This window comes from Actibacterium mucosum KCTC 23349 (assembly GCF_000647975.1).
Taxonomy (GTDB): Bacteria; Pseudomonadota; Alphaproteobacteria; order Rhodobacterales; family Rhodobacteraceae; genus Actibacterium; species Actibacterium mucosum.
The window spans coordinates 109,465-166,102 of record NZ_JFKE01000005.1; the positions used below are offsets into that span (position 1 = coordinate 109,465).

A 56,638-nucleotide genomic window follows, 5' to 3' on the forward strand; every position below is an offset into this window, starting at 1 on the left:
CCGCCTGGTAGCGGGGCGGCGAGGCTGCGCAAGCCATGTTATAGATTTCGTCCAGCGGCCCGTCGATGTGTAACGGATCCACCACATCATGTTCCCAGAAACTGAAATCCGGGTGCTGCATCAGGGCCGAAATATTTGTGACCCTGCCAGATAACAGGTTGTCAACGCACAATATTTTCGCGCCTTCAGCCAAAAGCCGCTGGCAAAGATGTGATCCCAGGAACCCGGCACCGCCGGTGATCAGAACGGTTTTCTGGCGCGTCTCAGCGCGGCGATCAAGGCCCACTACTCGGGCCGTGCTTTTCATAACGTTCACGCGTGTCCCCCCCCCAAAAAGGTCGCAGCATTCTCTTTCTGTCTTTGAATAAAAATCTCGCATTCTCGGGCGGTTAGCCCTCACATTGCGTATGGTTTTTCCCGCCCTGCGTGTGGGTGTGGGAAAAATTTAGCGAAATTGGAGAAAAACCCGACGAAATGGCCGCCCCTGCCCGAAATGGGCAAGGAAGGAAGCCCGGACAGGTGGTGAACGGCCAAAGTTACACGGGGTTTTTAAAGTTTGCGGCGCTCAAAACACCGAAAGTTCAAAGTTTCAGACGCGCTTTGCGACCAAACGTGGACAAGTTAACGGGCCGACATTTCTGCGGGCCCATGGTTAATCAAACCGAACCTGAACACCGTGACGGCCAAAATAGGTGATGATGGCGTAAAGGAAAATCGTGATGCCGATCAGTTCGAAAGACTCTTCGAAGGTAGACATCACGATGTAGGTGGCCGAGCTGAAATTTTCGTCGGCAACAATGCCGCCAAGCGCTTCGAAGAACAGCGCGCCGGTGACATAGACCGTTCCCGCAAGAATGACCTGCCAGCGAAAGGTCCGTTCAATGGAAATGAGCCAGCGCAGGTACAGCAAGCCAACAATCGCGACGACGACAAGGCCCCCATAAACCCAGTTGAACCCCTCGTGCCCGAACTCGAAGCCAAGGTCGGGAACATCCCCCGGCGCCCAGTAGCCGTGAAAGTCCGTCATCTCATCAAGGCCGATATACAGAAAAATCAGCGTCAAACCGAACCACGGAAGTGCCCGTTCACCTCGGCCTTGTGCGCTGAAGGCACCAATCGCCAAAAGGCAGGCCGTAAGCGCCAATTGAAAGATCGAAAACCAGGTTGGGATGTTCTGTTCCTTGTTCAGATCAAAGTAGAAGCCATAGTTAAAAAGAACAGGGAAACTTGTCTCGCAAGCCTGAGCGGCAAAGCATGTGCGAGCGGTAATATGCAGGCCGATCAAGACGACAATAACGCCAAGCATCATGAACGCGACAGCTTTGCCAGAAACCCTTTGCGACATTGCCTTACACCTCCGTTTGGGGAGTTATTTTTTTTAAAATCAAAGGGTTAATCTAGCGTCCGCACGGGGATATGTCAACTTGGCCCAATTGAACCCCGTTCAAATACCCCATTTTTAACCGCATATGCAGCCGCGTCCTTGGCCCGGAAACGGGGCGCGTATCAAGGACAAACACCGGGTGATCGGGGTGCCAAAATTATACACTGGGGGGAACAGCCGGGATGGCACGCTGGGCAAACAAAGGCCCAAAAAGCGCTGAAAACCATGCTGGGCGATGCGCGAAAAAAGCGACGCGACAACGGCCCGGGCGTTTGAAAAAGCTTGCAGGACGTTGTGTGGTCGTTCACCATTTCGTGACCCAGCCATTGGACGAGCGAGGCAAGGAAATGACACGCTATCACCCGCTGCTTGTAACCATTCATTGGCTCATGGGCCTGTTGATCATCATGATGCTGATCTTCGGCAATCTGGTCACCGGGCCGCTGGACAATGCCGATCCCGAAAAGATCGAAGCCCTGACCGGTCACATGGCCATTGGCGTGACAATCGGGATGCTGTTGATTTTTCGCATTATCGTCCGCGTCCGTTCCCAGACCCCGGCACACGCAACGACGGGCAACCCGATGTTGGACAAGATCGGCGTGGCCACGCATCACCTGATGTATGTCGTGGTGGCGGGAATGGTTCTGTCGGGCCTTGGCATGGGATTGGGTCTGGGTTTGTTTGGTGTCGTCTATGGCGGCGAAGGGGCGCTCCCTGTGGATCTGTCCGAACGCTTGCCGGCCCGGGCGCATGACATGATCTCGAACATCCTGTTGCTGCTGGTGGTTCTGCACGTCGCGGCGGCATTTTATCACCAGCTCATTCTGCGCGACGGCCTGTTCCGGCGCATGTGGTTCGGAAAACGCCAGTAGATCGGCCGAAAGGAACGCCCGAACGGGCGTTTCTTGGTCAGTCACAGTGGCAGAGACCATGACACTTAAAACCGGTTAGACTTCTTCGACCTGACAAACTGTGCCAGTTGGAGCCAGCCCAAGTAGCTCTCGGTTTTTCATTTTCTCAAGAAGATCGCCACCAAAAAAATGAAGGCGATCAAATCGGAAATACGCAGGAAACGCGTCGGATTTCACAAGCAGTTTCTCGGGGATGACTGGGCGAAGCGTTGAGCGATCTCCGGCACTTTGTGAGTAATCCAGATACGAATGAAAACTTGCATCGCTTTCTAGAACACGTGGCGGTTCTTCGCGGCGTATAGAGATGGATTTCACAACAGAGAAACTGGATTGCGTAAAATCGATCCATTCGTCCGCATTCTTCTCGGTTAATTTGGCTTCACATAGAAGAAATCTTCTCGCCTTAAGCCGCGCTCCGAACCAAAGCTCCACATCTGTTTTGACATGAAAAGACTGGTGGAAGTTTTCTTGGGAAATCAATGGTTCATGCACAAGAACCAAGTTTGTTTCCTGTGGCAATAGAATGTCGGGCGGCGCAATATTTTCAGCTACGTTGACCGAAAGACGACAGTCGTCTGCTGTGTGAAAACCATACTTGATTTTGTCGTCTAGGATCGCTGCCGATTGGTGGTCAAGGGGACCGTATCCATCTTCTTCGACATAGTTTAAATCTGTTATGAAGCAGATGTAAATCATAGCGAAATGACCTCGTCAAATATCTCACAACGTCGCCATTGACGCGCATTTTGTCTTTTGGGTTACCTGCGAGATCATTCAGGATACCTGAGCCTGATCTGCTGATTGATACGCCAACGTGAGCTACACGCAAGAGGCCAACAAGGTCCACTTGGCGTTTGTTGATGTTGCCGCAGGTGCCGCGTTGCGTTTCAGGCACAAGGAGGCGAAGAACGCGCGTCTTTGACGTGAATCCGGCACACATGGGCAGATCCTGACAGAAGCAGTTTTCCCAAGCCACGCCCCTTCGTAAGTCCGGAGTGCGACATTTTCGTTGACTCTGACACCGGTGTCATGACATCGGTGTCTTAAGGGCGTGGTTTAAGCGCTGCAGGGAGAATGTCGCAATGGCAACGATCTATGATGTTGCGAAGCACGCAGGTGTATCGCCCAAAACCGTAAGCCGCGTTCTGAACAAGGACGCGCCGGTTTCCCAAAAGACGCAACGGGCCGTGGCCGAGGCCATGGATGCCCTTGGCTATGTCCCTTCTCATGCAGCTCGAACCATGAAGTCCAACAAGTCGGGCCTTATTGGCCTGATTACGGGCGCGATCTCGAACGCGGATGATGTTTCGACCGCCGCTGGCCTGCCGGACCTGCTGATCGTGCAAGGCGCGCAAAGGGTGATCGAGAGATCAAACAAAACGCTTTTGATCTCGGACACTGGTGGCCAACAGGACCGTGTTCCCGACCTTGTGCGTACCTTTCAGGAGCACCGGGTTGAGGGCATTTTGTATGTTGCGGATTATCACAAGCCGCTTGAACTTGCGTTGCCGGGCCGTGGAATTCCGAAGGTTTTGGTGAACTGCTTCGACCAATCGGGAACGCCGGCGGTGGTGCCTGATGATGAAGGTGGCCAGCATGCATTGACCAAGTCCGTCATCGCGCATGGGCACCGTCGCATTGCCTATCTGACGCTCGCGCAGGGACAGGAGGCGACCACGTTGCGTCTTGCCGGGTTCCGGCGCGCCTTGTCCGAGGCGGGTATCGCGTATGATGCAAGCCTGGTCAAAGCAGGGGACCTTTTTGGAACCCCCGGCGAGCGTCAGCTTATTTGGGATGCGCTGGACAAGTTTCTTCAAAGAGACGAACCGCCGACCGCGATTTGTTGTGGCAACGACCGGCTTGCGATGGCCGTTTATTCGGTTTTGCGCAGTCGGGGCGTCGCAGTGCCGGAACAGATTTCTGTCGTCGGGTATGACGACCATCGCCTGATCTCGGAAACGCTTTTCCCCGCGCTTACCACGGCCGAGCTGCCATACAGCGCGATGGGTGCAAGAGCGGCCCAGGTGCTTTTGGAGCTGTTGTCCGGAACGGGCGAAGTTTCGTCCGAAATTGTCCGCGTCGCCGGGCCGGTAAAGCTTCGTGGGTCGCTTGTCGCCCCAACCAACGGAACAAATTCACAGATCATTCATCTCAAAGGGAGGAACGAGATATGAAAATGACACCAGTTTTGGCCGCAATTCTTTCGACCGGGGTTGCCGGCGGTGCGGTGGCTCAGACGGAACTAAGCCTGTGGTATCATGGCGCCGGGTCGGCCAATGCAGAAGAGGCGTTGGTCAATCAGTTGGTCGAGGAATTCAACGCCAGCCAATCCGATTGGGCCGTCGTGCTGGAGACGTTCCCGCAGGGTGCCTACAACGACGCGGTTGGCGCGGCGGCGCTGGCGGGTGAACTGCCCGATATCCTTGACGTGGACGGCCCGGTGATGCCGAACTGGGCCTGGGCGGGGTATATGCAGCCGCTTGGCATTGACGAAGCCAAGCTGGAAGGCTTTTTGCCCGGTCCAATTGGCCGCTGGAATGGCGAGGTCTATTCGGTTGGTTTGTGGGACGCAGCGGTCGCCATGACCACCCGGCGTTCGACCTTGGAAGATAACGGCATTCGGGTCCCCACGCTGGACGCTCCGTGGAGCCTTGAGGAGTTCAACGGCGCTTTGGCAACGCTGGCTGCAACGGGTGACTACGAGTTTCCACTGGATCTGGGCATGGCCTGGACCGGCGAATGGTATCCTTATGCGTTCTCGCCATTCTTGCAGTCCTTTGGCGGGGACATCGTGGACCGTTCGACCTATCAATCGGCAGAAGGTGTGCTGAACGGGGACGCCGCGCTGGCCTTTGGCGAATGGTGGCAGAGCCTCTTTACGAATGGCTATACGCCCGGCACCAGTCAGGATGCAGCGGATCGGGAAACCGGCCTGTTGGACGGAAAATATGCGATCGCGTGGAACGGAAACTGGGCCGCCCTGCCAGTTGTCGAAGCCTTTGGGGACGACGCGCTGTTTCTGCCCGCACCCGATTTCGGCAACGGTGCAACGATTGGGGCCGCCTCGTGGCAGTTTGGCGTTTCGGGCACATCCGACAACCCCGATGGCGCACGTGCCTTCATTGAATTCGCCCTGCAGGACCGCTGGTTCTCGGCGTTTTCCGATGGCACCGGCCTGATCCCGGTGACGTCAACAGCAGCAGCAAATACTGCGAACTACAAGCCCGGTGGCGCGCTGGAGGTGTTCTATGGGCTGTCCGAGGCTCAAGCGCTCGTACGTCCGGTAACCCCGGGCTACATCGTGTCTGCAAAGGTCTTTGAAAAGGCCCTTGCGGATATCGCCAACGGGGCAGATGTGGCGGACACGCTGGATGCCGCGGTTGACGAAATCGACGCCGATATCGAAGCCAATGGCGGCTATGGCCACTAAGGCCTGACCAGAAGGAGCCCGGCGGGCCGGGTTCCTTCCTTCCACAAAAGGAGTGCGACCGATGGCGTCAAAACTGACGCGGTCGAACCGTGCCGGGTGGCTCATGGCGCTTCCTGGTGCGGGGCTGATCGCCACGTTCATCATTCTTCCGTTTTTTCTGGCCTTTGCATTTTCGCTGACCAATCAGAGGCTCGTTTCGCCAAACCCCACCGAGTATGTGGGTTTTGAGAACTATTCCGACTTGCTTGGCCTTGCGGTCTTTACGTTGGAACCGGAACGCGACGAGGCCGGAAATGCCGTGATCAAAGACGGCGAGATTCAGTATCCACGGCTGCGCAATTTCACCCGCAGGAACCCGGACTATCCGCATCTGCAGGGCAAGCGCGAGTGGTTTAGCTGGCAATCGGGCGAAAACCGCACGGTGGTGCTGGCATCGGACGTGGTTTTCATGCGGGCGTTGGTCAACACCTTCCTCTTTGTGCTTGTCGTTGCGCAGGTGCAGTCGGGCATTGCCTTGGGCCTTGCCTTGCTGATCAACCAAAAACTGCGCGGAATTTCCTTTTTTTGGGCGGTTTACTTCATGCCGGTCGTGGTCTCGATCATCGTGGTCTCGATCCTTTGGAAGTTCATCTATTCGCCGGGGGACGGGTTGCTGAATTCGCTGCTGAGCTGGCTGACATTCGGTGCCTTCTCGGGGATTGACTGGCTGGGCAACACGGCGACAGCGCTGCCGTCGATCATGGCAATGTCGATCTGGCAGGGCGTCGGATTTCACATGGTGATCTGGCTGGCGGGGCTTCAGACCATTTCGCCGACACTCTATGAGGCCGCAGAGATCGAGGGGTCGTCAAAATGGCAGACGTTCCGCTATGTGACGTGGCCTGGGCTGCGGAACACGGCCGTTCTGATCCTGATTGTCATCACCATGCAGGCCTTTGCCCTGTTCGCGCAGATTGATGTCATGACCAGCGGTGGACCGCTGGACAGCACACAAGTGCTGGTTTTTCAGGCGGTCGAGCGCGGCTATGGCAAACAGGACATCTCGGGCGGCTCGACGATTTCGGTGATCCTGTTCCTGATCGTGCTGTGCATTTCCATACTGCAACGTTGGCTCACACGGGAGAAGACCTGATGGCGCTTGTGACACCTGACAATCACGGCCTTCGCCTTTGGACCCGCTACGCGGTTTTGTTGCTGGTGGCGGTGATCTTCATCTTTCCCTTGCTGTTCATGGCTATGTCGTCGCTGAAGCCGGACCAGCAGCTGTTGAGCGACACCAACAGCCTGCGGGCTTTTCTGCCGGTCGGAGACATTTCGTTCCAGAATTATTCCGACGCTTTTGACCGCGCGCCCATTGGCGTGTTCGTGATGAACTCTGTTCTGATCACGGGGGCGACGGTGCTGTTGACCCTGTTCGTCTGTTCATTGGCGGCCTTTTCCTTTGTGTTCCTCGACTGGGCGGGAAGGGGCCTGATCTTTTCGGTCCTGCTTGCCACCCTGATCGTCCCGTACGAGTCGATCTTTATCCCGATGCTGCTCATGGTCTCGCAATTGCCGTGGATCGGTTTCGAGGGGCTGGAATGGGGCTGGTTGAACACCTATCGCGTTCAGATCATTCCGTTCATCGCAGATGGCCTCACGATCTTCCTCTTTGTGCAGTACTTTAAGGACCTGCCCCGCGAGCTGATAGAGGCGTCCCGCGTCGAGGGGGCAAGCTGGTGGATGATCTATCGACGAGTCGTCATGCCGCTGTCGGGTCCGGTTATTGCCACAGCAGCGATCCTGAAGTTTCTTTTTATGTACAACCAGTACCTCTGGCCGCTGATGGTGGTCCAGGCCGAAGAGATTCGGCCCGTAATGGTGGGACTGGGCTATTTCACGGATCAGCTGAACGTGCCGTGGGGCGAGGTTATGGCCTATCTGACCATCATCACGATCCCGGTTCTGGCGTTCTACCTTTCGCTTCAACGTATGTTCATCGCATCGGTTGCATCCACGGGGGTCAAAGGCTGATGTTGCATCTTGAGGACAAATGGCTTTGGGACAGCTGGTATGTTCAGGACGGGCACATCTGGCACGCCTTTTACCTGCAAGCGCCGAAAAGCATTGGTGATCCGGAGCAGCGCCACTGGAACGTCAGTTATGGCCACGCCACCAGCCGTGATCTGATCAATTGGGATCACCAAGGCACCTGTTTTGCACCGTCCGAGGGCCCGGCTTGGGACGACTACACAACATGGACCGGATCGGTTCTGCGGGGTGACGACGGGCAATGGCACTTGTTCTATACGGGCACCAGCCGGGGTGGTGGTGGCAAGCACCAAAAGCTGGGTCATGCCGTGTCGGACGACCTGCACAATTGGCAAAGGGTCGGCGACGGTTTGGTGCTTGATCGCGACGAACGGTACGAAGAGTTCCGCGAGGGTCGCTGGCACGACCGTGCCTTTCGCGATCCTTGGGTGATGCGTGACCCCGATGGCGACGGCTGGCTTATGTACTTTACTGCACGTAACGCCTTGGTGGCGGGCAAGATGGATGCAGGCGCCATCGGCTTTGCAACCTCTGCTGATCTTTTCACGTGGACCTTGCAGGACCCGGTGTTCACAGGTGGTTTCGGCGAGTTGGAGGTGCCGCAGGTCTTTGAATGGGGCGGAACCTGGTATTGCCTGTTTTGCACGGGCGACCGTTTCTGGAGCGACAGCGCGCAGCAGTTGCTTGGCGAGCCCGTTTCCGGAAATCACTACCTGATCGGAGACGGGCCTCGCGGTCCGTGGCGATTGGCCCAGGGTCCGTTTTTGGATCCGCGCACCTATGCCGGCCGGATCGTCAATGACAACGGCACGCGCAAGCTGATGGGATTTCTACAATACGATCCGGCGACCGAACCGTTTCGCGGCGTCATATCCGACCCGATGCGGGTGATACGGCACAGCGACGGGCGGCTTGGGCTCGCGGATCAGGTTTAAGGAGGACAAAAGATGGCAGATGTTCTGCTCAAAGGGATCAAGAAAAGTTATGGCTCTGTCGACGTCATCAAGGGCGTGGATATCGACATCAAAGACGGTGAGTTCGTCGTGTTTGTCGGCCCGTCAGGGTGCGGGAAGTCCACTTTGTTGCGGATGATCGCCGGGCTTGAGGATATCACCGGAGGCAGTTTGAAAATTGGGGGGACCGTGGTCAACGAGGTCCCTGCGTCCAAGCGTGGCATCGCGATGGTGTTTCAGTCTTACGCCATATTCCCCCACATGACGGTCCGTGAAAACGTGGCGTTCGGGCTGACCATCGCGGGTGCATCAAAGGCCGAGAAAGACGAAAAAGTGCAGGCAGCGGCGCGCATCCTGCAAATGGAGCACCTGCTGGACCGTCGGCCATCACAATTGTCCGGCGGTCAACGGCAGCGCGTGGCCATTGGACGGGCCATCGTACGTCAACCCGAGGTTTTCCTGTTTGACGAACCCCTGTCCAACCTTGATGCGGCGCTGCGTCTGGACATGCGGATCGAGATTGGCAAATTGCACAAGTCCCTTGGCGCGACGATGGTCTATGTCACCCATGATCAGGTCGAGGCAATGACCTTGGCGGACAAGATTGTTGTGCTGAAGGATGGATACGTGCAGCAAGTCGGTACCCCGATGGATCTGTATCATCGCCCTGAAAGCCTTTTCGTGGCTGGTTTTATTGGCGCGCCATCGATGAACTTTATGGACGTGGACGTGGTGTCGCGCGACAGCGACAGCGCCAAGGTACGGTCTGCGCATGTGGCTGAGTTCGCAGCCCCCACGTGGCGCGAAGGCGTTCCCGGATCGGGCCGCGCAACGCTTGGCATCCGTCCGCAGGATCTGCACCCGGTCGACAAAGGCGGCCTGCTTGTGGGCAATGTCACCCTGGCGGAAAGACTGGGTATCGAAACGGTGGTCGACGTGGCTTTGTCCGATGGCAAGCGCATTTTGGTGTCACTGGCCGAGGATCGCGTTTTTGAACCCGGTCAGCCGATACAGCTGACATTTGATCCTGAGCGTGCGCATCTGTTTGCGCCCGATAACACGTCTGTGGCTGCATGATGAAACCGCTACTCATTCTCGATAATCACTTCCGGACCAAAGCCGAACTGTTCCGTGACGAAACGTTCGACGCGCTTGCGGGGCTGTGTGACATACGGGGCGGAGCGGATGCGCCCATGTCGCGAAAGGACATCGAGGCGTTGCTGCCGGACGCGCGCTTTTATGTTGCCTCCAAACCTGAGTTAAGCGCCGAGGACTTGCGCAGGGCACCCAACCTTCGTGCAACGATCGAGGTGGCGGGCGCGTTTCGCGAGGGTCTTGATTACGACGCGTGTTTTGACCGGGGCATCGAAGTCTTGTCCTGTTCGCCCGGGTTCAGAAACGCCGTCGCAGAGATGACCGTTGCCATGATCCTTGGGGCCGGACGCGGCTTGGTCGATGAGCATGAGGCGTTTCGTTCCGGCACCGAACGCTGGCTTGATGATCGCCCAGAGACAGATTTTACGCTTTATCACCAATCGGTTGGCTTTATCGGATATGGGCAGATTTCTAAGGAAACGCATCGGTTAATCCGCCCTTTCCAGCCAAAGGTCATGGCTTTTGATCCTTTCCTGAAAGATGCCGGGCCGGATGTCGAGTTGACCGATTTGGAACAGCTCGTTTCCCAGTGTCGTGTGGTTGTTGTGGCCGCTGTTCCGTCCGAAGACACGCGGGGGCTGTTAAGCGCCGCCCTGATTGGCAAGTTGCAGAAAGCTGCTTTGGTTGTGGTCATCAGCCGGGCCTGGTGTGCGGATTTCGACGCGCTTGTTGCCGCGGCGGGGGCCGGGCAGATCAAATTTGCCACGGACGTTTTCCCAGACGAGCCGCTGGCGGTTGATCATCCGCTTCGCCAAATGCCCAACGTGATTTTGTCTCCGCACCGTGCCGCGGCAGTGCCCGGGGGGCGCCACCTGATTGGCGACATGATCCTGCAGGATGTGCAGGCAATACTTGAAGGGTTGCCCAGCCGTCAGCTCAAGCCGGCCGACCGCCAGTTGGTCGCAGGGCTTGTTTCCGCGCAGGCCCAGCTCAAGTCGATGCCGAACACATGACGGCACATAACTGGGGCATTCTGGGCACCGGCAATATCGCGGGTTCGATGGCCGCAGCGCTTCCGCATGTGCCGGGCGCATGTCGTGCCGCAGTTGCCTCGCGCACGATCGGGAAAGCCGAAGGTTTTGCGCGCGCATGGGGGTTCGACCGCGCCTATGGCAGTTATGATGATTTGTTGCAGGATCCGGACATCGACATCATCTATGTTGCGACGCCGAATGCACTTCACAAAGGCAACATCTTTGCCGTATTGGACGCGGGCAAGCACGTGTTGTGCGAAAAGCCGATGACCCTGTCCCCGCAGGACAGCGCCGCGTGTTTCGAGATGGCGCGACAAAGGGGGCGGGTCCTTATGGAAGCTCTTTGGAGCGCCTTTGTCCCGGCGATGCAGAAAGCCATCGACCTGGTCCGGTCCGGGGCCATCGGGACCCCCCGACACCTGATGGCGAACTTCGTGTCGCATCGTGATCCCGCGACGACACCGATCTTGTTTGATCCGGATTTGGGCGGGGGCGCCAGGAAGGATCTCGGCATCTATCCGATTGCCGCGGCCTTGTTGCTGGCGGGGCCTGTCAGATATGCGCAGTCACATTCGGTGATGGGGCCTTCGGGCGTTGACGAAATGACTGGCTGGACCCTTGAGCACGACAATGGTGCCCTTTCGCTTTTGTCATGCGGGTTCCGGGCCGACTTGCCAGTGGCGGTTCGTTGCATGGGCAGCGAAGGCAGTTTACAGATTCCCGACAACTTCCACCACGCCAGCAGTGTGATCCTCGACGGGGCCGAGGGGCAGGTGACGTTTGACCTGCCGTATATCGGAAACGGCTACGCTCACGAAGCGATTGCCTTTCAGGCGTGTTTGGACGGGGCGAAAACCGCATGGCCCGAAGGTCACACAATCGCAAGTGCCGAATTGTTGCACGCACGTTCGGTTTGATTGGGAAGAGCCCATGTCATTACGACCGCAACCCAAGATGGGTGCGTCGGTGGCGACTGTGCAGTCAAACAACGTCCAACAGGGACCGGCCCGAACACGGAAAGCCCGCATTGGGCAAAGCGATACCGGTCTGGCTTCCATGTCCGCGATATACTGCATCGCCTCCGATGACCGCACATAGCCCTGTTCGCCTGATGTTGCCTAGGGCGCGGGCGGCAGCTATGGTAAGCAGCTAGCGGCCGAGAATTGTGCCTTAAATGATAGAGGCTGCAATCAGCCGTGCAGTTCATCGATACGACGTGCCAGCCTCGTGTAATACGCATGAGTAAAAAGAAAATCGGCGCTCATGATCGTTGGGATGAACAAAACAAAAATGGCTACTGCGACAGTAAAGATATCTGTAGTCCGCCAAACAAAGAGTAGCAGAAAAGGTAACAAAAATAAGAAAAAACTGGTCAAAGCAATCTTGATAGTGGTCTTGAAGTTAGGCGGGTCGATGCGCTTTCGAGCCAACCTCAAATTGACGTCTTTCTTTTTTGAGCGATCTTTCAGAAAGTTAAAATATTGCTCTGTAGTCCACCTTTTGGCGGCTACGCTTAATGGAAGGCATACGCCGAACAAAAACTCCGCTCTCTGTCCGGCGCGAGCAGCCGTGAACTCTCCAAATGGTACTGAAGCCAAGTTGGAAAACTTAACTTCGTGTGGTTGTTTATTAAGTGAGGCAGCGGCTGCGTTAAACCATGTCTTGTCGCTATTTTTTAGAATGCTTACGAAATCACTTTCCAAGTCTTGAGTATTCATGCCTTCAAGCTAATGGAAGGAGATTGAGTCGTCTAGCGCACCAGCATAAGGCGAATCATGGTGTTTGTGACGCGAAACCAGGGAACAGCATCTGGCGCCACGAACCTGTTGACTGATCATCGAAGCGGCCAATGGCGCAGTTGCAACGAAATCACGCTTTGTCCGCTTAGCTGACCTCGTTGCAAACCGCAGCGAAATTCCGCTTTCCGCGCTAGGTACTGAATGGCCATGTCCCCTTTGGGCTGACATCGGTCATTGGGCAGCGTTGATCTCACGCGACTTCGCCGCAGACGCGCTGCCGCGCCGCTGCAAGACGGCTTTGAGCCCTTGTTGACTACATTCTGCAATGCAGCCATTTTCTGCGTCCATGAATTGAGGATGGTCAAGTGCGTTCCGTAACACTTAGAATAGCGAGCTTCGCATTATTCTTCACGGCTTTTGCGACGTGGGGCAATCCAAGTTACGCCCAGAATTTGGTGCAAGATTTTGACAATTTTTTTGAACGTTGTCGCACGTCTGTCGAAACCAGCTCGATGTTTGACGGTGAAGGCCTTCAAAGACGGAACGTTCCCGAACGACATGCACGGGACTGGGGAGTAAATTCAGCAAATGAGGCTTGGGGCGTCGCTGGGTCAGAACTGTACGTTTTGCTTACAGAGTGGACTTCTCGCGATGGTACAGTACGCAACCTTTGCAGTATTCAACTGGCCAATGAAAAGAGAGTGCTGGAGCCGGTTGAACAGGCGATGTTGCTACGGCAGTTTCTGATCCTTCAAGTCGAACTGATCGGAGCTCAATCCCATGAAATTGACCGTCAGCTGTCTTCAGTTCCACCATTGGTAAATGCTGCATTCCTTTTGCAGGGTAAGAACCCGAATGGATGCATTGTTAGCCACAGCTTTACATTCTCGCCCGACGGGCGGTTCTTTTCAGCTGGTTCTGGTGAAAAATCGGTGCAACCCTGTGAGGTCGAGTAGACCTACGGTTCCAGACTGATCTGCTCAAACCTAAAATCGGTCGATTGGAAGAGGCATCCGAACGGCGAATTTGTCCCGCAAAGCGGAATGAACCAATGTCCGACCGAACCTGGGCTTGAATCAAAAACGCCCCGCGGTTTGGCGGGGCGTTTCGTTGGTTTGGTGGGGGCTTAGTTGACCTTGCCGATCGACCAGAAGAAGGTCTCGCCCGAGCTGTCGTCGACGCCGTCATTTTCGGTGGGAACACAATCCACGAGGCCGGAAGTTGGAGGCGGGTCTTTGACAGGGAACGTTCAGCTCGCTCAATCAGCGAATGTCGGGATTGAGCCCAAAGTGTTCAATGCAGCATTATGCACCAATGTCCGCTAATTGATACTGATCTCTTCGTGTCTAAAAAGACTGAACAGAATATCTGGCACGGGCTTCTTTCCCACTCTCAGTTAGTTGCGCGGAACAGCTTCGCATGTGACGAGTGTTGCCTTCGAGTTTGAACCATGGGTCTGGTTCCACACCAGAAAGCTCAACCAGAGTTTTGAACAGTATCAAGTCTCCAACTTGATCATTCGTTGGCTCACCCAGGGCCAAGGCGTTTCCAACGGTGTACGCAGATTTTTTCATCTCTATGGTGCCAGCCCCCAGCAAAGCGCGTTCGATTGATCCCAGCCCACCATTAAAATCTGGGAACCGAAGAAGGTACGCCGAAAGCGCCTTAGCTATCGGTGTGGAAGGGTCTTGTCCTTTGATGAAGCTCTTGATCGCTTTACCTGAACCTTGGGAGATTACGCTCCATGCGTCACTGTAAAGCTTTGCATCGAGCGGTGCAGCTTCGCTGGATTTATACAGGGTTTCAAACTCCTCGACCCGAATAGTGCCAAGACCCAATTTCACCTGCTGCCCGCCGAAATTCCTCACAGAGATGCCAGAGGTATCAACTCCATCCAGCGCCAGTAAGTGCAGCATTACCACTGAATAGAATATATCCTGCACGCTGTTTGCGATCCAAATTTCGGCTTGCTTCACAGACTGAAGTTCTTTGACGAGTGAGATGTGTTCATCATTTAAGTCGAACTCATGAATTTTTTCGTCATCGAAGGGGTCGAGCGACTTCCAGAACACCAGGCGTTCCAGAAAGAAGTCCTGGCTTGTCCCAGATGTTGCGAGAGGTCCGTGTGAGTAGTCGTCATAGGATACGATGACACGGGTTTGCCAATCTGGTCTGATTTTCCGAAAGAGTTGAAGAATTGTGCCTCCAGCACTGTCGGAATGGGTCAGGATGACATTTTTCATGGTTTGTAAGATTTTGTCTTTGGCAACCCATCAATACAGCTTGGCGAGTGTTCTTACTATATTGAAGTAGCAGCCATTCGGTTAACGGCCTGAAATGGCTGCTTTGTCCGCAAATTGGAATGAACCAATGTCAGACCTAACCTGGGCTTGAATCAAAAACGCCCCGCGGGCTGGCGGGGCGTTTCGTTGTTTTGGTGGGGTCTTAGTTGACCGAGCCGATCGATCTGAGGACGGTTTTGCCCGAGCTGTCGTCGACGCCGTCTTTGTCTGTCGGAGTTCAATCCACGAGGCCAGACGTTGGAGGCGGGTCGCTGACAGGGAACGCTCTGCCAGCGCAATCAGCGAATGTCGGGTTTGAGCCCGAAGCGGACGCCGCCGCAACGCGCCCAGCCGGTTAACAGCCGCGCAGCGGCCCGGCCATCGCCAGCCCCTCTCCCGGGCTGGCGATTTGGTGGACGCAGGTGCGAGGTTCGTTCTGTGGAAGTACGTGGCAACCAAAAAGCGTCTTGATACTGGCGTAGGATCGCCACCCCAGGGGCTGGCGTTGGCCTTCCGTAGGTGGGCCATTGGCTTCAAACACTGCTCTGTCCTAATAATCGTCAACAAGCCGATCAGAAAAATGTCTGGATAGTGCTGGCTCCGACCAATCGACCCGAACCCACCGATGGCCGCACAGCGCCCACTCTGCTGGGATTTTTCTGTGCAGCGAAATTCGGCTTTAGCGAGATGGTCACTAGGCATGCTAAATCGACATTTGATATCGTCGCGCGTTATCCACTAACGTGCTGGTATCGTTCATGCCTAGTCTGAGGGCTAGGGCAATCGACCGTGCGTTCTCGGGCTCAATGTAGGCTTCGATTGCAGTTGCTCCATTGTCGCGCCGCCATGCAATCGCCGCTGCAGCTGCCTCATACATGAAGCCATTTCCCCAAAAATCAGGGTTCATGTGGAACGCGATTTCTGAGCATTCAAGGAGCGAGTTAAAGCCGATATGCCCAACAAAATTGTCGCCATCATTCTTTATGATCGCCCATCGAAAACCCCAGCCATCTTTAAGGGCTTTCAACCAAAACCCAATCAAACGATCACTGTCGTGATGTGTCTTTGCTGGCATAGGGATTTCGTTTTGAAATTCATCGTCGGCAGCACCGGAAAACTGCTGCACAAGGGGCTGCCGCCACATCTCAAACATCCCCATGGAGTGGCTAAGAGAAAGTGGCTCCAGCCTCAATCGCCTGGTCTCAAGGGTCGGGATGCTTACATCGCTAGGGCTCATTTGAAACCAGAAGCTTTATAAGAGACAGTTGTTCAGGTTGAACGAGTGACTCTTTGTGAGGCTCGCAAATGGACTACCTCGAACCCCTCGGCGACGCTAGACCAGCAGTTAAAAAGCTGTCTCTGGAGCAGACGCAGCGAAAGTCAACAAAGTCCGCAAAGCGGAATGAACCAATGTCGGACCGAACCTGGGCTTGAATCAAAAACGCCCCGCGGTTTGGCGGGGCGTTTCGTTGGTTTGGTGGGGTCTTAGTTGACCGAGCCGATCGACCAGAAGAAGGTCTCGCCCGAGCTGTCGTCGACGCCGTCATTGTCGGTGGAGACGAAAATCTCGCCTTCGGCCGTGATGGCCAGGCCTTCAACCTTGTCCACGACGTAGCCGCCGAAGGCTTGCAGGTCGGGGATCAGGTCGCGGACCTCTTCCTTGGTCACAACCGGCAGTTCGCCACCCAGCGGTGCGGGCACCATGTCGGTGGCGGGGATGCGGTAGACCTTCTTGGTCACCACGTCGGCGCCGATCTGGTTGTCACGCTCGATCACGTAAACCCAGTCACCGTAGGCAGTGATTTCCGACAGGCCAACCCAGCCTTTGGCAGGCTCGGCCTTGGGATAGTGCACAGCACCCCATTCCTTGGTTTCCAGGTTGTAGGAGACCAGTTTCACGTGGTTGGCCGGATCGTCTTTCCACTCACGCTGAACCGCCATCCACAGGGTGTCGCCCACGCGGGTTACACCTTCGAAGCCAAAGCGTTTCTCAACCGCCATCAGCTCGGCCGGCAGGCCAATCTCGCCCTTGCGGTCCTTGATCAGGCCCTCGGCATCCACGTGATAGATGGCATGCGGGATCACACGGTCGGTGCGGCCCTCGGACGCCAGGTAGAAGCCGCCCTTGCCATCGGTGGTGATGCCTTCCAGGTCGATCTTCTGTGCGGGCGAGCCGTTTTGACGGTGCACGCGGATCACGTCAACGATACGTGCCGGTTTCTGGCTGGCGTCGATCTTGAAGATCGAAGGCTGGAAGCCATAGAAGCTGTCATTCACGGCGTAGATGAAGCCGTCTTCGGCAGCAACCATGCCCGAAATCGCACCCCAACCGATCAGCTCGTCCGCGCCTTCCGAGGTCAGCGTCGGGTACATCGCTTCGGCGTCCTGGTATTCGAAGATCATCACATGTGCACGCACACCGCCATCTTCGATCAGGTCTTTCTCGTTGGCCGAAACCAGCAGGTTACGCTCGGGGATGGCAACATAGCCTTCCGGACCGATGCCCGAGGGCAGGATCTGTTTCAGAACCGGTGCGGCGGGGTTGGTTGCGTCGTAAACGCCAACGGCCGAACCACGCTCGGAACCCACAAACACCATCGGTGTGCCGCCGAAGGTTGCGGTTTCGATCGACTCGGGCTCAACGCCTTTGCTGTCCGAACGCTTGTCGGGGTAGTGGCCGATCTGAACCAGCGCGTGTTCAAAGGTCACGCCGCTTTCGTACACCACGGTGCCGTTCTTGTTGAAGATGGTCCAGCCGCGCGAGCCGCCTTCGTAGTCACCTTCGTTGGCGGTGGCGAAGTGATCGTCGTCCAGCCATTTCACAGCATCGGGTTCGCGTTTGCGGCCCAGCTGGCTTTCGGTGAAGATCAGCGCGCCGCGCTCGTCGGTGGCGTCGATGCCTTCCAGATCAACAGCGCCGGCCGAGAAGTGGCTGAGCACCGAACCGTCTGCCGACAGGACAACCATGTGGTTGTTTTCCTGCATCGACACAACGGTTTCACCCAGGCCGTTGACGTCAACGAACTCAGGCTCGGGGTCGGTGGGGGCGATGTCGGCCAGACCGGTCACATCAGCGGTGATCAGCGAGGCACAGTCCAGACCGCCCTCGGTGGTTTTGACCATGTCCACAGCGCCGGCGGGCAGCTGCGGGATCACGCCGTCGTTCAGGTCTTCGTCACGCTCGTTCTCGATGGCGACAACGATGAACGAACCGTCTTTCGATGCAGCAATCGAGTCAGGCTGACCCGACACGGCGCAGGATGCCAGCGTTTCGCCGGTTTTCACGTCGATGGCTTGCAGCATGCCCGACGGATCGGTGTAGCTTTCGCTGGTGTTCACGCCAACAAAGGCGACGTTGCCGACAACGGCAACGGCGGTCGGCTCGCCATCCAGGGCGATATTGCCGGCAGCCTTGGGTGCGGCAGGATCGGTGATGTCGATCAGGCCCAGAGCGCCCAGCGGGCTGTCGGTATAGACCAGCGTCATGCCGTCGGCAGTGACGTCAATGATCTCGGCCGAGGTTTCGCGGGCGGTGTCTTCGCCAGCGGCCATATTGTCAACGGTGGAAAACGACGCGATACGGTTAAAATTCATTTCGGCCGATGCGGTGCCGGCAGCAAGTGCCAGTACCGAGGTCAGCCCCAACAGACGTGCTGTCATTGGTTTGCCCCTCATGGTCAGGATTAAGTGCCCGATGAAGTGGCGGTTTAAGGTGACGCATCGGTAACATAGATGCGTCACTTTTGTGAAACCCGTGGGCGCGTCAGACCGAAAGGCAGACGTATTTGAGTTCGAGGAAATCCTCGATCCCGTGGCGGCTGCCCTCGCGGCCCAGCCCCGATTGCTTAACCCCGCCAAACGGCGCAACCTCGGTGGAGATGATGCCGGTATTCACCCCAACGATGCCGTATTCCAGCGCCTCGGCCACCTTATAGACGCGGCCCAGATCGCGGGCATAGAAATAGCTGGCCAGACCAAAGATCGTGTCATTGGCCAATTCGATCACGTCATCGACCGTGTCGAACTTGAAAAGCGGCGCCAGTGGGCCGAAGGTTTCGTCGGTGGAAAACAGCATGTCGCGGGTGGCGCCGGTGATGATCGTGGGCTCAAAGAACAAGCCGCCGCGCGCGTGGCGCTTGCCGCCGGTCAGAACCGTGCCGCCCTTGGCCGTGGCGTCGGCGATGTGTTCTTCAACCTTTTTCATGGCGTTTTCGGTGATCAGTGGGCCCAGATCGGCGCCTTCGAACCCGTCGCCCACCTGCATCTTCTCAACAGCGGCGGCCAGTTTCTCGGCAAAGGCGTCATACACCCCGGCCTGCACGTAGATGCGGTTGGCACAGACGCAGGTTTGGCCGTTATTGCGGTATTTGCTGGCCAGCGCGCCGTCAACGGCGGCGTCCAGATCGGCATCGTCAAAGACGATGAAGGGCGCGTTGCCGCCCAGCTCCATCGAGCATTTCATCACCTGATCGGCGGCCTGGCGCAGCAGGATGCGCCCCACATTGGTGGAGCCCGTGAAGGTGATCTTGCGGCAGATCGGGTTCTCGGTAAATTCCAGCCCGATACCCGGCGCGTCGAGGCCCGGGATCACCGACAAAAGCCCCTTGGGCAGGCCGGCGCGTTCGGCCAGCACCGCCAGCGCCAGCGCTGACAGGGGCGTCTCGGCCGCCGGTTTCGACACAAAGGCACAGCCCGCCGCCAGAGCCGGGCCAACCTTGCGGGTGATCATCGCGTTGGGAAAGTTCCACGGCGTGATCGCCCCCACAACGCCGACGGGCTGTTTCAGCACCATGATGCGCTTGTCGGGCTGATGGCTGGGCACGGTTTCGCCATAGACGCGTTTGCCCTCTTCGGCGAACCATTCGATGAACGAAGCGCCATAGGCGATCTCGCCCATGGCTTCGGCCAGCGGTTTGCCCATCTCGGCGGTCAGGATGGTGGCCAGATCGGCCTGATTGGCCATCATCAGGTCAAACCATTTGCGCAGAACCGCGGCGCGGTCTTTGGCGGTTAATGCGGCCCAGTCGCGTTGTGCGGTCTCGGCGGCCTGCAGGGCGCGCGCGGTTTCGGCCCGGCCCAGATCGGCGACCTGGGCGATGATGTCGCCGGTGGCGGGGTTGATCACGGGGAAGGTGGCGCCGCTGTCGGCCTCCACCCAGTCACCGGCCAGATAGGCGCGGGTTTGCAGAAGGGAGGGGTCGGAAAGGCGAGAGGTCAGGTCGGTCATGGAGGATCCTATCAGGTTGGCGGTGCCAGAGACCGGAAAAGCGGTAACGCGCAGATTAACGCCCGAAACGATCTTGCCAAGTGGGAACCACGTCGCCTTGCATTGCCGTTGCTGTGTAAACGCCGCGCGCGATGGCGCGGGCCAGACAGGTGGCGGCGGCGTGGCAGAGGCGCAGCATCAGGCTATCGTCAACCTGAACATCGTTCACGCCGGTGGCGGCGGCAAAGACAAGATCCCCGTCAAAGGGCGTGTGGCTGGGCACAAGGGCGCGCGCCATGCCGTCATGGGCGGCAATGGCCAGCCGCGTGGCCTGCGCTTGCGTCAGGGTGGCGTCGGTGGCGACAATGGCGATGGTGGTATTCTGCGGCTCGGCCCCTTTGACCGGTGGCATGCCGGGCGAAGGGCGCCCGATGCCTTTGGCCCCGAACTCGTCGCCCTGCTCAAAAGGCGCGGCCCAGAACTCGGGCCCGCCATCGGCTACGGCCGAGCCAAGGGCGTTCACGGCCACCAGCGCGCCCACTGTCGCCCCGCCAACAAGGGCCGAGACCGAGCCAAGCCCGCCTTTCAGGTCCGCCGTGGTGGCCCCGGTGCCCGCACCAGCGCTGCCCAGATCAAACGTGTCGCCTGCTGCCTGCAACGCGGCGGCGCCGAGATCGGCATAGGGGTTCTGCGCCCAATCCTTGTCGCCGCCATTCAGCAGGTCAAAGAGGATCGCGCCGGGCACAATGGGCACGCGCTGCCCGCCCACGTCGAACCCGCGCCCCGCCGCACGCAGGGCATTCGCCACACCCGAGGCCGCATCCAGTCCCAGCGCCGAGCCGCCCGACAGCACCAGCGCATCCACCGCCTGCACCAGCCGGTCGGGTTGCAGCAGGTCAGTCTCACGCGTGCCGGGGGCGCCGCCCATAACATGCACGCCGGCCACAAAAGGTGCGTCGCCCACCAGCACCGTGCAGCCGGACTTCACATTGTCATCCTGCGCGTTGCCAACACGCAAGCCGGGCACGTCGGTGATCAGATTGCGTTTGCCTGGCTGCATGGTTTTGCCCTCTCAGATCCGGGGTTTGGGGGCGGCGGTTTTCGGGTCGCCGGTGTTCGGCGTGCCGCGGGGTTCGATCAGCAGCACCTTTGCCTCACCCCGCGCGCGGGGGCGGTGGGTGACGCCGGCGGGCACCACAAACAGCTCTCCGGAGCCAAGGCGGTGGGTCTGATCCTCGACATCCAGCAGCACCTCGCCCTCGATCACCAGAAAGAAATCATCGGTGTCGGGGTGGTCGTGAAAGGGAAATTCGCCCTGGAACTTCACCACCATGATGTCATTGCCATTATAGTCGGCCACCACGCGGGGAGACCAATGGTCTGAAAAAGTGGCTAGTTTGTCGGCCAGGTTCACTTTGTTCATCGGTACCTCCGTCAAATGCAGCGCCCGCCATCCACTTCCATCGCCACGCCGGTGATCATGCCAGCCGCGTCCGAGCACAAAAACGCCGCCGCGTTGCCCATATCCTCGGGCGTGGAAAACCGGCCCAGCGGGATGGTGGACAGGAACTTGGCGCGCATCTCGGGCGTGTCTTCGCCCATGAAGCTTTTGAGCAGCGGGGTTTCGCCCGCCACCGGGTTCAGCGCGTTGACCCGCACGCCGTGTGGGGCCAGTTCCACCGCCATCGCCTTGGTCGCCGTGATCATCCAGCCCTTGGACGCGTTGTACCAGTTCAGGTTGGGCCGGGGCGAGACCCCGGCGGTGGACGCGATGTTCAGGATCGCGCCTTTGCCCACCGTCTTCATTGCGGGCACGAAGTGGCGCGCGGTCAGGTAGACGGATTTGGCGTTCACCGCGAGGACGCGGTCGAAATCTTCTTCGGTGACGTCCTCCATCGGGGCGGGCAGATGGGTAATGCCGGCGTTGTTGACCAGGATATCGGGGGTTTCGCCGACGGTTTGGGTCAATGCGGCAACGCTGTTGTCCGAGGCCACGTCAACCTCGGCCGCGATGCCGCCGATTTCGTCGGCGATACCTCTCGCGCTCGACAGGTTGATGTCTGCCACAACGACCCGCGCGCCTTCACCGGCGAATTTGCGCGCGATCCCGGCGCCAAATCCCGAGCCGCCACCGGTGACAATGGCCAGTTTGCCCTCTAACTGCATCTTCTCTCCCTTAATAGGTTGCCCGCCCGCCGGACTGGTCGAACACGGCGCCGGTTGTAAACGACGCCTCGTCGGAGGCCAGCCAGCAGGCCATGGCCGCGATCTCGTCCACTGTACCAAATCGCCCCATGGGGATCTTGGATTTCATGAAATCGATATGGGCCTGCGTCATCTGGTCGAAAATCGGCGTTTCCACAGCGCCGGGGGCCACGGCATTTGCCGTAACGCCGGTTTGCGCCAGCTCTTTGCCCAGCGTTTTCATCAAGCCGATGACGGCCGCCTTGGAGGCCGAGTAAGCCGGGGCGTTCGGGTTGCCTTCTTTGCCCGCAACCGAGGCAATGGTGACGATGCGTCCAAACCCGGCGTCGCGCATCGCGGGCACCACGGCACGGACGCAGTTGTAGACGCCGTTGACGTTCAGATCGAACACTTTTTGCCAGGCGTCGGCGGGATAGTCCCATGTGGGGGCGTTGGGCCCGGTGATGCCGGCGCTGCAGATCAGAACATCCGCGCGGGCGGTGTCGGCGGCGGATTGAACGGCGTTCATATCGGTCACGTCGACCTGTGCATGAGTCAGACCGCTGCCTTCGGGTGGCGGCGCGATGTCCCACGAGGTGACAATGGCCCCCTCGGCCAAAAGCCGCCGTGCAATCGCCAGACCGATACCCGACGAACCGCCTGTCACAACCGCGCGACGTCCGGCGAACCTGTTCTCATATGTCATTGATTGTCCTTATCCGTGATATTGCGCGACGGTTTTGAGGCTGGAAAAACCGTAAAGCGCCTCGAACCCCTTTTCGCGGCCATGGCCCGAAAGGCCGGTGCCGCCAAAGGGCAGCTCCACGCCGCCGCCTGCGCCGTAATTGTTGATGAACACCTGGCCAGCATGCAGCCGTTTGGCCATGCGCGCCTGCCGCCCGCCGTCGCGCGACCAGATCGCGGCAACCAGCCCGTAGGCGGTGCCATTGGCGATCTGCACCGCCTGATCCTCGGTGTCGAAGGGGATGATGACCTGAACGGGGCCAAAGATCTCGTCCTGGGCCAGTTTGTGGCCGGGATCGTCGCAGGCCAGCAGGTGCGGCGCAACGTAGTGGCCGCCGGTTGGCAGGTCATCGGCCAGCGTACCCGTGGCCAGAACGGGCAGGTCGCGCCCGGCATCAATGAAGCCGGTCACGATTTCCTTCTGGCGGGCCGAGATCAGCGGGCCAACCTGCAGGTCGGCCACCGCTGGACCCACGTGCAACCGCCCATAGGCGGCCGACATCCCGGCGACCAGCGCGTCGTAAAGCGGACGTTCCACCAGAATGCGCGAACTGGCCGAGCAGGTCTGCCCGGCATTCTGGATGCCCGCGTTCACCAGAAAGGGCAAGGCGGCGTCCAGATCGGCATCGGCGAAGACAACTTGTGGGGATTTCCCGCCCAGCTCCAACGTGACGGGCACAACATTCTGCGCGGCAGCGGCCTGCACCAGGCGCCCCGTGGCGACCGATCCGGTAAAGCTGACATGCTGCACGCCGGGATGGGCGGTCAGCGCGGCGCCCGCCTGCGCGCCGAGGCCGGGTACAACGTTCAGCGCGCCGGGCGGCAGACCCGCATCCGCGGCCAGTCGGGCGAAAGCCAGCGCCGTCAGGCAGGCCTCTTCGGCCGGTTTCAGAACCGCCGCATTGCCCATCGCAAGCGCCGCGCCAACCGAGCGTCCGATGATCTGCATCGGATAGTTCCACGGCACGATATGGCCCGTCACCCCGTGCGGTTCGCGCAGGGTGTAGACGGTGTAGCCATCCAGATAGGGGATGGTCTGGCCGTGCACCTTGTCCGCCGCGCCGCCGTAAAACTCGCAATAGCGTGCCAGAGCGATGGCGTCGTTGCGGGCCTGTGTCAGGGGTTTGCCGACATCGGCCGCCTCGATCGCGGCGAGGTCGTCGATACGTTCCAGCACCATCTGGCCCAGCCGGGTCAGAATGCGCCCGCGTTCCAGCGCCGTCATCCGCCCCCAATCGCCATCCAGAGCGGCCCGCGCGGCGATAACGGCGGCGTCGATATCGGCGGCGGTGCCGGCGGCGATCTGCGCGACCTCGGCGCCTGTCGACGGGTCGATCACCGGCAGGGTGCCGGCAGGCGCTTTCCAGACGCCGCCAATCAACATCTCGGTCGGGTCAAACCACAGGTTCTGCATCAAATCCTCCCACCCGCCAGCTTGCCGGGATCTGCGGCGCGGCGGCAATCAGGTTCTTGGTATATTCGTTTTGCGGATTTGCGAAGACTTCCGCCGTTTCCCCCTGTTCGACGATCTTGCCATGCTGCATCACCAACACGCGGTCTGTGATCGACTGAACAACGTTCAAATCGTGGCTGATGAACAGGTAGGCCAGCCCGCGTTTGACGCGCAGATCGGCCAGCAGGTCGAGGATTTGCGCGCGGATCGAGACATCAAGCGCCGAGACAGCCTCGTCCAGCACGATCAGGTCGGGCCGCAGGATCAGGGCGCGGGCGATGGCGATGCGCTGCCTCTGACCGCCCGAGAACTCGTGGATGTATTTATCCATATCAGCGGCGTGCAGGCCGACATCCTGCAAGGCTTCGGCCATGCGGTCGCGCACGTCCTTGGGCGGCTGGGCCATCAGGTGGAACGGCTCGGCCACCAGCCGCCGGACGGTCCAGCGGGGGTTGAAACTGCTGTAAGGGTCTTGAAACACAACGGAAACGCCAGACCGCATGGCGGCGAGCGTGTCGGGCGACATGGACTCGCCAAACAGGCGGATCTGCCCCGATTGCAGCGCCTCCAGCCCCAAAATCGCGCGGGTCAGCGTGGACTTGCCGCAGCCGCTTTCCCCCACCAACCCGACGCTTTCGCCCGTTTGCATGGCAAAGCTGACCCCGTCAATCGCGCGAAAACGGCCGGGCGCGCCGAACAGGGTTTTGCGGGGCAGGCGGTAATCGCGCACGGCATTTTCGACCTGCAGCAGCGGTTCGGCCTTGGGCGCGGCGACGCGGGCCGGGCTGTAATGAGAGGCGCGCAGCAACTGTCGCGTATAGGGGTGCTGCATGTCCGTGAACAATGTTCGCGTTTCGCCTTGCTCCACGATTTCGCCGTGCTGCATTACCGCCACGTGGTCGGCCATGCCGGCGACAACGGCCAGATCGTGGGTGATCAACAGCAAGCTCATCCCGTCATCGGCGACCAGCGATTTGAGCAGGTCGAGGATCTGTTCCTGGGTGGTGACGTCCAGCGCGGTTGTCGGCTCGTCCGCGATCAGCAATTCGGGCTGAAGGGCGATAGCCATGGCGATGCACACGCGCTGACGCTGACCGCCGCTGAGCTCGTGCGGATAGCGGGTTGGCGGGAAGCGGTCGGCGGGCAGGCCGACGCGTTCCAGCATGGCGCGCGCCCGTGCGGCGGCCTCGGCCCGGGTGGCCTTGCCATGCACCAACAGGGTCTCGGCAACCTGATCGCCGATGGTCTGAACAGGGTTCAAAGCGGTCATCGGTTCCTGAAAGATCATGCCGATCCGGTTGCCGCGAATGTCGCACAGCGCGCGTTCGGGCAGGCGCAAAAGGTCGGTGTCATCCAGCATCACGCGGCCGGTCACCTGCGCGCCGGTTGGTGCCAACCCCAATGCGGCCAGCGCCGACATCGACTTGCCCGAGCCGCTTTCCCCCACAAGCCCCACGATGCCACCCGGCGGGATGTCGAACGACACGTCGCGCAGGATCGGCGTGCCGTGGATGGACAGCGAAAGGGCGTCGAACCGGATCATCCGCGCGCCCTCCGCACCCGTGGGTCCAGCATATCGCGCAGCCCGTCGCCCATCAGGTTCAGCCCCAGCACCATCAGCACAATCGCCAGCCCCGGCAACACCGCCAGACGCGGTGCGGTATAGATCATCGTCTGCGCCTCGGTCAGCATGCGGCCCCAGCTGGGCGTGGGGGGCTGCGCGCCAAGGCCGACATAGCTGAGGCCGGCCTCGGCCAGAATACCCAGGCTGAACTGAATGGTGCCCTGCACGATCAGCAGGTTGGCGATGTTGGGCAGGATATGCTCGGCGCTGATGCGCACCGGACCTTTGCCCGAAACGCGGGCGGCAAGGATGAAATCCTGCGTCCAGACGGTCAGCGCCCCGCCGCGCGCCACGCGGGCGAAAACAGGGATGTTGAAGATGCCGATGGCGATGATGGCGTTCAGGGCCGAGGGGCCAAAGACGGCGGTGATCAGGATGGCGATGACCAGCGACGGGAAGGCAAAGATCAGGTCGTTGCCGCGCATGATGACCTCGTCCAGCCAACCCCCGCGCCCCGCCGCCGCCGCAAGGCCCAGCGGCACGCCCAGCCCGATGCCGATCCCCACCGCCACCAACGCCACGGCGATCGAGGTGCGCGCACCAACCATCAGCATCGACAACGTGTCGCGGCCAAAGTGATCGGTGCCCAGCGGGTGCGCGGCGGAAAACGGTTTCAGCCGGTCAGCGATGGTCACGTCGGCCACGTCGTAAGGCACCCAGATCAGCGACAGCAGAGCCAAACCCGTGAAGAACGCAGTGATGAACGCTCCCACCGTCAGTTGCACGGGCAGCTTCATGCGCGCCTCCGCAGCCTTGGATCGGCGATGGCATAGGCGATGTCGACAAGAAAGGTCACAAGGATCACCGCAAAGACCAAGAGCATCACAACGCTTTCCACTACCACAAGGTCGCGCTGGGTGATGGCCTGAAAGATCAGCCGCCCGAGGCCGGGCAGGAAGAACACGTTTTCAATGATGATCGCCCCGGCCAGAAGGAAGGAAAACTGCAACCCGATGATCGTCAGCACCGGGATCAGCGCGTTGCGCAACGCGTGACGCGTCAGCGCCTGCGCGCGGCTCAGCCCCTTGGCGCGGGCCGAGCGGATATAGTCCTGGCCCAGTGTCTCGATCAGGGCCGAACGCATCACGCGCGCCAGGATCGACGCTTGTGGCAGCGCCAGCGCGATGGCCGGCAGGGTCAGCGCCTTGATCCCGGCGCCAAACCCGGCCTCCCAACCCGGAAAGCCGCCAGCCGAGACCCATTTCAACTTCACGGCAAAGAGCAAGACCAAAAGCATCGCGAACCAGAAATTTGGCACTGCAATGCCCAGTTGCGTGGCGCCCATGATGCCGTAATCGGTGGCCCGCCCGCGCCGCGCAGCGGCCAGCAGACCCACCGGAAAGGCGATGGCCGTGGACAACGCCAGCGCATAGATCGCCAGCGGCAGCGACACCCAGATGCGTTGCAGCACAAGATCGCTGACCGGCACGCGATAGGTATAGGACTGCCCGAAATCGCCGGTCAGCATGCCGCCAGCCCACGACAGATAGCGCGCCGGTAGTGAACCGGTCAGGCCCAGTTCCTCGCGCAATGCCGCGACCGTTTCAGGTTCCGCGTTCAGGCCCAGCATAAAGGCGGCCGGGTCGCCGGGGATCACCTCGATCACCGCAAAAACCACCAGGCTTGCCGCCAGCAGGCTGAGCGACAGCGACACGAACCGGATCAGTAAATACCGAAGCATGGCGTCACGTTAGGCGCGCGGGCGGATGATGCAAAGCCTTTTGACCTAGCGCTCGCGCGCAGGGCCCTCGGGCGGGCGTTTGAACACGGTTTCAATCTCGTCCATCACGTCGGCGGGCAGCGGGCCAAATTGCAGCGCAGCGGCGTTTTGCAGCGCCTGTTCGGCATTGCGGGCGCCGGGGATCGGGATCAAGTGCGGCGCCTTGGCCAGCAGCCAGCACAGCGCGCCCTGGGCCGGGCTGCGCCCGCCCGTGCTCAGCAACTCGCGCAGGGCATCAACCGCCTGCACGAATTCGGGCAATGGTTTGCCGTCTTTGAAATAGGCGATCCAGTCGAAGGTGTTGGCGCGGATATCGTCATCCGCCAGCGCCTGACCGGTGGCGTATTTACCGCTGAGCATACCCATGGCCAGCGGCGAGCGGATGAAGGCGGCCAGCCCGTGTTCGGCCCCGCGCGCCGTGATGGTGGGCACGTCGACAAAGACATTCATCGCGTGCTGGATGGCCTGGAACCCGTCGCGCGGCGCCATGGCCGACACGCTGTCGGGGAAATCGGTCGACCAGCCATAAGCGGCCAGCTTGCCTTCGTCGCGCAGGGCGTCGAAGGTGTCGAACACCATTGCGGCCTCGTCCACCGGCATGGCGTTAAGGTGCAGCAGCACCATGTCGACGCGATCGCGCTGCAGGCGTTTCAGGCTGGCCTCTAGCGCGCGCCGCAGCCCATCGGGCGAGGCCTCCACCCCCAGCACCTGCTTGGCCTCGGCATCGAAGTGAAAGCCCAGCTTGGTGACGATCAGCGCATCATCGCGGCCTTTCAGCGCCGCGCCCAGGCGTTCCTCGGACGCGCCACAGCCATAGATCGCGGCGGTGTCGAAAATGCGGATACCCGCGTCATAGGCGGCGTCGATGGTGGCGCGGGCATCGGCCTGGGAAATCGCGCCATAGCCAAGCGGCGTGTCACCTTCGAAAAACGGGCCACCAATGGCCCAGCAACCAAGGCCGATGCGCGGAATGTCGGGGGACAGAAACGGGGTCATGTGGGACCTTTCACAGAGGTTCGGCCAAGGGCTACAAAGCGAACGGGGCCGCCGCAAGGCCGCCCCGTCACGTGAAATATATTGCGGCGGTCAGTCGGCCCAGCTGACCCCGGTCAGGTCATTGGCCTGGGTCGGCGCGTTTTCCCACAGGCCTTGGATCTTGGCGTTGACCACGCTGACCTGCGGCAGTTGGAACAGGTAACCGTTCACGTAATCCTCGGCGATGATCGTCTGCGCCTCTTTCAGGATCGCGGATCGTGCGGCCGGGTCTGTTGTTACGGTCAACTTGTCCATCAAGGCGATGAACGCTTCGGTGCCGTACTGGAAATAGTAATCCGGCCGGGCATAGATGCCGATATCGGCGGGTTCGGTGTGGCTGACAATGGTCAGGTCGAAATCCTTGCCCCGGAACGCCTGTTCCAGCCATTGCGCCCATTCCATATTGGTTATCTCGGTTTCGATCCCGACATCGCGCAGTTGCGAGGCAATGATCTGCCCGCCCCGGCGTGCGTAATTGGGCGGCGGCAGCGCCAGACGCAGCGTCAGGTCGGACACGCCGGCCTCGGCCAGCAGGGCCTTGGACTTTTCGGGATCGAACCCGGAAATCCCGGTCAGGTCCACATAATCGGGATTGTGCGGCGCAAAATGGGTGCCAATCGGTGTGCCATTGCCGAACATCGCGCCGTCAATGATTTCCTGGCGGTTGATCGCATGGGCAATGGCCTGGCGCACCTTCACATTGTCCAGCGGCGGCATCTTGTTGTTGATCGCCAGGATGGTTTCACCCTCGGTCGAGCCGACATTCACGTTGAACCGGGGATCGGCGCGAAACTGGTCCAGCGTTTCAGGCGCCGGAAACCGCGGAAACGCGTCAACATCGCCGGCCAGCATTGCGGCCAATGCGGCGTTGGGGTCGGGGATGTACTTGATGGTGGCACTGGCCAGCGCCGGTGCCGGGCCCCAATAATCGGGGTTACGTTCCAGTTCGATCCGGTCGCCTTGAACCCAGCGCGACAGCTTGAACGGCCCGGTCCCAACCGGCGCATTGGCGGCGGTGTCGACGCTTTCGGGCGCCACGATCACCGCGTCACCCCAGGCCATCTTGAACGGGAAGGCACCATCGGGCGCCGACAGTGTAACCTGCACAGTCAGCGGGTCCACCACGGTGACATCGGCAATACCGGCAAACAGCGCCTTTTGCGCGTTGGTCGAATCCTCGGCCCGCGCGCGATCCAGCGAGAATTTCACGTCATCGCCGTCCATCGTGGTGCCGTCATGGAAGGTCACACCGTCTGCCAGGTTGAACGTATAGGTCAGCCCGTCGTCTGACACGGTCCACGACGTAGCCAACCCCGGGATGATCGAGCCGTCGGCGGCAAACCGGGTGAGGCCCTCGAAAATATTGGAATACACAACCTCGTCGATGGCAGCGGCAGCCCCACCGGTTGGGTCAAGGTTTGGCGGTTCAAGCACGGCGCCAAGCGTGATCGTGTCCTGTGCGGCCAAGGCAGCGCTGGCTGAAAGGGCCAAAGCGGCGGTGGTTAATCTGAAAAAGCGCATCTTCAAATTCTCCCTATAGGGCCCGCAAAGGGCGAGTCGGCTGCAATGAAACGCCGTGACGAGACGTAAAGCAAGAAAGTTACGCGTTTTTTCGACGGTGTTGGCGCAAGCAGGCTGGCCAATGCTGCGGCTGCATCCTATACAGCGCGCCACCTTTTCGAAGCTCTGGGAGGAGCGAAGTGAGCGCGAATATCAAGGCCAATACCCTGACCCCGTCCGACATCCTGGCTCGCAAAGGCGGCGACCCGTTGGTGTGCCTGACGGCCTATACCACGCCCATGGCGCGCTTGGTTGATGCCCATTGCGACGTGGTGCTGGTGGGTGACAGCGTCGGCATGGTGCTGCACGGGTTGCCTTCGACACTGGGCGTGACGATGGAGATGATGGTGATGCATGGCGCCGCCGTAGCCCGCGGGGTGTCACGCGCGCTGATGGTCGTAGACATGCCGTTCGGCAGCTATGAGGAAAGCCCGGAACAGGCCTTTCGCAATGCCGCAAGGTTGATGCGCCAGACCGGCTGCGCAGCGGTCAAGCTGGAGGGCGGCGTGGCGATGGCCGACACGATTGCCTATCTGGCTGCGCGGTCGATCCCGGTGATGGCGCATATCGGCCTGACCCCGCAGGCGATCAACACGCTGGGCGGCTACAAGGTGCAGGGGCGCGGCGACGACGCGGCGCGCATTTTGTCCGACGCACGGGCCGTGGCCGAGGCGGGCGCGTTCGCGGTGGTGTTGGAGAAGGTACCGGAAAGCCTCGCCAATCAGATCACCGCGGATCTGCCGATCCCGACCATTGGCATCGGCGCATCCGCAGACTGCGACGGGCAAATTCTGGTGGTGGATGACATGCTGGGCCTGTTTGCGGCGTTCAAACCGAAATTCGTGAAACGCTTTGCCGAGCTTGAGGGCGACGCGGACGCGGCGATTGCAGACTATGCCAAGCAGGTGCGCGCGCGCAGCTTCCCCGGCCCCGAGCACGTGTTCGGCGACCAAGCCCCGGAGGGCACAACATGACCGCCCCGATCCTGCGCCTGAAATCGGACCTGCGCAAAGCGGTCGCCGGCTGGAAAGCCAAAGGCGAAGTGGTTGGCGTGGTGCCAACGATGGGCGCGCTGCATCAGGGGCATCTGAGCCTTGTGCGGGCCGCGAAAGAGGCCTGCGACCGGGTGATCGTCACGATCTTCGTGAACCCCAAACAGTTCAACAACCCCGCCGATCTGGAGAACTATCCCCGGACCGAGCACGAGGATGCACAGAAACTGCAGCCCTTCGAGGTGGATGCGATCTATGTCCCCGGTCCCGACCAGATCTATCCCGACGGGTTCGCCACCAATGTTTCGGTGGGCGGCGTGACCGAGATGATGGAGGGCGAAAAACGCCCCGGACATTTTGACGGTGTTGCAACCGTGGTGACCAAGCTGTTCCTGCAAAGCCAGGCGGACAAGGCGTTTTTTGGCAACAAGGACTATCAGCAGCTGCAACTGGTCAAACGCCTGGCGCGCGATCTGGATATCCCGGTAGAGGTCATCGGCTGCCCGACGATCCGCGAAGAAGACGGGCTGGCCATGTCCTCGCGCAACCTGCTGTTGTCCGACCGCGCGCGTGTGGTCGCACCGGCTTTGAATGCGGCGATGACCCAGGCCGCCGCGCAGATACAAGACGGTGCGGACGTTCAGACCGTCTTGGCCGAGGCCAGTGCACAGGTGATCGCCGAAGGTTTCGTCGATGTCGAATACATTGAACTGCGATCCGTCGGCACGCTGGAACCGATGACCCGTCTGAGCGAACCAGCGCGCCTTTTGGCGGCTGCCAATCTGGCCGGGGTGCGCCTGATCGACAACATCGCGGTGGATCCGGTGTAATCCAATTGAGCGCCTTACGGCGCAAGCCTATATCTCGCGCGTCGCCTTGCGGCTTTGGCGCTCGGGTGGGTGGGGGTGGCAGCCGAGATCTGCAATTGCCGCCCACGTGACCTTTGCAAGGATGCGCCAGACCAGGAATAGACTTGCGCCGTCAGGCGCTCAATTTGGTTGCGGCAACAGTTTGGCCAGGGTCAGGGCCATCACCTCGGCGCTGTCCATCATATCGTCGATGCCGATCCACTCATCCGGTTGATGCGCGAGATCCAGAATGCCCGGCCCGTACGCGATACAATTGTCCAAACCGCCGATCTGGGTGACGTGCTTGTGGTCATAGGTTCCGGGAGAGACAACGTATTGCGGCTGCGTTTGCAGCACCTCTTCGATGGCGCTGGCCACGGTGCGCACCACCGGCGCGTTACGTTCGGTCATGGTGGGGATGACCTGAAAGAGGTCGCGGATTTCATAGTCGAACCCGGGGCGGCGCGCGGCGACGCTGTCCAGCATCGCCGTCACCTCGCGCTTTACCTCGGCCAGGTCTTCTTCGATCAGGAACCGCCGGTCGATGGTGATCTTGCAGCGGTCCGGCACCAGCGGCGTGGGCAGCCCGTGATGGTCGGGGTCAACCGCCGGCTCGCCGCTGTGCATCGAATTGATGTTCAGCGTTGATTGCCGCGCCCCCTCGGGCACCACCGGCATCTCGGTGCGTTTGCTGGCCAGCAGGGGAAACAGCGTCGCCTCCATCTCGTCCAGCACGGCGCCCATATGGCGCACCGCGCAATCACCCAGAAACGGCATCGATCCATGGGCGATGCGGCCCTTGGTTTCTATCTCGGCCCACCAGACACCGCGATGGCCCAGACAGATACGGTCTTTGTTCAGCGGTTCGGGAATGATCACGTGTTGCACGCGGTCGGGGTTGAAGTACCCTTTATTGGCCAAAAAGGCCGCGCCCGCATGGCCACCGGATTCCTCGTCGGCGACCGAGCTGACCTCTACCGCGCCGGCATAATCCGGGAACGTGTCCACAAATGCCTCGGCCGCGATGATAGAGGTGGCCAGCCCCCCCTTCATATCGCAGGACCCGCGGCCATAGATGCGGCCGTCTTTAACCTCGCCACCAAAGGGGTCGGTGGTCCAGCCATGGCCCACCTCGACCACGTCGTGGTGGCTGTTGAAATGCACGCATTCGCCGGGGCGGGTGCCTTCGTGGCGGGCAATGAAGTTCCAGCGCGGGTACTTGTCGCTGTCGGCGGCCTCGCCCCGGGCGCGGATCAGTTCGACCTTGAAACCCTTGGGTTCCATCCGCGCGGCAAGGTATTCGCACACGTCCAGATACTTCTCGCCCGGCGGGTTAAGCGAAGGGATGCGGATCAGATCCTGTGTCAGTTTCACAAGATCGTCGCGCCGGGCGGCTATGGCGTCGCGTAAAGCGTTTTGAACCGGGGTGCTCATGCGGTGCAGGTTAGCGACGGTTGGCGCAGAGGCCAATCACGCATTTGCGCCAAAATCGGGTGACGCGCCCCTGCAACTCGCGCTAACATTGCTTATATATTCACTCGATCACGAATAGTTGAGGAGTTTCGATGGCCGATTTCGATGCACAGATCCGCGACAGCCAGGCCCAGGTGGCCGATGCGCAGGCAAAAATTGCTGAACTGACCGGGCGGATCGAAACCGCGCGCCAGAAAATGGCCAGCGGCGATGACATTGCCATCGATATCGAAAACGCCTCGCTGGACGATGTGCACGCCCATACCGAGCTGATGAATGCCAATATCGCCGAGCTGATCATGGGGCTGGACGATGTGACGGCCGGGTTCTCCAAAGACTTTGACGAGCTGCGCAACAAAACCGGCATGGAGAGCTTTATTGGCATCTTCGCACGCGGCAAGGCCGAGGCGATGCGCCAGGAACGGCTGCGCAGCGCGTCGATTGACGACAAGTTGCAGGACCTGATCGCGAAATCGGACAGCATCGTGCAATTGCTCGAAGGGCAGTTGGCCGTGTTGAACGAGCAAAAGGAAAGCGTCGAGACAAACCTGTCCGGCACGCTGGACGAGCGCGAGGCGACGGTGGCGACGCTGGAATCGGTGCGGGCCGAGATTCAGGGGATGGATCCGCAGATCATCACGCTGGAAAACAAGATTTCAGTCGAACAGGACGCCGCTGCCCGCACGCAGCTGGAAAGCGAACTGGCCGCGCTGAACGCGAAATATAACGAACTGGTGCAGGACGAGCAGGTCAAGCTGGCCAAATCGCAGACGCTGGAACGCTATATCGAAAAGGGCAAAAGCTGGGTCGACAGCCTGCAGAACCAGGCCGCCACGCAGATGGTGCTGATCAACAAGTTGCAGACAGACACCAAGCAGCGGGTGGTGCTGTATGACGCGCTGACCAAGTCGTTGAAAACCGCGCAGCAGCAGGACGTAGCGCACCGGATCAACGAGATCGGCGTGCAGACCGACAAAGAAGCACAGGCCGCGATGGCCGCCATTGGCTCGGCCACCAACGCGCGGATGGCCGAGATGATGGAAGCGCATGAGGATCACATGGTCTTTGCCCGCAAGGTGTTGGAGCAAAAGGCGAAATCCGACGAACGCTTTGCCCGCCGTTTCGCCGCGATTGTCGAGAAGCACGACAAGAACCTGTATGGTGGATAGGTCTTTGCGTCGCGGAGGTCTGTTTCTGATTGCTTTGGTATTCTTGTTTTCTGGCCTGACTCATCTGGCGTGGCAGAACGATTGGACATTTTGGCCCGATGTCACGGCCTCGCAGTTTGCTGCGGTGGGCCTAGTCGGTGTTTTGGTCTACGAACTCGCGGCGGTTGTTTTCGGCTGGTTAGCCACGGTAACCAAGCGCGCGTTCGGTCAATTGAAGGGTCGAAACAATGACTGATACCGACCTTACCCGTGACCATACTGGTCTGACCGAAACCTTTGCCGCCCGGCGGTATTTTCGCAAGTTCGAGATGATCACCACCCATCTGGACCGCGTGGCGGCGGCGATGGGGCAGGAAGGGCGGTTCTCGCGCACAGAGTTGGACGTGGTGCGGGCCTATGTCGGGCTGTTGGCCAATACGTTTAACGCGTTGGCGGGCAAATACCTGATGACCGGGCGCGACACGGGGCAGTTTTTTGGCAGCCTAGCCATTGACCGGCGCGAAAGCGGGTTTCCGGTGGCGGCCGAGCTGTTGACCATGGCCAATGACGCGCAACAGGCCGAGCGGCATTTGCGCAATATGCCCAGCGTGGCCGAATACAAATCGCAGATGGTGGGCCAGATCGTGGGCCAGCTGCAGATCCCCACGCGGCTGCAATTCGCGCTGTCGCAGCGGCTTTACTATGAAGAGCTGCAAAAGGGCGCACTGTTCTGGGCGCAGAACGATCCTCAAGCCATTTGGCGCGGCAATAATGGCGACGAACGGCGCAATCCGCGGCGGCGGTTCCTGCTGCATTGGGCCGTATATGACAGCCAGGTCAACCTGCCGGTGATCTACCTGATGGAGGTCGAGGATACCGGCAAGCGTGGTTTGCCCAAGGACGAATACCGCTGGCCCGAGGTGCAGCGCCACCTGATGGCGCAGGCGATGGCGGGGCTGAAGCTGTTGACCATTGCCAAAGGGTTCGACGAAGATTTCGACGACCTGCATCCCAAGTTTCTGCGGCGGATTCATGTGGGGCCAATGCATTCCTCGGCCTTTACGGCGCAAACCGGGCCGCTGCACCAGGTGCTGGAGGATGCGCGCGCGCCTGCGGGTGAGGATTGGGCGTTGGCCTGGACTGTCGAAGAATTGGAAAGCGAGCGTGTCGACGAAGAACGCAAGGGTTGGTTCGGCAAGGTAGAACGCGAGGTGTTCGCGCTGGACCCGTTTTCGGGTCGTGGGGCGGAAACCGGGGCCACCCGGATGGAACGCGCCATCATTCTGCCGCAGCGCCCGTTTCAGGCGCTGGCCGAACTGAACCCGCCAGGGTTTCACGACGTACGCAAATTTGTGGTCAGCCCGGGTGGCCGGGTGCTGAGTTACCGGTGATGCGCCGGGTCGCTCGTCATACCCTTGCGGGCATTTCTCGCTGGTTCCAGCGAAGAGGGCCGCAAGGACCGATAAGCGGATGGGAAAGAGGGAGCCGATCATCATGAGCCTGCCAACCGACGCGATGGAACTGCCCGAGGGTGAGATCTCCAAACATTACGGGGCCGCCGCCGACATGCTGACCGGTGTGGACCACACCCCGCGCATTGCCAAAGGCAAAGAGGCCCCGGGCCCCGAACGCTCTTCAGGCATCGGCACACGGCGACGCTTCAGGTCCACCACGCCGGGGTTGGTGACACGGTCCACCGCGCGGCCCGAAGGTGTGCGGCTGGTTGACCGGATCGAAGGTGCCGATGGCGACGACCCGCTGACCTCGCCCCTGCAGGCCACTGCCCTGCACGCCCTGCGGCGCGCATTGGCCATCGGCCTTGCGCTGGGTGAAACCTTTGCCGAGGCCACCGGGCTGGCCGAGCTGAAGAAGTCCAACCTGGCCGGCTCATTGCCGCAGACCCGCGCGGCCGAGTTCGCCGAATTGCTGGCCGCCGAGGCGCTGGTCACCATGGCGGGTTTCGCCAATGCCACCGCCTTTCTGATCGCCCCGCATCAGGGCGAAACCGCCGTTGAGATTGGCGGCGTCGAAGAGATCCTGACCGACAACGCGCCCCTTGCCTTACATGGCTGCCTGTGGGAGCTGGACCAGGACCTCGCCGCCTTTGCCACCACCGACGACACCACCATTGCCACCATCGCCGCCTATGCCGAACAGCTGATGGAGAAACTGGCGATCCGCGCCGGATCGGCCCCGCGGCTGGAAGGGTTCGCCGCCGCCAGCTACCGGATCGAGGCCGACGACCTGACGATCAACGGTTTCACGCCCGCCCGCCGCGGCAAGGGCCAGACCCTGACCATGAGCTTCAAGAAACCCAACGAGGTGGTGGGCAACCACATCGCCAAATACCAGGCGATGAAGCTGGCCAAGATGTTGATGGCCTATGATTTTGACCGCAAACTGAACCCTTTTGCCGAGATGGGCGGGTTCATCTTCACCTTCATGGGCGACGGCGCGCCGGGCACGGGCAAAACCACGCTGATCCAGATGATGGCCGGCCTGATCAACGACTACGCCCAGAATGCCGGCTACCCGTTCCGCTATCAGAACTTCTCGATCGACCAGATCGACAGCTATCAGGGCAAATCCGGCCAGAACGCCAAATCCTTTGTGACCAATGTGCTGGACCCCAACGTCATCGGCTTTGGCACCATCGACGATATCGACCAGATCGCCGGCAAGCGCGGCGACAAACAGTCCAGCGCCGGTCAGCAAGAGGTCACGGCGGTGTTCATGGAGGCCTTTGCCGGTGCCAACACCGTGGTGCGGGGCAATTGCACCTTTGGCATGTTCTCGAACTATCCCGAAAATGTCGACGACGCCCTGCGCCAACGCGCCGGGGCGCGGTTCCTTGTCGACGGCCCACAAACGCGCGAGGATTACATCGACATTCTGGCGCTCTTGATGGGCAAGAACCACGACATCCCGCTGGGCGACCACGAACTGTACGCCGCCCAGCAGATCAAGAAAGCCGTCGCCGCCAGTTTCGAAGGCCACGCCCGCCCGCACGAGGCTGGCCTGCTGGCCGTGTGGGACAGGGTCGAGGCCGAGATCGGCGCGCTGGACACCATCGCCAAGCTGGGCACCTATCTGAAAGCCATTCAGGCCGCCGACGAACGCTTCACTGGCCGCGCGATCAACAACATCACCGACGCGGTGAAGGTGCGCGCGATGGACTTTGAACTGCCCGACGAATGGATGGAAAACCCCGAGCTGTTCCTCTTTAAACCCTATGTCGCCAAGCTGGCGATGATCCGCGACATGACGCAGCCGATCACGGTGGAGATGGTGGTGCAGGAGATCAACCGCTATGCCGATAGCGAGTTCCGCTATGCCGACAAATCCGACGAGGTGGCAATTGAAAACGCCGTCCGCGACATGCGCCGGATGGAAGAGGCGAAGAAACGGTATTTGGGGGGCAAGTGATGACCAAGGTTGTGGCATTCACCGCTCGGGTCGCCTGCGGCCCGGGCAGCGCCCGACCCTCCCCCCGGGAGGGCGCTTTCACGCCCACCCAGGGCCGGGCGATGCCCTGTGTAATGGATTCCGGAGTAACCGGTTGATGCCGATTGTTGTTTTGCTTTTGGAGTTGACCGAATTGGCGTGTTTTTGCTTGCCTGCCTGGTTTGTCATTCGAAATGCAACGTCCTTGTGGCGTGTGCCTTTGGCCGTTCTTACCGCCATCGGTGCAAGCTTTGTGGTCGCGATTCCCTTTTTGTGGCTGCTGGTGGTCGTTATGTTCCCCGAAAAGTTCCAAGACGCAGGGCAAGGTATGTTTGCGAGCTTGGGTTTAGTTGGCATCGCCGCTTTGGGCCGAGTTTTGGAAAACGGATTGCTTTTCTTTTTGATCGGTATCGCGGCGGTGCAACGGGTTGCACTTAACACAATGGATCATGCGCGAAGGGCGAAAGCGATATGAAACGCCTCATCGAAAAAGGTCTGATGTTCGGCAATCTGGTGGAGGTCTCCAGCCCCGTCTTGATTGACCGCTATAACCGCGCGTTAAAGCATCTGACGGGTAAAACCACGGCGCTGCCCGATTTCCATATCGACATCTCGGGGTACTCCCCCGAGGTTGGCGACGAGCTGGGCGATCAGCTGTATCTGAACCCCAATGGCGTGAACCGGCAGTTCATCCTGCTGACCACCGAACAGAAACGCGCGCCTTTGCTGGGCGAGAAGTTCTCGACCACGCGGCCCTTGCTGCGCCGGTTCATCGACGAAAACGAGCCGCAGCTGTTTGCCCTGACCGCGCAGGATGCGGTGGCGGGCGAGCTGGACAACTCGGTGTTTGAACTGGGCAGCCCCGACCGGCTGTTCGATATCCGTCGGATCGAAGTTCGTGCCGATACCACCCGCAGCCATGTGGCCAACGCGCAGGTGCTGGCCGACAAGATCACCCGGTTTCAGACCGCGCCCGATGCGTGGTTCGATGACGTGCTGATCGCCGAGATGATCGCACTGGCCCGTGAAACCGGCGACGTGACGCGCAACCCGGTGGCGCTGAGCCCCGTGGCCGCCGAAGATGCCAGTTTCTGGACGGCGCATTTTGGCGGGCTGTACCTCTTTCGCGCCGAGGATAAATCGGTGGTCATCACCACCGACCCCGAGGTGACGACCAAGGCCGATGCGACCTATCACCTGGATCAACGCAACGCGATTGCGCGGTTTCTGGATGCCAACGGGCTGGTGGAACCGATCATCAAGGCGCGCGGTGTGAACGGCGCCGCGATCCTGCGGCAAAAGATGGATTTCATCCTGGTGGATGCAGCCGCCGAGCTGGGCCGTGACGTGCGGGATCGCCGCCAGCTGCGCAGCCTGGCCCAGCAGTTGGGCGAGGCGCTGCCCGATGCCTATCAGGGGCTGGCGGCGACGCTGCGCTGGGCCGAAGGCGCCGGGCCCTGGCCGCGCATTCCGTCGGATCACCCGGCCTATTTCTATCTGCTGCGCGCCGCCTCGGGGCCCAATCGCGACATGGTCAACCGGCTGCTGTCCGAGCTGGCGCCGCTGGATGTGCGGCAGCTGTTCATCTGCCACAAGCAGCTGTTTTACCGCACCTATGCTGGCTGGCCCGAGACCAAGAAGGCATTCGTCGCCAATTTCCTTGAGGCCGAATATCAGGTAGACAAGGCAGGGGCGCGGGCGGCGTTGTTCGGGGATGAACCGGCGATGGAGCCCGCCGACGAGCCCGAGGACCTGATCGATATCGTTGGCCCCTGGGGTGCGGTGCGGAGGATGCGATGATCTTTGGCCTGATGCGGAACCTTGTGATCAGCCTGTTGGCGATGGCGGTGCTGTATGTGGTGATCTCGATCTATTCGCGGTCGGTCCGGCGCGAGCGGCTGGAAAAGGACGCGGACGTCAAAATCGCCGAGGGCACGCTTGCGGAATCGGCGCGTGATGGCTTTATCGAGGACGGGATGGCGGCGTATGAGGCATCGCCCCGGCGCAAGCTGATCGCGCTGGTTTTCCTGATCCCGTTCGTGGTGATCGGGTTGGTCACCTATCTGACGAATTTCTATTGAGGGCTGGGCTTTGGTTTACGTGAAATGGACATTCCGGGTGGTGGTGCTGGTGCTGGTGGCGGCCTTTTTGCACTATACCCTGCCGCAGCGCGACATCGTGCGGATCGTGGGTACCGAGAACCGGCGGGTGGATTTCGGCGAGAACTCGTGGTTCTGGGCGGCCCCCGATGCGGGCAACGCCACGACCTCCGAACGCGACGTGTTCATCATTCAGACGGTTTACCCTAACGGCAACACGATGGAGTTCCGCAACGAGGATACCGGCTGGGGCTGGCCGCCTTACTTCAAGCTGGACACGCACAGCCTGCAGACCGAGATGGCAGACCTGGTGTCAACAGCAGAGGAGCCGAAATGGGTGGCGATCAAGCATTACGGCTGGCGCAACAATTTTTATACTATCTTCCCTAATGCAGTAGGCGTTCGCGCGGTGGCGGGGCCCGATGTGCGGCTGATCCCGTGGACGAACATTGCGATCCTTACGGCGCTGGCGGCGCTGCTGCTGTTTGCCTGGCGGGTCTGGGTGCAGTTCCGCGAACGCACGATCGACCCGCTGATGGATGATGTCGAGGTCGCCACCGACGAGGCCCGCGACCGCGCCCGCGGCGTCTGGGGCCGCTTCGCGGGCTGGCTGGGCACGTGGCGGGGCAAACCTCGAAAATAGAGGTTGGCGCGTTTCGCAGGCGGCTTGGCGCAATCGGCGATAACAATCTCTCAGTTAATGCGCAGATTAGGGGCATCCCGAAGTTGCACAGAACTGGAGGTTCGCCATGGCAACCATCGCATTGATCACCGGCGCCGCTTACGGCATTGGCCGGGCAACCGCCGAAAGACTGCTGTCGGAAGGCTTTGTCGTTTACGGCGCGGACAAGGACACCGCGCAATTGGGAACGCTTTCGCACGAAAACTTCCACCCGGTCAAAATGGATGTGCGTGTCGACGCCGATGTTGTGAACGGCGTGCAAAAGGTTATCGACGAACAGGGGCGCATTGACCACCTGTTCGCCAATGCCGGTTATTGCCTGCTGGGCCCGGTTGAGTTGCAGGCGCCGGCCGATGTTGCCGATCAGTTCGACGTAAACGTTGTCGGGATTGGCCGCGTCGTGTCCGCGGTTCTGCCGCATATGCGCAAGGCCGGGGCCGGGCGCATCGCGATCTGCTCGTCCGCGGCGGGCCATGTCGGCATGGGCGGCATGGCTTGGTACCCGGCCACCAAGTTTGCGCTGCAGGGCCTTGCGCAGGGGCTGCGGCAGGAAATGGCCGAGTTCGGCATCAAGGTGTCACTGATCGAGCCGGGCTATATCCGCACCCATCTGGACGTGGCCAGCCTGCCGACATTGGACAAGTGCGAGCAGCACGAGAATGCCCCGGCCTATGCTCACCAGATGAAAACCTTCCGCAAGAAGTGGAGCGATGGCATCGCCAACGGCGCCAAGCCCGAGACAATTGCCAATGCCGTGCACAAGGCCTTTACCGATGCCAAACCGCGCCGGCGGTATCATCCAAACATGGACGCACGCGCGGCTTATTACATCAAGCGCATCTTCGGCGATGGGCTGTTGGACATGATGGTCCCGCGCTCGTCAATCCGCTAGATCACGGCAGCTGGTCCGGGCGCGCCCGCGCTCGCAGCACCGTGTGGGGTTCGGCGTTTGGACGTTGATTGGTGGGGTGTGGCTATGGCGCGGCGAACCAATAGCACCACAGGGAGTGCTCGGGTTTTGCCTGTGCCGGACCACAATCCACATGCATAACCTGATGCGCCAAAGTCGCTAGGACGAAAAAGATCATCGGCGAAAGAAGCAGCGTGGTCAGGGCAGGCCACCGAAGCAGTTTTAGCCTGCCAACGCGCGCCGAAAACATTACGCCCCATACAGCCAAACCCGCCGCAACCAGCAGCGAAACCGGTACCAAGGCAAAATAGACAAGCGTGGCTGCCATCACGGCACCCTATTCGCCGTAGGGTATCCAGATGTTTTTCACCTCGGTCGCCGCGCGCAGGAAGGTTTTGGCGTCGTGCCCACCCGCCCAATCGCGCGCGTGGCCGTTATTGACCCATGTGCGTTTAAGGTTGCTGGTGGAGGCTTTTTCGATCTCCGCGCTGAGGTTGGTGGACGAAAAGCTCCAGACCGCATCCACATCCATATGCCCGGCCAGTGTCGGGGCCAGATCGGCATGGGCGCCGGTCACGATGTTCACCACACCGCCGGGCACGTCCGAGGTTTCCAGCACCTGGTAGAAATCGGTGGCAGCCAGCGGGTAGGGCTCTGACGGGATCAGCACGCAGGTATTGCCCATGGCAATCGCGGGCGCCATGGCCGAGACGAGGCCCAGCAACGGCGCCTCATCCGCGCAAAGCGCGCCGATCACGCCCACGGGTTCGTTCATCGCCAGGGCCACGCCGCGGATCGGTACGCCATGCGCCGCCCCGTCGAACTTGTCGGCCCAGGCGGCATAGGTGAACAGGCGATCTATGGAGGCCTCAACCTCGGCCTTGCCATCTTTGCCGGTCAGGTCTTTCAGACGCGTGGCAAACTCTCCGGCGCGGGCCGACAGGTTCTCGGCGATGTAATAGAGGATCTGCGCGCGCAGGTGCCCGGTGGTTTTGGCCCAGCCAGCGGCCTTATGCGCGGCCTCCACCGCGTTGCGGATATCCTTGCGGTTGCCGGTGCCCACATGGCCCAGCAGCCGCCCGCGCGCGGTGTAGACGGGCGTGGCATAGCCGGAATCGGGCCGCGCTTGCTTGCCACCCACATAGTTCTTGGCGGTACGGTCCAGCGGGTCGGCCACTTCGGGTTCATCCGGGCGGGCATGTGGGGCGATGGGTTTCAGCGCCTTGGGCTTGGCGGCAGGTTTCAGAAAGGCCTGAATGCCTTCCCAGCCACCTTCGCGCCCAAACCCGCTTTCGCGCACCCCGCCGAACCCGGCCGCCGCGTCAAAGAGGTTGGTGGCGTTCACCCAGACAACCCCGGCCACCAGTTTCGGCGCGATGTCCAGCGCCAGGTTCACATTCTCGGTCCAGACCGTCGCGGCCAGCCCATAGCGGGTGTTATTGGCCAGCGCCACAGCCTCGCCCGGCGTACGGAAGGTGGTGCCGACAAGGACGGGGCCAAAGATCTCGTCCTGCATCAGCGTCGCGGCGGGGCTGAGGCCGGTGATCAGCGTTGGCGGATAAAATGAACCACGTTCAGGCAGCGGGCATTTGGCCACATAGGTCTGCCCTTCGGTATTGGCATCGACCATGTCGGTGATGGTTTTCAGCTGCACCGGGTCGACCACCGCGCCCACGTCGATGCATTTGTCCAGCGGGTCACCGATGCGCAGATTGTCCATGCGCGCCTTGAGGCGGGTATAGAAATCCTCGGCAATGCCTTCCTGCACCAACAGGCGCGATCCGGCACAGCAGACCTGACCCTGGTTAAACCAGATCGCATCCACCAGACCTTCGATAGCACTGTCGATATCGGCGTCGTCGAAGACGATATAAGGGGATTTACCGCCCAGCTCTAACGTCAGAGCCTTTCCGCTGCCCGCCGTCGCCTCGCGGATACGGCGGCCAACCGAGGTGGAGCCGGTGAAAGCGATCTTGTCGATCCCGGAGTGGTTCACGATCATCTCGCCCACCGCGCCGTCGCCGGTCACGATATTCACCACGCCCTTGGGCAGGCCCGCCTGCTGGCAGATATCGGCGAAGAGCAGCGCGGTCAGCGAGGTGTATTCGGCCGGTTTCAGCACCACGGTGTTGCCGGCCGCCAGTGCAGGCGCGACCTTCCAGGCCAGCATCAGCAGCGGGAAGTTCCACGGGATGATCTGACCGCACACGCCATGGGGCGCCATGCCGGGCAACTCGTCATTCATCAGCTGGGCAAGGCCCGCGTGATAATAGAAATGGCGGTGCACCAGCGGGATGTCGATATCGCGGCTTTCGCGGATCGGCTTGCCGTTGTCGAGCGTTTCGAGCACCGCAAACAGGCGGCTGTGTTTCTGGATCAGCCGGGCGATGGCATAAAGATAGCGCGCCCGCTGGTGGCCCGATTTGCGCGCCCAGGGTGCCTGCGCCTTGCGCGCGGCATCCACGGCGGCGTCCACGTCATCCTGCGTGGCCTGGCTGAGTGTCGCCAGCACCTCGCCACTGGCCGGGTTGCAGCTTTCGAACCCGTCGGCAGGCTCGGTAAAGGTGCCGCCGATGAAATGGCCAAACCGGTCGCCGCCATCCACCAGCCACGCCAGCGCCTCGGCCGCGCTTTCGGGCGCGGGGCCGTAATCCATGGTTTCGAATACTTGTTCTATTTCCATCCGAGTACCAGTTAGTTAGCGGTGTTAGTTGTCGTTTCGCCGAAAGCTTGAGAAAAGCTCAGATCGCCAAAAACAAATCGCCCCTGCGTGCCGTCATTTAGCTTCCCTGTTACAGTCCCAGAAATTCCACGCAAGGACCGTGTAATCAAGAGAGTACCGGATCGACCATCATTGCACGTCGTGGGGACGACAATCGTTGGTGTTGTGTCGAGCGAATCATATTTACCTTCGCACCTCAGGCCGTCGATTGTTGCTACCCAAAAATCACCTTCGCCAGAAAGCCGTGCTGTTGCATTTCCCTGAGCAGGCGTTTTCCCAATCGTACCTGTAACAGGAACTGTGAAGCTGGTTGCGCAGCTGCAGAGAAGAATCCCGGAAAGAACTAATTTTAAGAATCTCATCAGTAGTCACTCCTAAACTGATTACTTTACCCCATCGCGTGGCGGTAGCTGGCCGAATACTGGCCGGTGACGTGGTGTTCCAGCTGACGCTCGATATCGCCCAAAAGGGACGAGGCGCCAAAGCGGAACATCTCGGGGCTGAGCCAATGCGGGCCCAGCTCTTCCTTGATCAGGCTCAGGTAAACCAGCGCGTCCTTGGCCTTGGAGATGCCGCCCGCCGGTTTATAGCCCACCCGGTACCCGGTGCGCGCGTGATAGTCGCGGATGGCGCGGATCATCGTCAGGCTGACGGGCAGGGTGGCGTTGACCGGCTCTTTGCCGGTTGAGGTCTTGATGAAATCGGCCCCGGCCATCATGCAGACATAGCTGGCGCGCGCGACATTGCGCAGGGTGCCCAGCTCGCCGGTGGCCAGGATCGCCTTGACATGCGCTTCGCCGCAGGCCTCGCGGAAGGCGGCCATTTCGTCGTAAAGCGCCTTCCAATTGCCCGACAGCACGTGGCGGCGGCTGATGACGATGTCGATCTCGGCCGCGCCCGCCTTGACGCTTTCGCGGATCTCTTCAATGCGCAGATGCAGGGGCGACAGGCCCGCGGGGAAACCGGTAGACACGGCAGCCACCGGGATGGCTGTGCCCTCCAGCGCGTTAACGGCGGTTTCGACCATGTCGTGGTAAACGCAGACCGCACCGGTGGTGATCGGCCCCATCCCCAGCGCGTCCAGAAGATCGGGGCGCACCGGATGCGCTGCCTTGGCACATAACCGCCGTACCCGGCCCGCCGTGTCGTCGCCCGACAGGGTGGTCAGGTCGATCATGGTGATGGCCTTCAAGAGCCACGCGGCCTGATACGCCTTCTTGACCGACCGCCGCCCGGGCAGTGTTTTGGCGCGCCGTTCGATGGCCGAGGTGTTGGCCTGAACGCTTTTCACCCAATCCATGTCCAGCGCCATGCCGGGATTGCGGGTGTGGCCCACCTGCGGCAGGGCCGCCCCGGAAACCGTCGTGTTGGTATCTTGGATATCCATGGTTTCACCCATGCCTTAGCCTCCCGTTGGCTGTTGGCGCCAACGTGGCATGGTTGCCCGGCGATTGGCAAGCGGGCAACGATATGACGCGGCGGCGAATCCCCGCGTATCGCAGCCAAGTTTTTGTGAAAAACTGCGGGCGTCACTTGCCCCAGCGGCAGAGCGGTCCTAGGGTTCGGCCGTTCAATTTGTTAGATCCGATTTATTCAAGAGGTGTCCGAATGACCGCCCCTGCCATTCGCGAACTGGGCCAGCTGGCCGTGCTGGGATCCACCAACCTCGATTTCTTTGCCGCCGCGCTGGGCGCGCGTGCCGCCGACCATGGCATCGCCCTGCAAACCCAAGTGCCCGATTTCGGCACCGCCCGGATGGAGCTGCTGCGCCCCGCCGACCAATCGCCGCTGAAACAGGCGATGGCACAGGGCCCGGCCGCCACCGTGATTGTGGAACGGGCCGAGGATTGCCTGGCCGAGGCGCTGCTGCACCCGCTGTCGATCACCGAGCCCGAGGCCTATCTGGACGCCGCGCTTGAGCCGCTGATGCAGATGATCGCCTCTGCCCGCGAGGCGTTGCCGGGGCCGCTTTTGGTGTTCTCGCTGGTTGCGTTTCATCCGCCGGTTCTGGGGCTGGCCGATGCCGGGCAGGACCATGGCGCCGGTGCGCTGATTGCCAAGGCCAATGCACGGCTGGCCGCCGCAGTGGCCGAGATGGCCGATACCTATCTGCTGGATGCCGCCGCGATGCTGGCCGAGGTTGGCCGGGCGCAGGCCGATCCGGGCGAGTTCTGGCACATGGCCCGCGCGCCGTTTTCCGAGACCTTCGCCCGGCATGCGGCCAACAAGGTGCTGGGCGCTTTGCTGAACCTGCGCGGCATGACGGCGCGGATGCTGGTGATCGACATGGACAACACTCTGTGGGGCGGGGTTCTGGGCGAGGACGGGATCGAGGGCATTCAGATCGGCGGCGCCTATCCCGGTTCGGCCTATCGCAGCTTTCAGCAGGCCCTGCGTGCGCTGGCCGATCGCGGGATCGCGCTGACGCTGGCCTCGAAAAACGACCAAGACCTGGCGTTGCAGGCGCTGGCCGACCACCCTGAGATGGCGCTGCGGCCCGATGATTTTGTCACCCACCGGATCAACTGGACGGAAAAGGCGATCAACATCTCGGAGATGCTGGACGAGATCGCGCTGGGCCCGGCCTCGTGCATGTTCATTGACGACAACCCGGTGGAACGCGGCAAGGTTCAGGGCGCGCTGCCCGAGGTGATTGTGCCCGACTTCCCCGACAGCCCCGCGCAGCTGGCCAATTGGCTGCTGACCAACCCGTTTCTGGAATGTCTGCAACTGACCTCGTCCGACATCAAGCGCAGCGCGCAGTACAAGACCCGCGTGGCCGAGAAAACCGCGCGTGCGGCGTTTGACAATCTGGACGATTTCTATCGCCATCTGGAAATGAAGCTGACGATTGAACCGTTTGGCAAGACCAACCGCCAGCGGGTGCTGCAGCTGTTCCAGAAGACCAACCAGTTCAACGTGACCACGCGGCGCCACGACGCCACGGCGCTGGACGCGATCATTGCCGAGGGCGGGCATGTCTTTGCCATCGGGGCCGAAGATCGCAACCTGCCATACGAGCTGATGGGGGTTCTGGTGCTGCGCGACGACGCGGCGATGGCGGCCTATGCCGATGATCCGATGTTGGGCGTCGGGCGGCGTGACGGGGCGATGTGGGTGGACAGTTTCCTGTTGAGCTGCCGCATTCTGGGCCGCACGCTGGAAAACGCGGTGCTGGCCTGGGCCACGGGATTTGCCAAGTCGAAGGGCGCACATGCGCTGCTGGGGCAGGTGATCAACACCAAGCGCAACACCCCGGCGCGCGGCGTGTTCGAGGGCACAGGCTTTGCCCGCTCGCACGACGCGGGCGAGGATGGCGCGCTGTGGCTGTGGGATCTGGCCGGCGGGGCGGCCGACGTGCCGGACTATTTCGACGTGATCGAAAAGCCGGCCGAAGCGGCGCCCAATACGCTTGCGACGAAACCGAACCCGCTTGCGACGAAACCGAACCCGCTTGCGACGAAACCGAATCCGCTTGCGACGAAACCGAACCCGCTTGCGACGAAACCGAACCCGCTTGCAACGAAACCGAACCCGCTTGCGACGAAACCGAACCCGCTTGCGACGAAACCGAACCCGCTTGCAACGAAACCAAATCCCCTTGCCACGGGCGGCAACCCGCTGGCGACCAAACCCAATCCATTGGCAACAGGTGGTTTGGCAGCACCTGCGCCAAAGACGGGCTCTGGGGTGCCCCTGCCCACCTTTTTCAGGACGTTCTTCAAGCTGGATGACGCATTTGATCTGCAGACCGCAGACATGGACACCGTGCCCGGATGGGATTCGATGGCCCATGTCCGCATGATCATGGAGCTTGAGATCAACCTTGGCCGCAAGCTGCCACTGGAAGTGGCATTTACGGTGAGTTCATTCCAGGACCTGGAACGCGCCCTGGCATCCCTGGATCAGGAAAAAGCTTTGTAATCTTCGGTCAGTTGCGCCAACGGGGTGTTCATGTGGTGCGCCATCACGCCCTGTTCGATCATCGTTGCAGCCAACAACGAATGGACGGGACAGGAATGCGCGGCAAGCGCAACGGAAGGTGCCCCTTCCAGATGTTTGGCATTCGCGGAGTCGATGGCATCTTCGACGCCGTAGTGAAGGCCAACCAGTTTGATCCCGTCCGGGTGGTCTGCCAAAACCTGCTGCAAATCAAGGTATTTCGGTGCCGTCCCGCTTCGCGCATAAAACTCGTTGAGCTGCGCAAAGGACCGCGGAATGCGCTCGCCTATGTTCTTCTGTGCAGCAATGGCCGGATCCCAGACGGTCACGGGGTTCACGGCGATCACATCATCAATACCCAGCAATGCACCCAGCAAAATCGCGGCGTAGCCACCCGATGAGATCCCGACAAAGGTGGTGCGCTCGGCGCCGACGCGGCTGCGAAACACCTTCAGAAACTCGACATTCTCTTCGATATTGTTGGTGAGGCCGGTAAAACCATTATGAAAGGCCAACGGGCCGGTATCGCGGATGAACAGCGCGTTGTCGTCGCGCCCAGCGAAAAAGTCATACCCCTCGTATGTCTTGGTATAAACCGATGCCAACGAGCCGAACACAACGACCAAGTGACCAGACGAACCCGGTACAAACACCGCGTCAGGGCCAATAGTTTCTTCCATGATTACCGCCAAATAGTTGTCTTGAATTGCCCTACTTACAGCATGTCCGCGCAAAGGATGCAAAGAGGGGGTGGCAAACTTCACATTACTTGCACATTTTTGCGCGGAACCGATCTAGGGTTGTGACGATTCGAACAGGGGATTTTCTGTATGTCCATTGAAACCGGAACGGTTCACCACGTTGGCATTGTGATGCATGATTTTGAGTCTGCCACGGATTTCATGCGCAATTTTGGCCATGAAGAAGACTATCGCGGCTTTGTCGATGCGTTTTCATGCTGGTGCATTTTTCTGAAAGCGCCGCAGGGCAGTTCTGCCATTGAATTGGTGGTGCCGGATGGCGGTCCGTTGGCGGACTTCAATCCGCCGGCTGGCGGGCTTCACCATTTTGCATACGAAACCGATGATATCGTGGCTCAGCAGGCCCGGCTGGCCGAACGTGGCATCCGTATGTTGAACGAAGAGCCGGTCAAAGGCGCGGGCAATTTCCTGTGCAATTTTGTGCACCCGTTTTCGACGCGTGGTGTGATCATCGAATATGTTCAGATGCTGTGACGGGTCACATCACAGCACTGATTTGCCAGGGCACGAATTCCACACCACCATAACCCAGCTGTTCGGATTTGGACGCCTCGCCCGATGCAACCCGGATGATCAGCTCGAAAATCTCGGTGCCTTTGTCGGCCATCGAAACGCCTGCGTCGACCATGTCGCCACAGTTCACATCCATATCGGTGGCCATACGGGTATACATCTCGGAATTGGTGGCCAGCTTGATGCCGGGTGTTGGCTGATAGCCCGAAACCGAGCCGCGCCCGGTGGTGAACACGATGATGTTCGAGCCCGAGGCGATCTGACCGGTGACTGACACCGGATCAAATCCGGGGCTGTCCATGAAGACGAACCCCTTTGTTGTGACCGGTTCTGCAAATTTGTAGACGCCGCTCATCGGGGCTGTGCCGCCCTTGGCCACAGCACCCAGTGATTTCTCGAGGATCGTCGTCAGGCCGCCCCGCTTGTTGCCGGGGCTGGGATTATTGTTCATCTCGCCGCCATTGCGGTCGGCGTAGTCTTCCCACCAATGGATGCGATCAATCAGTTTCTGGCCCACCTCGGGACTGACGGCGCGCCGGGTCAGCAGGTGTTCGGCCCCGTAAACTTCGGGCGTTTCCGACAGGATGGTGGTGCCACCTGCCGCGACCAACATGTCGGACGCATATCCCAGCGCCGGGTTCGCGGTGATGCCGGAATAGCTGTCTGAGCCGCCACATTGCATCCCCACCACCAGATCCGAGATCGGCGCGGGCGCGCGGGTGCAGGCATTGGCGATCTCGGCCAGTTCACGGATCTCTTTCAACCCCCGTTCGATGGTGGCCTGCGTGCCACCGGTGTTCTGGATCGTCATGTAACGCAATGCGCCGTCTGGGCGGATCGGTTGCCCTCCAACCAGGTCGGCCACTTGCATCACCTCGCAGCCCAGCCCGATCAGAAGGATACCGGCGAAATTGGGGTGCTGGGCATAGCCCGCGATGGTGCGAAACAGGGTGTCATAGCCCTCGTCGGTTCCGGACATGCCGCAGCCGGTTCCGTGCACGATGGGCACGATCCCATCAACATTTGGAAATTCGTCCAGCAAACCATTGCGCGTTGCTGCCTCGGCAATGAAACGCGCCACTGAACCCGAGCAATTCACCGAGGTCAGGATGCCAAGGTAATTGCGGGTGCCCACTTTACCCGTGGCCCGGTGGAAGCCGTTGAAACTGCGTGTTGTGTCACCCTGGGGCAGGGGCGTCACGTCGGCGCCAATGGCATAGTCTTGCTGATGCGCGCCCATACCAAGGTTATGCACGTGGATATGTTCGCCCGGTTCGATGTCCTGGGTGGCCGCCCCGATGATCTGACCATAGCGGCGCACTACTTGACCGGCTGCTATCGGCGCGCTGGCAATTTTGTGCCCCCGTGGTACGGACTTGACCAGCGGCACGCCCAATCCATCCACATTTGCGCCCGCTTCAAGGTCTTTCAGGGCAATGATCACGTTGTCAGTGTCATGAAGGATCAACGTCGCAGGTGCAGGTGTGGTCATTTGGTGGCTCATGGCTAGAATTGACAGAGCACAATTTGTCACTAACATGCTAGTATGTCAATTCAGGAAGCACCCACCACTCCGATGATCGATATGGACGCCTTGTCCGACCTGTCAGGGTTCCAAGGCACTTTGGCACAACGCGTCTATGCCGTTTTGTTGCGGGCGATCATGACAATGGCCGCGCCGCCCGGTGCGATCCTGCGCAAACCCGAACTGAGCGAGCGGTTGGGCGTGTCGCGATCCCCCCTGACCGAGGCCTTTGCCCGGCTGTCTGCCGATGGGCTGGTGGATATCGTGCCTCAGTCAGGCTCGCGCGTGACGTATCTGTCGTTGGACGAGATTTACGAGGCCAGCTTCTTGCGCACCGCGCTGGAAGTGGCGGCCGTGCGCCACGTCGCCGCGCACCGTGATGCGCACCAGATGGAGGCGCTGGAGCGAAACCTGCGTCTGTTGACCTTTCAGGCGGGCGAGGGCGACTTACAGGCGTTCTTCGAGGTGGACGAAGCGTTTCACGCCCTGTTGTTTCAATTCACCGGGTACAAGCGGGCGGGTACGTTGGTGCGCACGGTTTCTTTGCAGCTGACCCGCGCGCGCCACCTGATCTTGCCGCAGGAAGGGCGGGTGGAATCCACCCTTGCCGAACATGCCGCGATCATGAGCGCCATCCGTGCCGGCAATGCCGCCGCCGCGCAGGCCGCGATGGAGGCGCACCTGGATCTGGTCGCCGAGCGCTTGGCCCCGCTGGCCGAAGAACGACCAGAACTTTTCCGCGCCTAAGCGCCGTTTCACACTGTCTGAGAAAATTGCGCAGCATTGGAGGAGGTGTTTCGAACCATTGGGATGCGTTCTTTGCGGAGCTGGAACGATGGGAGGAGGTTTTGAGTAGGCGCGCGGTGCTTTCTTCTGATGACATCGACCCCCCCCAGTAGCCGCCCGACTGACGTCCACACCGACCACATAAACCCATCACACTCACCCCCAGCCGGCCTTCGTTTCGAGTGACGGGTTTTCTTTTGGAGAATTGCCGCCCGCCATGTCCCGCAGGTCCGATCATCGCACCACGATCCGGGGCACGCCGGAGGAGCATGCCTTGATCGAGGCGGCGACGGGCGGCACGCCCAAGAGCGCGGTTTTGCGCCAGGCGGATTTGGCGCAGGCGGCGAAGCGGCGCAGGACGGCGCAGAGGGTGCCCGCCGAGACCACAAATGTCCGCGCAAAAACCCTGGCTTTGTTGATGACACGTCCGCGCGTTGCCCAGTTCAAGCGCGCGGCCAAGGCCGCGGAAGACCAGCCGGTGCTGGACGATGACCTGCGCGCTAAAATCCGCGACTGCCATGCCTTTCTGAAGGAGCTGCGCGACCAGCTTTTGGATGCATTAAGGGGGATCGCATCTTTCGGGTGGCATTGGGGCTGAAGGCGCTGCCTCTCGCTCCGCTCGAACGCGCCTTTGCCGAGATCGAAGCCACCGCCCTTGACACCAAATCGGTGCAGCCGTTCTTCAGCGTCTCGATCAACCCACCCGCCGAGCGCGACGCTTTGATGGCCAAGATCTCCGGCGGCTCTCCTGCGGCCAAAGGCGCGGTGCGCAACGGATTTGCCAAAGCGGCATGTGCTTCAGGTGTCGAACGGGCTGTTCATGGAAGACGCGCGCTTGGTCGCACAGGCGTACCCGAACGTTGAACGGCGCGAAGTGGATATCGACGCGATGGCGGCAGATATCTACACCTCGCCGCAGAAATTCGGTGTAATTCTGGTCTCCAATATGTTTGGCGACATCCTGTCGAACCTCGCCGTGGCCTTGTCGGGAAGCCTCGGGCTGGCGAACCCACTGGGACTAGTGCAAAGCGCAGCCCTTTTGCTCGAATGGTTGGGACATTGCCACGAAAATCAGGCATATATCAATGTTGCCGGCGCGATGATGGCCGCCGTAGATTCAACGCTTTCCAGTGCCGAGACCCGCACTTCAGACTTGGGCGGTACGGCCAATAAGACAGATGTGGGTAGGGCGTTGGTGATGGCATTGCGAGCGAATGTTTAGCCCCGTTCTTGGGCCACTGGTTTGAGCTTTCGCTATGATTCTTTGTGGCACTGGAGTCCGCATGTTGGATCACGAGAGTTATCGTCACCCATCTGCATTACGATTATGCAGGCGGTCTGCACCGCTTTTCCAACGCCACGATGCAACTGCAGGCGGCAGGGATGGCCTTTACCGCTGCCACGATATGTCCTTTTACAGACCACAGAGCATTGAGAGCGTGCGAGTGAACCACTTGCGCGCCATGTGAGCCAGTCCGGCAAAGAAAAGAAATGCTTTGTGCGTTGCCAGCTTTCCGGACGGTTGCGTTTGAGCTAGCAGAGTTTTGGAAGTTGCATTTCGGGGATATTGTGCCCCCAGAAACCTGCAGTAGTTCATGCGCTGTTGCGTTGATTTCTGTCGCAATAACCGCCGCACCGTGGCCTGCCCAGAGAATAAAATCTTGCCTCTGATCTCCCTTAGGAGCGACCGAAACACCTTAACCATCTTCCCCTACAAGCACCAAAGCGCAGGTGGCGTCAAATCCAATACCAGCAACATCGCTCGCGGCGACAGTGGATATGGAAAGCGCTGACTTTACAGAAGTACAAACCGCATCCCAAACCTGTTCTGAGGATTACAGAGCAAAGTCAGTCGCCGGTCGCCAGACATCGACCGCCTCGGAATGTGAGGCGATGAGCTGACCGGTTGCATCAAAGACACCAGCGCGCGCTTTGTGTTCCAACATCAACACCTATGAAGTAGCTCATGCGTCAATCAATCTGTTCGAGGTCGTCTTCAAGGGCCGTCATGTCTTCGCCGCCAGCCATAAGGTTCAATACGTCCTCACGTGACTTTTCATTACGCTTGAAGCGAGCCGCGACTTCGCCTTGGATAAGAACGCAGAAATCATCGCCAACGCTCATAGCGTGGCGTGCGTTGTGCGTGATGAAGACAATACCAACACCGTTTTGACGCGCCACTCGCATCATTTTGAGAACCATTGAGGCTTCCTTGACGCCCAAGGCCGACGTGGGCTCATCCAGGATCAACATCTTGGCCCCGAAATACATCGCGCGCCCGATTGCCAGGACTTGGCGCTCTCCACCCGACATTGTTCCGACCAATTGGTCGCCATTTTCAACCCGCGTGAGGCCAAATTTCCGCATTTGTTCGACTGCAATTTTGTTGGCCTTTTTGGTGTCGATGCTGCGAAATGGCCACTTGCCTTTGATCGGCTCTGCGCCAAGGAAGAAATTGCGCCCCACGCTCATCAAGGGAATGGAGCCGACATTCTGGTGAACCGTCGCAATACCACGCTGCCTTGCGTCTCTTGGGCCCGTGAAACGGGTTTCTGAGGCTTCAAACAACACTGTGCCATTGGTGGGCTGATGGTAGCCGGAAAGCACTTTAATAAGCGTAGATTTACCTGCGCCGTTGTCGCCCAGCAAACAAAGGATCTTGCCTGGGTGAACCTGCATCGAAATGTCTTTCAAAGCTTTCGTCGAACCGAAAAACTTGTCGACATTTCGCAGCTCCATGAGTGGATGTGTCATACGCAGCTCCTATTTCGACGTCAGCGCGAGTCGGCGCACGTAGTTGTTGGCCAACACCGCGAGTGCCAGCAACAAGCCGAGGAAAAGTTGGATCCAATCGGTGTTCCAGCCGGTATAGAAAATCCCGCTTGAGATTACGCCAAACAAGGCGGTGCCGAACACGATGCCCACCACAGAGCCATAGCCTCCGGTCAAAAGCACACCGCCGATGACCGCAACAATCGGCGCTTGAAAGACGTACCCCATGCCGTAGGTCGAATTGCCTGAATTCCACTGAATCCCCTGTAGAATACCCACCAAAGCCGCAGCAACACCCGTTGCGACAAACAACGTGATCTTCACGCGCTCAACGGGCACACCTGCCGCGCGGGCAGAGTCCTCGTTTCCACCGGTTGCATAAATCCAATTTCCAAAAGCTGTACGTGACAACACCCGATAGCCAATAAATGCAATCAACAGCCACCAAAGGATTGAAATGTTCGCCTGTCCCCACCGGAAAGCGAAAACCATTTTAGCGCTATCTGAAGCAAATATTGAAGAAGACGTCACATTCGCGATTAAGCGAGAAGTGCCCATCGTCGCACCGATTACAATGAAATTCGTCGCCAAGGTTACGATGAAAGAGGGCAATTTTGTTTTGACAACAACCAAGCCGTTACAAAGGCCGATCAATCCACCGGCGGTCAAAGCCAGTACAATCATTGGCCATGTTGGTCCGCCGAATTGGTTGGTACCCAAGGCCAGGATCATCGAAGCGGCGCCGACCGTCGACCCTATTGAAAGATCGAACTCACCCGAGATCATGAGCAGGCCGACTGGTATCGCGACGATCCCCAGCTCGGCTGCGAGGTTTAGCCAGCCTGCTGTACCGTTGATGGAAACAAATCCCGTTCCCGGGGTAGCCAGCGCAAAGAACACGTAGGTGAGGAGAAAGGCTGCGAACGCGCCCGTCTCCGGTTTTTTTAGGTATTTGGTCACTCTTTTTAACCTTCAAAGAGAGTTAGAATGGGGGGCTTAAGAAGCCCCGCGCACCCCTGCGTGCTTTTTGTTGACTTCGAGTGTGGCATCGACATTCGAACTATCAATCACCAGTGGTCCAGTTTTGACGTGCCCAATTGGCTGCAGACCATAGTTCAGGAACTGGAACGCAACCTGCATGGACATAAAACCCTGAAGGTAAGGCTGCTGATCCATTGCAAAGGCCAAATCACCGTTCTTGATCGCAATCAATGCCTCGTTTGAAAGATCGGCGGTCCCAATCAAAACGTCACCCTTGCGACCCACCTCATCTACCGCCCGCAGTGCTGACATCGCCGGAACCGCATTAAGTGTGTAGATTCCGTCGATTCCGGGATTGGCTTGCAGCGTGCCCTTAATTGCTTGGGTCATGGCCTGAGGGTTGGTGGCATCGCCTGTACCGATCGTTTGATAGATCGTTTCTACACCCGCTGCTTCCATTGCGGCGACGAATCCATTGCAGCGCTCTTCAACCGTCGGGTTTCCGGGCACTTGGTTAAAGCAAAGCCCCAGCTTTACGCCAGCTTCGGCCTGGATCTCGCCCGCTTTGTACCCCATCTGAAAAGGGTCTTCCCCGATAAATCCGATAGAACCATTGTCTTGCCACAGCGTCTGGCCTGAATTGTGGATGAGA

55 protein-coding genes (2 of these 55 running past the window's edge) are annotated in these 56,638 nt (G+C 60.0%); 27 read left to right on the plus strand and 28 right to left on the minus strand.

Annotation, left to right across the window (positions count from 1 at the left end):
- Together ACMU_RS12460 and ACMU_RS12465 are read right to left on the minus strand one after the other, a co-directional pair.
- On the minus strand, positions 1-307 hold the beginning of the coding sequence (locus ACMU_RS12460; protein WP_051588314.1) for a UDP-glucuronic acid decarboxylase family protein. It extends 716 nt beyond the left edge of the window; only the first 307 of its 1,023 coding nucleotides appear in the window; it begins with the start codon at positions 305-307; its stop codon lies off the left edge, out of view.
- A gap of 345 nt (positions 308-652) precedes the next feature.
- Positions 653-1,345, minus strand: coding sequence for a hypothetical protein (locus ACMU_RS12465; RefSeq protein WP_035260071.1), 693 nt, complete (start codon positions 1,343-1,345; stop codon positions 653-655).
- 386 nt (positions 1,346-1,731) lie between these two features.
- On the opposite strand from ACMU_RS12465, the gene ACMU_RS12470 reads away from it, so the two are divergent.
- On the plus strand, positions 1,732-2,259 hold the full coding sequence (locus ACMU_RS12470) for a cytochrome b (RefSeq protein WP_035260073.1): 528 nt from the start codon (positions 1,732-1,734) through the stop codon (positions 2,257-2,259).
- A gap of 75 nt (positions 2,260-2,334) precedes the next feature.
- Here ACMU_RS12470 and ACMU_RS12475 read toward each other — a convergent pair whose 3' ends face one another.
- The gene (locus tag ACMU_RS12475; protein ID WP_035260075.1) at positions 2,335-2,994 is read right to left on the minus strand and encodes a hypothetical protein; all 660 of its coding nucleotides are present in this window, start codon (positions 2,992-2,994) and stop codon (positions 2,335-2,337) included.
- A gap of 386 nt (positions 2,995-3,380) precedes the next feature.
- On the opposite strand from ACMU_RS12475, the gene ACMU_RS12480 reads away from it, so the two are divergent.
- From ACMU_RS12480 to ACMU_RS12515, 8 genes are all read left to right on the plus strand, one after another.
- Positions 3,381-4,472, plus strand: coding sequence for a LacI family DNA-binding transcriptional regulator (locus ACMU_RS12480; RefSeq protein ID WP_051588315.1), 1,092 nt, complete (start codon positions 3,381-3,383; stop codon positions 4,470-4,472).
- Positions 4,469-5,728, plus strand: coding sequence for a sugar ABC transporter substrate-binding protein (locus tag ACMU_RS12485; protein ID WP_035260077.1), 1,260 nt, complete (start codon positions 4,469-4,471; stop codon positions 5,726-5,728). Before ACMU_RS12480 ends, ACMU_RS12485 begins: the two co-directional genes overlap by 4 nt.
- A gap of 61 nt (positions 5,729-5,789) precedes the next feature.
- Complete coding sequence (locus ACMU_RS12490; RefSeq protein WP_035260079.1) at positions 5,790-6,860, plus strand: carbohydrate ABC transporter permease; 1,071 nt, start codon at positions 5,790-5,792, stop codon at positions 6,858-6,860.
- Positions 6,860-7,741, plus strand: a complete 882-nt coding sequence (locus ACMU_RS12495) for a carbohydrate ABC transporter permease (protein ID WP_035260081.1) — start codon at positions 6,860-6,862, stop codon at positions 7,739-7,741. The genes ACMU_RS12490 and ACMU_RS12495 overlap by 1 nt, the downstream gene beginning before the upstream one ends.
- Positions 7,741-8,694, plus strand: coding sequence for a glycoside hydrolase family protein (locus ACMU_RS12500; RefSeq protein WP_035260083.1), 954 nt, complete (start codon positions 7,741-7,743; stop codon positions 8,692-8,694). Before ACMU_RS12495 ends, ACMU_RS12500 begins: the two co-directional genes overlap by 1 nt.
- A 12-nt stretch (positions 8,695-8,706) precedes the next feature.
- Positions 8,707-9,789, plus strand: coding sequence for an ABC transporter ATP-binding protein (locus tag ACMU_RS12505; protein ID WP_035260084.1), 1,083 nt, complete (start codon positions 8,707-8,709; stop codon positions 9,787-9,789).
- Positions 9,789-10,820 carry an NAD(P)-dependent oxidoreductase gene (locus tag ACMU_RS12510; protein WP_035260085.1) on the plus strand — a complete coding sequence of 344 codons (1,032 nt, stop codon included), beginning with the start codon at positions 9,789-9,791 and terminating at the stop codon, positions 10,818-10,820. The genes ACMU_RS12505 and ACMU_RS12510 overlap by 1 nt, the downstream gene beginning before the upstream one ends.
- Positions 10,817-11,758 (plus strand): Gfo/Idh/MocA family protein, encoded by a 942-nt coding sequence (locus ACMU_RS12515; RefSeq protein WP_051588316.1) that lies wholly within the window; start codon positions 10,817-10,819, stop codon positions 11,756-11,758. The genes ACMU_RS12510 and ACMU_RS12515 overlap by 4 nt, the downstream gene beginning before the upstream one ends.
- A gap of 273 nt (positions 11,759-12,031) precedes the next feature.
- Here ACMU_RS12515 and ACMU_RS12520 read toward each other — a convergent pair whose 3' ends face one another.
- The gene (locus ACMU_RS12520; RefSeq protein WP_035260086.1) at positions 12,032-12,559 is read right to left on the minus strand and encodes a hypothetical protein; all 528 of its coding nucleotides are present in this window, start codon (positions 12,557-12,559) and stop codon (positions 12,032-12,034) included.
- 533 nt (positions 12,560-13,092) lie between these two features.
- On the opposite strand from ACMU_RS12520, the gene ACMU_RS19295 reads away from it, so the two are divergent.
- Positions 13,093-13,536: a hypothetical protein gene (locus ACMU_RS19295; RefSeq protein ID WP_152544605.1), complete on the plus strand. Its 444-nt coding sequence runs from the start codon at positions 13,093-13,095 to the stop codon at positions 13,534-13,536.
- A gap of 390 nt (positions 13,537-13,926) precedes the next feature.
- Here ACMU_RS19295 and ACMU_RS12525 read toward each other — a convergent pair whose 3' ends face one another.
- The 14 genes from ACMU_RS12525 to ACMU_RS12590 form a co-directional block, all read right to left on the minus strand.
- Positions 13,927-14,823: a DUF1835 domain-containing protein gene (locus ACMU_RS12525; protein ID WP_035260088.1), complete on the minus strand. Its 897-nt coding sequence runs from the start codon at positions 14,821-14,823 to the stop codon at positions 13,927-13,929.
- Positions 14,824-15,565: 742 nt separating this feature from the next.
- Positions 15,566-16,099 carry a GNAT family N-acetyltransferase gene (locus ACMU_RS18835; protein ID WP_081805522.1) on the minus strand — a complete coding sequence of 178 codons (534 nt, stop codon included), beginning with the start codon at positions 16,097-16,099 and terminating at the stop codon, positions 15,566-15,568.
- Positions 16,100-16,347: 248 nt separating this feature from the next.
- The gene (locus ACMU_RS12535) at positions 16,348-18,522 is read right to left on the minus strand and encodes an esterase-like activity of phytase family protein (RefSeq protein ID WP_035260090.1); all 2,175 of its coding nucleotides are present in this window, start codon (positions 18,520-18,522) and stop codon (positions 16,348-16,350) included.
- 103 nt (positions 18,523-18,625) lie between these two features.
- Positions 18,626-20,089 (minus strand): NAD-dependent succinate-semialdehyde dehydrogenase, encoded by a 1,464-nt coding sequence (locus ACMU_RS12540; RefSeq protein ID WP_081805523.1) that lies wholly within the window; start codon positions 20,087-20,089, stop codon positions 18,626-18,628.
- 55 nt (positions 20,090-20,144) lie between these two features.
- Positions 20,145-21,128, minus strand: coding sequence for a P1 family peptidase (locus ACMU_RS12545; RefSeq protein ID WP_035260092.1), 984 nt, complete (start codon positions 21,126-21,128; stop codon positions 20,145-20,147).
- A gap of 12 nt (positions 21,129-21,140) precedes the next feature.
- Positions 21,141-21,491 (minus strand): cupin domain-containing protein, encoded by a 351-nt coding sequence (locus ACMU_RS12550; protein ID WP_035260095.1) that lies wholly within the window; start codon positions 21,489-21,491, stop codon positions 21,141-21,143.
- An 11-nt stretch (positions 21,492-21,502) separates the two neighbouring features.
- The gene (locus ACMU_RS12555) at positions 21,503-22,234 is read right to left on the minus strand and encodes a glucose 1-dehydrogenase (RefSeq protein ID WP_035260096.1); all 732 of its coding nucleotides are present in this window, start codon (positions 22,232-22,234) and stop codon (positions 21,503-21,505) included.
- 10 nt (positions 22,235-22,244) lie between these two features.
- The gene (locus tag ACMU_RS12560) at positions 22,245-22,958 is read right to left on the minus strand and encodes an SDR family NAD(P)-dependent oxidoreductase (RefSeq protein ID WP_035260099.1); all 714 of its coding nucleotides are present in this window, start codon (positions 22,956-22,958) and stop codon (positions 22,245-22,247) included.
- 9 nt (positions 22,959-22,967) lie between these two features.
- Positions 22,968-24,410 (minus strand): aldehyde dehydrogenase family protein, encoded by a 1,443-nt coding sequence (locus ACMU_RS12565; protein ID WP_035260102.1) that lies wholly within the window; start codon positions 24,408-24,410, stop codon positions 22,968-22,970.
- Positions 24,391-25,992 (minus strand): ABC transporter ATP-binding protein, encoded by a 1,602-nt coding sequence (locus ACMU_RS12570; RefSeq protein ID WP_035260104.1) that lies wholly within the window; start codon positions 25,990-25,992, stop codon positions 24,391-24,393. The genes ACMU_RS12565 and ACMU_RS12570 overlap by 20 nt, the downstream gene beginning before the upstream one ends.
- Positions 25,989-26,810: an ABC transporter permease gene (locus ACMU_RS12575; protein WP_051588318.1), complete on the minus strand. Its 822-nt coding sequence runs from the start codon at positions 26,808-26,810 to the stop codon at positions 25,989-25,991. The genes ACMU_RS12570 and ACMU_RS12575 overlap by 4 nt, the downstream gene beginning before the upstream one ends.
- Positions 26,807-27,754: an ABC transporter permease gene (locus tag ACMU_RS12580; RefSeq protein ID WP_035260105.1), complete on the minus strand. Its 948-nt coding sequence runs from the start codon at positions 27,752-27,754 to the stop codon at positions 26,807-26,809. Before ACMU_RS12580 ends, ACMU_RS12575 begins: the two co-directional genes overlap by 4 nt.
- A gap of 45 nt (positions 27,755-27,799) precedes the next feature.
- On the minus strand, positions 27,800-28,789 hold the full coding sequence (locus ACMU_RS12585; RefSeq protein ID WP_051588319.1) for an aldo/keto reductase: 990 nt from the start codon (positions 28,787-28,789) through the stop codon (positions 27,800-27,802).
- Positions 28,790-28,879: 90 nt separating this feature from the next.
- On the minus strand, positions 28,880-30,349 hold the full coding sequence (locus ACMU_RS12590) for an ABC transporter substrate-binding protein (protein ID WP_035260108.1): 1,470 nt from the start codon (positions 30,347-30,349) through the stop codon (positions 28,880-28,882).
- Between the two features lie 179 nt (positions 30,350-30,528).
- On the opposite strand from ACMU_RS12590, the gene panB reads away from it, so the two are divergent.
- Both panB and panC read left to right on the plus strand, forming a co-directional pair.
- Positions 30,529-31,362: a 3-methyl-2-oxobutanoate hydroxymethyltransferase gene (panB, locus tag ACMU_RS12595; protein ID WP_035260110.1), complete on the plus strand. Its 834-nt coding sequence runs from the start codon at positions 30,529-30,531 to the stop codon at positions 31,360-31,362.
- A complete protein-coding gene (gene panC, locus ACMU_RS12600) occupies positions 31,359-32,210 on the plus strand; it encodes a pantoate--beta-alanine ligase (protein ID WP_035260113.1) in 852 nt (283 codons plus the stop codon). The genes panB and panC overlap by 4 nt, the downstream gene beginning before the upstream one ends.
- A 159-nt stretch (positions 32,211-32,369) precedes the next feature.
- Here the strand turns inward: panC and ACMU_RS12605 are convergent, their stop codons facing one another.
- The gene (locus ACMU_RS12605) at positions 32,370-33,662 is read right to left on the minus strand and encodes an acetylornithine deacetylase/succinyl-diaminopimelate desuccinylase family protein (protein ID WP_035260114.1); all 1,293 of its coding nucleotides are present in this window, start codon (positions 33,660-33,662) and stop codon (positions 32,370-32,372) included.
- 131 nt (positions 33,663-33,793) lie between these two features.
- On the opposite strand from ACMU_RS12605, the gene ACMU_RS12610 reads away from it, so the two are divergent.
- From ACMU_RS12610 to ACMU_RS12650, 8 genes are all read left to right on the plus strand, one after another.
- Positions 33,794-34,870: a coiled-coil domain-containing protein gene (locus tag ACMU_RS12610; protein ID WP_035260116.1), complete on the plus strand. Its 1,077-nt coding sequence runs from the start codon at positions 33,794-33,796 to the stop codon at positions 34,868-34,870.
- Positions 34,871-35,097: 227 nt separating this feature from the next.
- Positions 35,098-36,240, plus strand: a complete 1,143-nt coding sequence (locus tag ACMU_RS12620; RefSeq protein WP_035260120.1) for a hypothetical protein — start codon at positions 35,098-35,100, stop codon at positions 36,238-36,240.
- Between the two features lie 103 nt (positions 36,241-36,343).
- Positions 36,344-38,275 carry an AAA family ATPase gene (locus ACMU_RS12625; protein WP_035260121.1) on the plus strand — a complete coding sequence of 644 codons (1,932 nt, stop codon included), beginning with the start codon at positions 36,344-36,346 and terminating at the stop codon, positions 38,273-38,275.
- Positions 38,276-38,411: 136 nt separating this feature from the next.
- Positions 38,412-38,768, plus strand: coding sequence for a hypothetical protein (locus ACMU_RS12630; RefSeq protein WP_035260124.1), 357 nt, complete (start codon positions 38,412-38,414; stop codon positions 38,766-38,768).
- Positions 38,765-40,093, plus strand: coding sequence for a DUF6638 family protein (locus ACMU_RS12635; RefSeq protein WP_035260125.1), 1,329 nt, complete (start codon positions 38,765-38,767; stop codon positions 40,091-40,093). The genes ACMU_RS12630 and ACMU_RS12635 overlap by 4 nt, the downstream gene beginning before the upstream one ends.
- Entirely contained in the window at positions 40,090-40,374 is a 285-nt protein-coding gene (locus ACMU_RS12640; protein WP_051588320.1) for a hypothetical protein, read from the plus strand. Before ACMU_RS12635 ends, ACMU_RS12640 begins: the two co-directional genes overlap by 4 nt.
- A 10-nt stretch (positions 40,375-40,384) precedes the next feature.
- A complete protein-coding gene (locus tag ACMU_RS12645; RefSeq protein WP_035260127.1) occupies positions 40,385-41,035 on the plus strand; it encodes a DUF1523 family protein in 651 nt (216 codons plus the stop codon).
- A gap of 106 nt (positions 41,036-41,141) precedes the next feature.
- Positions 41,142-41,966 carry an SDR family oxidoreductase gene (locus ACMU_RS12650; RefSeq protein WP_035260130.1) on the plus strand — a complete coding sequence of 275 codons (825 nt, stop codon included), beginning with the start codon at positions 41,142-41,144 and terminating at the stop codon, positions 41,964-41,966.
- Positions 41,967-42,048: 82 nt separating this feature from the next.
- On the opposite strand, the gene ACMU_RS12655 is transcribed toward ACMU_RS12650, so the two are convergent.
- The 4 genes from ACMU_RS12655 to deoC are packed head-to-tail and all read right to left on the minus strand — an operon-like array spanning position 42,049 to position 46,093.
- Entirely contained in the window at positions 42,049-42,312 is a 264-nt protein-coding gene (locus ACMU_RS12655) for a hypothetical protein (protein WP_035260134.1), read from the minus strand.
- 9 nt (positions 42,313-42,321) lie between these two features.
- Positions 42,322-44,667, minus strand: a complete 2,346-nt coding sequence (locus tag ACMU_RS12660) for an aldehyde dehydrogenase family protein (RefSeq protein ID WP_035260137.1) — start codon at positions 44,665-44,667, stop codon at positions 42,322-42,324.
- Positions 44,668-44,678: 11 nt separating this feature from the next.
- Positions 44,679-45,068 carry a hypothetical protein gene (locus ACMU_RS19300; RefSeq protein WP_152544607.1) on the minus strand — a complete coding sequence of 130 codons (390 nt, stop codon included), beginning with the start codon at positions 45,066-45,068 and terminating at the stop codon, positions 44,679-44,681.
- 26 nt (positions 45,069-45,094) lie between these two features.
- Positions 45,095-46,093: a deoxyribose-phosphate aldolase gene (gene deoC, locus ACMU_RS12665; protein ID WP_051588350.1), complete on the minus strand. Its 999-nt coding sequence runs from the start codon at positions 46,091-46,093 to the stop codon at positions 45,095-45,097.
- Between the two features lie 221 nt (positions 46,094-46,314).
- On the opposite strand from deoC, the gene ACMU_RS18840 reads away from it, so the two are divergent.
- Positions 46,315-48,630, plus strand: coding sequence for an HAD-IIIC family phosphatase (locus ACMU_RS18840; protein WP_051588321.1), 2,316 nt, complete (start codon positions 46,315-46,317; stop codon positions 48,628-48,630).
- Here the strand turns inward: ACMU_RS18840 and ACMU_RS12675 are convergent.
- Positions 48,612-49,328, minus strand: coding sequence for a hypothetical protein (locus ACMU_RS12675; RefSeq protein ID WP_035260139.1), 717 nt, complete (start codon positions 49,326-49,328; stop codon positions 48,612-48,614). The genes ACMU_RS18840 and ACMU_RS12675 overlap by 19 nt on opposite strands.
- A 150-nt stretch (positions 49,329-49,478) precedes the next feature.
- Between ACMU_RS12675 and ACMU_RS12680 the strand changes: the two genes are divergently transcribed.
- Positions 49,479-49,883 carry a VOC family protein gene (locus tag ACMU_RS12680; protein ID WP_035260140.1) on the plus strand — a complete coding sequence of 135 codons (405 nt, stop codon included), beginning with the start codon at positions 49,479-49,481 and terminating at the stop codon, positions 49,881-49,883.
- Between the two features lie 4 nt (positions 49,884-49,887).
- Here ACMU_RS12680 and ACMU_RS12685 read toward each other — a convergent pair whose 3' ends face one another.
- A complete protein-coding gene (locus ACMU_RS12685) occupies positions 49,888-51,414 on the minus strand; it encodes a UxaA family hydrolase (protein WP_035260142.1) in 1,527 nt (508 codons plus the stop codon).
- 54 nt (positions 51,415-51,468) lie between these two features.
- Here ACMU_RS12685 and ACMU_RS12690 point away from each other — a divergent pair, with 54 nt between their 5' ends.
- The 5 genes from ACMU_RS12690 to ACMU_RS19925 all read left to right on the plus strand — a co-directional run bounded on the left by ACMU_RS12690 (position 51,469) and on the right by ACMU_RS19925 (position 53,682).
- Positions 51,469-52,194, plus strand: coding sequence for a GntR family transcriptional regulator (locus tag ACMU_RS12690; protein ID WP_051588322.1), 726 nt, complete (start codon positions 51,469-51,471; stop codon positions 52,192-52,194).
- 313 nt (positions 52,195-52,507) lie between these two features.
- Complete coding sequence (locus tag ACMU_RS12695; RefSeq protein ID WP_152544609.1) at positions 52,508-52,831, plus strand: hypothetical protein; 324 nt, start codon at positions 52,508-52,510, stop codon at positions 52,829-52,831.
- On the plus strand, positions 52,822-53,097 hold the full coding sequence (locus tag ACMU_RS18845; protein WP_152544610.1) for a hypothetical protein: 276 nt from the start codon (positions 52,822-52,824) through the stop codon (positions 53,095-53,097). The genes ACMU_RS12695 and ACMU_RS18845 overlap by 10 nt, the downstream gene beginning before the upstream one ends.
- Positions 53,054-53,455 (plus strand): isocitrate/isopropylmalate family dehydrogenase, encoded by a 402-nt coding sequence (locus ACMU_RS12700; RefSeq protein WP_051588324.1) that lies wholly within the window; start codon positions 53,054-53,056, stop codon positions 53,453-53,455. Before ACMU_RS18845 ends, ACMU_RS12700 begins: the two co-directional genes overlap by 44 nt.
- A 44-nt stretch (positions 53,456-53,499) precedes the next feature.
- Positions 53,500-53,682, plus strand: coding sequence for an MBL fold metallo-hydrolase (locus tag ACMU_RS19925; RefSeq protein WP_081805525.1), 183 nt, complete (start codon positions 53,500-53,502; stop codon positions 53,680-53,682).
- A 522-nt stretch (positions 53,683-54,204) separates the two neighbouring features.
- Here ACMU_RS19925 and ACMU_RS12710 read toward each other — a convergent pair.
- The 3 genes in view from ACMU_RS12710 to ACMU_RS12720 are tightly spaced (at most 36 nt apart) and all read right to left on the minus strand, a layout consistent with a single transcriptional unit that may run on beyond the window.
- Positions 54,205-54,987 carry an ATP-binding cassette domain-containing protein gene (locus ACMU_RS12710; protein WP_035260615.1) on the minus strand — a complete coding sequence of 261 codons (783 nt, stop codon included), beginning with the start codon at positions 54,985-54,987 and terminating at the stop codon, positions 54,205-54,207.
- A gap of 9 nt (positions 54,988-54,996) precedes the next feature.
- Positions 54,997-55,965, minus strand: a complete 969-nt coding sequence (locus ACMU_RS12715; RefSeq protein WP_035260148.1) for an ABC transporter permease — start codon at positions 55,963-55,965, stop codon at positions 54,997-54,999.
- Positions 55,966-56,001: 36 nt separating this feature from the next.
- Positions 56,002-56,638, minus strand: the 3' portion of a protein-coding gene (locus ACMU_RS12720) for a sugar ABC transporter substrate-binding protein (protein WP_035260151.1). Its footprint extends 344 nt past the window's final position; only the last 637 of its 981 coding nucleotides appear in the window; the start codon falls outside the window, past its right edge — the gene reads right to left on this strand; it ends in the stop codon at positions 56,002-56,004.

Coding starts and splice junctions, on each gene's coding strand:
- ACMU_RS12560 (WP_035260099.1), bottom strand. CDS start 22,958: ATGACATATGAGAACAGGTTCGCCGGACGTCGCGCGGTTGTGACAGGC.
- ACMU_RS12605 (WP_035260114.1), bottom strand. CDS start 33,662: ATGAGCACCCCGGTTCAAAACGCTTTACGCGACGCCATAGCCGCCCGG.
- ACMU_RS12570 (WP_035260104.1), bottom strand. CDS start 25,992: ATGATCCGGTTCGACGCCCTTTCGCTGTCCATCCACGGCACGCCGATC.
- ACMU_RS12620 (WP_035260120.1), top strand. CDS start 35,098: ATGACTGATACCGACCTTACCCGTGACCATACTGGTCTGACCGAAACC.
- ACMU_RS18835 (WP_081805522.1), bottom strand. CDS start 16,099: ATGAGCCCTAGCGATGTAAGCATCCCGACCCTTGAGACCAGGCGATTG.
- ACMU_RS12565 (WP_035260102.1), bottom strand. CDS start 24,410: ATGCAGAACCTGTGGTTTGACCCGACCGAGATGTTGATTGGCGGCGTC.
- ACMU_RS12655 (WP_035260134.1), bottom strand. CDS start 42,312: ATGGCAGCCACGCTTGTCTATTTTGCCTTGGTACCGGTTTCGCTGCTG.
- ACMU_RS12475 (WP_035260075.1), bottom strand. CDS start 2,994: ATGATTTACATCTGCTTCATAACAGATTTAAACTATGTCGAAGAAGAT.
- ACMU_RS12650 (WP_035260130.1), top strand. CDS start 41,142: ATGGCAACCATCGCATTGATCACCGGCGCCGCTTACGGCATTGGCCGG.
- ACMU_RS12585 (WP_051588319.1), bottom strand. CDS start 28,789: ATGACCCCGTTTCTGTCCCCCGACATTCCGCGCATCGGCCTTGGTTGC.
- ACMU_RS12485 (WP_035260077.1), top strand. CDS start 4,469: ATGAAAATGACACCAGTTTTGGCCGCAATTCTTTCGACCGGGGTTGCC.
- ACMU_RS12545 (WP_035260092.1), bottom strand. CDS start 21,128: ATGCAGCCAGGCAAACGCAATCTGATCACCGACGTGCCCGGCTTGCGT.
- ACMU_RS19300 (WP_152544607.1), bottom strand. CDS start 45,068: ATGAGATTCTTAAAATTAGTTCTTTCCGGGATTCTTCTCTGCAGCTGC.
- ACMU_RS12490 (WP_035260079.1), top strand. CDS start 5,790: ATGGCGTCAAAACTGACGCGGTCGAACCGTGCCGGGTGGCTCATGGCG.
- ACMU_RS12675 (WP_035260139.1), bottom strand. CDS start 49,328: ATGGAAGAAACTATTGGCCCTGACGCGGTGTTTGTACCGGGTTCGTCT.
- ACMU_RS12550 (WP_035260095.1), bottom strand. CDS start 21,491: ATGAACAAAGTGAACCTGGCCGACAAACTAGCCACTTTTTCAGACCAT.
- ACMU_RS12590 (WP_035260108.1), bottom strand. CDS start 30,349: ATGCGCTTTTTCAGATTAACCACCGCCGCTTTGGCCCTTTCAGCCAGC.
- ACMU_RS12580 (WP_035260105.1), bottom strand. CDS start 27,754: ATGCTTCGGTATTTACTGATCCGGTTCGTGTCGCTGTCGCTCAGCCTG.
- panC (WP_035260113.1), top strand. CDS start 31,359: ATGACCGCCCCGATCCTGCGCCTGAAATCGGACCTGCGCAAAGCGGTC.
- deoC (WP_051588350.1), bottom strand. CDS start 46,093: ATGGATATCCAAGATACCAACACGACGGTTTCCGGGGCGGCCCTGCCG.
- ACMU_RS12685 (WP_035260142.1), bottom strand. CDS start 51,414: ATGACCACACCTGCACCTGCGACGTTGATCCTTCATGACACTGACAAC.
- ACMU_RS12700 (WP_051588324.1), top strand. CDS start 53,054: ATGGAAGACGCGCGCTTGGTCGCACAGGCGTACCCGAACGTTGAACGG.
- ACMU_RS12510 (WP_035260085.1), top strand. CDS start 9,789: ATGAAACCGCTACTCATTCTCGATAATCACTTCCGGACCAAAGCCGAA.
- ACMU_RS12495 (WP_035260081.1), top strand. CDS start 6,860: ATGGCGCTTGTGACACCTGACAATCACGGCCTTCGCCTTTGGACCCGC.
- ACMU_RS12465 (WP_035260071.1), bottom strand. CDS start 1,345: ATGTCGCAAAGGGTTTCTGGCAAAGCTGTCGCGTTCATGATGCTTGGC.
- ACMU_RS12525 (WP_035260088.1), bottom strand. CDS start 14,823: ATGAAAAATGTCATCCTGACCCATTCCGACAGTGCTGGAGGCACAATT.
- ACMU_RS12515 (WP_051588316.1), top strand. CDS start 10,817: ATGACGGCACATAACTGGGGCATTCTGGGCACCGGCAATATCGCGGGT.
- ACMU_RS12630 (WP_035260124.1), top strand. CDS start 38,412: ATGCCGATTGTTGTTTTGCTTTTGGAGTTGACCGAATTGGCGTGTTTT.
- ACMU_RS12540 (WP_081805523.1), bottom strand. CDS start 20,089: ATGACCGACCTGACCTCTCGCCTTTCCGACCCCTCCCTTCTGCAAACC.
- ACMU_RS19295 (WP_152544605.1), top strand. CDS start 13,093: ATGTTTGACGGTGAAGGCCTTCAAAGACGGAACGTTCCCGAACGACAT.
- ACMU_RS12505 (WP_035260084.1), top strand. CDS start 8,707: ATGGCAGATGTTCTGCTCAAAGGGATCAAGAAAAGTTATGGCTCTGTC.
- ACMU_RS12710 (WP_035260615.1), bottom strand. CDS start 54,987: ATGACACATCCACTCATGGAGCTGCGAAATGTCGACAAGTTTTTCGGT.
- ACMU_RS12480 (WP_051588315.1), top strand. CDS start 3,381: ATGGCAACGATCTATGATGTTGCGAAGCACGCAGGTGTATCGCCCAAA.
- ACMU_RS12470 (WP_035260073.1), top strand. CDS start 1,732: ATGACACGCTATCACCCGCTGCTTGTAACCATTCATTGGCTCATGGGC.
- ACMU_RS12635 (WP_035260125.1), top strand. CDS start 38,765: ATGAAACGCCTCATCGAAAAAGGTCTGATGTTCGGCAATCTGGTGGAG.
- ACMU_RS12640 (WP_051588320.1), top strand. CDS start 40,090: ATGATCTTTGGCCTGATGCGGAACCTTGTGATCAGCCTGTTGGCGATG.
- ACMU_RS12660 (WP_035260137.1), bottom strand. CDS start 44,667: ATGGAAATAGAACAAGTATTCGAAACCATGGATTACGGCCCCGCGCCC.
- ACMU_RS12680 (WP_035260140.1), top strand. CDS start 49,479: ATGTCCATTGAAACCGGAACGGTTCACCACGTTGGCATTGTGATGCAT.
- ACMU_RS12535 (WP_035260090.1), bottom strand. CDS start 18,522: ATGACAGCACGTCTGTTGGGGCTGACCTCGGTACTGGCACTTGCTGCC.
- ACMU_RS12690 (WP_051588322.1), top strand. CDS start 51,469: ATGTCAATTCAGGAAGCACCCACCACTCCGATGATCGATATGGACGCC.
- ACMU_RS12500 (WP_035260083.1), top strand. CDS start 7,741: ATGTTGCATCTTGAGGACAAATGGCTTTGGGACAGCTGGTATGTTCAG.
- ACMU_RS12555 (WP_035260096.1), bottom strand. CDS start 22,234: ATGCAGTTAGAGGGCAAACTGGCCATTGTCACCGGTGGCGGCTCGGGA.
- ACMU_RS12625 (WP_035260121.1), top strand. CDS start 36,344: ATGAGCCTGCCAACCGACGCGATGGAACTGCCCGAGGGTGAGATCTCC.
- ACMU_RS12610 (WP_035260116.1), top strand. CDS start 33,794: ATGGCCGATTTCGATGCACAGATCCGCGACAGCCAGGCCCAGGTGGCC.
- ACMU_RS12520 (WP_035260086.1), bottom strand. CDS start 12,559: ATGAATACTCAAGACTTGGAAAGTGATTTCGTAAGCATTCTAAAAAAT.
- ACMU_RS12575 (WP_051588318.1), bottom strand. CDS start 26,810: ATGAAGCTGCCCGTGCAACTGACGGTGGGAGCGTTCATCACTGCGTTC.
- ACMU_RS18840 (WP_051588321.1), top strand. CDS start 46,315: ATGACCGCCCCTGCCATTCGCGAACTGGGCCAGCTGGCCGTGCTGGGA.